Source organism: Pseudomonas asuensis, from assembly GCF_014646755.1.
GTDB classification, from domain to species: Bacteria; Pseudomonadota; Gammaproteobacteria; order Pseudomonadales; family Pseudomonadaceae; genus Chryseomonas; species Chryseomonas asuensis.
In genome coordinates, this window is the sequence record NZ_BMNW01000002.1 from 1 (window position 1) to 57097 (window position 57097).

At 52.8% G+C, this 57097-nt stretch carries 53 protein-coding genes and 1 pseudogene (1 of these 54 cut by a window edge); 32 read left to right on the forward strand and 22 right to left on the reverse strand.

Going from position 1 to position 57097, the window contains the following annotated elements:
• Positions 1-248: 248 nt before the first annotated feature.
• Positions 249-497, forward strand: a complete 249-nt coding sequence (locus tag IEX86_RS03925; RefSeq protein ID WP_188864791.1) for a hypothetical protein — start codon at positions 249-251, stop codon at positions 495-497.
• A 428-nt stretch (positions 498-925) separates the two neighbouring features.
• Here IEX86_RS03925 and IEX86_RS03930 read toward each other — a convergent pair whose 3' ends face one another.
• Together IEX86_RS03930 and queD are read right to left on the reverse strand one after the other, a co-directional pair.
• Positions 926-2395 (reverse strand): inorganic phosphate transporter, encoded by a 1470-nt coding sequence (locus tag IEX86_RS03930; RefSeq protein WP_188864792.1) that lies wholly within the window; start codon positions 2393-2395, stop codon positions 926-928.
• Positions 2396-2479: 84 nt separating this feature from the next.
• Positions 2480-2836: a 6-carboxytetrahydropterin synthase QueD gene (gene queD / locus IEX86_RS03935; protein WP_188864793.1), complete on the reverse strand. Its 357-nt coding sequence runs from the start codon at positions 2834-2836 to the stop codon at positions 2480-2482.
• Between the two features lie 331 nt (positions 2837-3167).
• On the opposite strand from queD, the gene IEX86_RS03940 reads away from it, so the two are divergent.
• Entirely contained in the window at positions 3168-3785 is a 618-nt protein-coding gene (locus IEX86_RS03940; RefSeq protein ID WP_229685248.1) for a hypothetical protein, read from the forward strand.
• Here IEX86_RS03940 and IEX86_RS03945 read toward each other — a convergent pair whose 3' ends face one another.
• The 3 genes from IEX86_RS03945 to IEX86_RS03955 all read right to left on the reverse strand — a co-directional run bounded on the left by IEX86_RS03945 (position 3786) and on the right by IEX86_RS03955 (position 7255).
• A complete protein-coding gene (locus tag IEX86_RS03945) occupies positions 3786-5621 on the reverse strand; it encodes an ABC transporter ATP-binding protein (protein ID WP_188864795.1) in 1836 nt (611 codons plus the stop codon).
• Between the two features lie 120 nt (positions 5622-5741).
• On the reverse strand, positions 5742-6293 hold the full coding sequence (locus tag IEX86_RS03950) for a peptidylprolyl isomerase (protein WP_188864796.1): 552 nt from the start codon (positions 6291-6293) through the stop codon (positions 5742-5744).
• A 62-nt stretch (positions 6294-6355) separates the two neighbouring features.
• Positions 6356-7255: a PA3225 family LysR-type transcriptional regulator gene (locus tag IEX86_RS03955; protein WP_188864797.1), complete on the reverse strand. Its 900-nt coding sequence runs from the start codon at positions 7253-7255 to the stop codon at positions 6356-6358.
• Positions 7256-7410: 155 nt separating this feature from the next.
• Here IEX86_RS03955 and IEX86_RS03960 point away from each other — a divergent pair, with 155 nt between their 5' ends.
• From IEX86_RS03960 to rarD, 3 genes are all read left to right on the forward strand, one after another.
• Positions 7411-8019: an FMN-dependent NADH-azoreductase gene (locus IEX86_RS03960; RefSeq protein ID WP_188864798.1), complete on the forward strand. Its 609-nt coding sequence runs from the start codon at positions 7411-7413 to the stop codon at positions 8017-8019.
• A gap of 160 nt (positions 8020-8179) precedes the next feature.
• Positions 8180-9037, forward strand: coding sequence for a carboxylate/amino acid/amine transporter (locus IEX86_RS03965; RefSeq protein WP_188864799.1), 858 nt, complete (start codon positions 8180-8182; stop codon positions 9035-9037).
• Positions 9034-9939, forward strand: a complete 906-nt coding sequence (gene rarD / locus IEX86_RS03970) for an EamA family transporter RarD (protein WP_188864800.1) — start codon at positions 9034-9036, stop codon at positions 9937-9939. Before IEX86_RS03965 ends, rarD begins: the two co-directional genes overlap by 4 nt.
• Positions 9940-9944: 5 nt before the next feature.
• Here the strand turns inward: rarD and IEX86_RS24940 are convergent.
• From IEX86_RS24940 to puuE, 5 genes and pseudogenes are all read right to left on the reverse strand, one after another.
• A pseudogene (locus IEX86_RS24940) lies at positions 9945-10223 on the reverse strand (urate hydroxylase PuuD); the annotation flags it as partial.
• Positions 10224-10485: 262 nt separating this feature from the next.
• Positions 10486-10992 carry an ureidoglycolate lyase gene (locus IEX86_RS03980; protein ID WP_188864802.1) on the reverse strand — a complete coding sequence of 169 codons (507 nt, stop codon included), beginning with the start codon at positions 10990-10992 and terminating at the stop codon, positions 10486-10488.
• A gap of 2 nt (positions 10993-10994) precedes the next feature.
• Positions 10995-11996, reverse strand: coding sequence for an allantoicase (gene alc, locus IEX86_RS03985; RefSeq protein WP_188864803.1), 1002 nt, complete (start codon positions 11994-11996; stop codon positions 10995-10997).
• Between the two features lie 7 nt (positions 11997-12003).
• Positions 12004-12519 carry a 2-oxo-4-hydroxy-4-carboxy-5-ureidoimidazoline decarboxylase gene (gene uraD, locus IEX86_RS03990; protein ID WP_188864804.1) on the reverse strand — a complete coding sequence of 172 codons (516 nt, stop codon included), beginning with the start codon at positions 12517-12519 and terminating at the stop codon, positions 12004-12006.
• Entirely contained in the window at positions 12516-13436 is a 921-nt protein-coding gene (gene puuE, locus IEX86_RS03995; RefSeq protein ID WP_188864805.1) for an allantoinase PuuE, read from the reverse strand. The genes uraD and puuE overlap by 4 nt, the downstream gene beginning before the upstream one ends.
• Before the next feature lie 177 nt (positions 13437-13613).
• Between puuE and uraH the strand changes: the two genes are divergently transcribed.
• From uraH to fdhE, 5 genes are all read left to right on the forward strand, one after another.
• Positions 13614-13964 carry a hydroxyisourate hydrolase gene (gene uraH / locus IEX86_RS04000; protein WP_188864806.1) on the forward strand — a complete coding sequence of 117 codons (351 nt, stop codon included), beginning with the start codon at positions 13614-13616 and terminating at the stop codon, positions 13962-13964.
• A gap of 250 nt (positions 13965-14214) precedes the next feature.
• Positions 14215-17283, forward strand: coding sequence for a formate dehydrogenase-N subunit alpha (gene fdnG / locus IEX86_RS04005; protein WP_188865315.1), 3069 nt, complete (start codon positions 14215-14217; stop codon positions 17281-17283).
• 13 nt (positions 17284-17296) lie between these two features.
• The gene (gene fdxH, locus IEX86_RS04010; protein WP_150347315.1) at positions 17297-18217 is read left to right on the forward strand and encodes a formate dehydrogenase subunit beta; all 921 of its coding nucleotides are present in this window, start codon (positions 17297-17299) and stop codon (positions 18215-18217) included.
• On the forward strand, positions 18214-18924 hold the full coding sequence (locus tag IEX86_RS04015; protein WP_188864807.1) for a formate dehydrogenase subunit gamma: 711 nt from the start codon (positions 18214-18216) through the stop codon (positions 18922-18924). Before fdxH ends, IEX86_RS04015 begins: the two co-directional genes overlap by 4 nt.
• 44 nt (positions 18925-18968) lie before the next feature.
• Entirely contained in the window at positions 18969-19859 is an 891-nt protein-coding gene (fdhE, locus tag IEX86_RS04020) for a formate dehydrogenase accessory protein FdhE (RefSeq protein WP_188865316.1), read from the forward strand.
• A gap of 52 nt (positions 19860-19911) precedes the next feature.
• Here the strand turns inward: fdhE and guaD are convergent, their stop codons facing one another.
• From guaD to IEX86_RS04050, 6 genes are all read right to left on the reverse strand, one after another.
• Positions 19912-21210: a guanine deaminase gene (gene guaD / locus IEX86_RS04025; RefSeq protein ID WP_188864808.1), complete on the reverse strand. Its 1299-nt coding sequence runs from the start codon at positions 21208-21210 to the stop codon at positions 19912-19914.
• 111 nt (positions 21211-21321) lie between these two features.
• The gene (xdhC, locus tag IEX86_RS04030) at positions 21322-22155 is read right to left on the reverse strand and encodes a xanthine dehydrogenase accessory protein XdhC (RefSeq protein WP_188864809.1); all 834 of its coding nucleotides are present in this window, start codon (positions 22153-22155) and stop codon (positions 21322-21324) included.
• The gene (xdhB, locus tag IEX86_RS04035; RefSeq protein ID WP_188864810.1) at positions 22152-24557 is read right to left on the reverse strand and encodes a xanthine dehydrogenase molybdopterin binding subunit; all 2406 of its coding nucleotides are present in this window, start codon (positions 24555-24557) and stop codon (positions 22152-22154) included. The genes xdhC and xdhB overlap by 4 nt, the downstream gene beginning before the upstream one ends.
• Positions 24550-25998, reverse strand: coding sequence for a xanthine dehydrogenase small subunit (xdhA, locus tag IEX86_RS04040; RefSeq protein ID WP_188864811.1), 1449 nt, complete (start codon positions 25996-25998; stop codon positions 24550-24552). The genes xdhB and xdhA overlap by 8 nt, the downstream gene beginning before the upstream one ends.
• Positions 25999-26244: 246 nt before the next feature.
• Entirely contained in the window at positions 26245-26478 is a 234-nt protein-coding gene (locus IEX86_RS04045) for a DUF1272 domain-containing protein (RefSeq protein ID WP_188864812.1), read from the reverse strand.
• Positions 26471-27490 carry a GlxA family transcriptional regulator gene (locus tag IEX86_RS04050; RefSeq protein ID WP_188864813.1) on the reverse strand — a complete coding sequence of 340 codons (1020 nt, stop codon included), beginning with the start codon at positions 27488-27490 and terminating at the stop codon, positions 26471-26473. Before IEX86_RS04050 ends, IEX86_RS04045 begins: the two co-directional genes overlap by 8 nt.
• 152 nt (positions 27491-27642) lie before the next feature.
• Between IEX86_RS04050 and scpB the strand changes: the two genes are divergently transcribed.
• Positions 27643-28404 carry an SMC-Scp complex subunit ScpB gene (gene scpB, locus IEX86_RS04055; protein WP_188864814.1) on the forward strand — a complete coding sequence of 254 codons (762 nt, stop codon included), beginning with the start codon at positions 27643-27645 and terminating at the stop codon, positions 28402-28404.
• Positions 28405-28473: 69 nt separating this feature from the next.
• On the opposite strand, the gene gap is transcribed toward scpB, so the two are convergent.
• Positions 28474-29478 carry a type I glyceraldehyde-3-phosphate dehydrogenase gene (gene gap, locus IEX86_RS04060; protein WP_188864815.1) on the reverse strand — a complete coding sequence of 335 codons (1005 nt, stop codon included), beginning with the start codon at positions 29476-29478 and terminating at the stop codon, positions 28474-28476.
• Positions 29479-29613: 135 nt separating this feature from the next.
• On the opposite strand from gap, the gene edd reads away from it, so the two are divergent.
• From edd to IEX86_RS04120, 12 genes are all read left to right on the forward strand, one after another.
• A complete protein-coding gene (edd, locus tag IEX86_RS04065) occupies positions 29614-31440 on the forward strand; it encodes a phosphogluconate dehydratase (RefSeq protein ID WP_188864816.1) in 1827 nt (608 codons plus the stop codon).
• Positions 31437-32405, forward strand: coding sequence for a glucokinase (locus IEX86_RS04070; protein ID WP_010798450.1), 969 nt, complete (start codon positions 31437-31439; stop codon positions 32403-32405). Before edd ends, IEX86_RS04070 begins: the two co-directional genes overlap by 4 nt.
• Before the next feature lie 86 nt (positions 32406-32491).
• The gene (locus IEX86_RS04075) at positions 32492-33229 is read left to right on the forward strand and encodes a response regulator (RefSeq protein ID WP_188864817.1); all 738 of its coding nucleotides are present in this window, start codon (positions 32492-32494) and stop codon (positions 33227-33229) included.
• A gap of 16 nt (positions 33230-33245) precedes the next feature.
• Entirely contained in the window at positions 33246-34661 is a 1416-nt protein-coding gene (locus IEX86_RS04080) for an ATP-binding protein (protein WP_188865317.1), read from the forward strand.
• 157 nt (positions 34662-34818) lie between these two features.
• Complete coding sequence (locus IEX86_RS04085) at positions 34819-36078, forward strand: ABC transporter substrate-binding protein (protein ID WP_188864818.1); 1260 nt, start codon at positions 34819-34821, stop codon at positions 36076-36078.
• A gap of 88 nt (positions 36079-36166) precedes the next feature.
• On the forward strand, positions 36167-37096 hold the full coding sequence (locus IEX86_RS04090) for a carbohydrate ABC transporter permease (protein WP_229685249.1): 930 nt from the start codon (positions 36167-36169) through the stop codon (positions 37094-37096).
• A complete protein-coding gene (locus IEX86_RS04095) occupies positions 37089-37934 on the forward strand; it encodes a carbohydrate ABC transporter permease (protein WP_188864819.1) in 846 nt (281 codons plus the stop codon). The genes IEX86_RS04090 and IEX86_RS04095 overlap by 8 nt, the downstream gene beginning before the upstream one ends.
• An 8-nt stretch (positions 37935-37942) precedes the next feature.
• Complete coding sequence (locus tag IEX86_RS04100; protein WP_188864820.1) at positions 37943-39046, forward strand: ABC transporter ATP-binding protein; 1104 nt, start codon at positions 37943-37945, stop codon at positions 39044-39046.
• A gap of 9 nt (positions 39047-39055) precedes the next feature.
• Positions 39056-39967, forward strand: a complete 912-nt coding sequence (locus IEX86_RS04105; RefSeq protein WP_188864821.1) for a carbohydrate kinase family protein — start codon at positions 39056-39058, stop codon at positions 39965-39967.
• 10 nt (positions 39968-39977) lie between these two features.
• Positions 39978-41189 (forward strand): AGE family epimerase/isomerase, encoded by a 1212-nt coding sequence (locus tag IEX86_RS04110; protein ID WP_188864822.1) that lies wholly within the window; start codon positions 39978-39980, stop codon positions 41187-41189.
• A 76-nt stretch (positions 41190-41265) separates the two neighbouring features.
• On the forward strand, positions 41266-42582 hold the full coding sequence (locus tag IEX86_RS04115; protein WP_188864823.1) for a carbohydrate porin: 1317 nt from the start codon (positions 41266-41268) through the stop codon (positions 42580-42582).
• A gap of 74 nt (positions 42583-42656) precedes the next feature.
• On the forward strand, positions 42657-42830 hold the full coding sequence (locus IEX86_RS04120; protein ID WP_188864824.1) for a DUF1289 domain-containing protein: 174 nt from the start codon (positions 42657-42659) through the stop codon (positions 42828-42830).
• A gap of 43 nt (positions 42831-42873) precedes the next feature.
• Here the strand turns inward: IEX86_RS04120 and IEX86_RS04125 are convergent, their stop codons facing one another.
• On the reverse strand, positions 42874-43749 hold the full coding sequence (locus IEX86_RS04125) for a MurR/RpiR family transcriptional regulator (protein WP_188864825.1): 876 nt from the start codon (positions 43747-43749) through the stop codon (positions 42874-42876).
• Positions 43750-43910: 161 nt separating this feature from the next.
• Here IEX86_RS04125 and zwf point away from each other — a divergent pair, with 161 nt between their 5' ends.
• The 4 genes from zwf to rluB all read left to right on the forward strand — a co-directional run bounded on the left by zwf (position 43911) and on the right by rluB (position 47986).
• On the forward strand, positions 43911-45380 hold the full coding sequence (gene zwf / locus IEX86_RS04130) for a glucose-6-phosphate dehydrogenase (protein ID WP_188864826.1): 1470 nt from the start codon (positions 43911-43913) through the stop codon (positions 45378-45380).
• Positions 45367-46077 carry a 6-phosphogluconolactonase gene (pgl, locus tag IEX86_RS04135; RefSeq protein WP_188864827.1) on the forward strand — a complete coding sequence of 237 codons (711 nt, stop codon included), beginning with the start codon at positions 45367-45369 and terminating at the stop codon, positions 46075-46077. The genes zwf and pgl overlap by 14 nt, the downstream gene beginning before the upstream one ends.
• Before the next feature lie 11 nt (positions 46078-46088).
• Positions 46089-46727, forward strand: a complete 639-nt coding sequence (locus IEX86_RS04140) for a bifunctional 4-hydroxy-2-oxoglutarate aldolase/2-dehydro-3-deoxy-phosphogluconate aldolase (protein WP_188864828.1) — start codon at positions 46089-46091, stop codon at positions 46725-46727.
• A 170-nt stretch (positions 46728-46897) separates the two neighbouring features.
• Positions 46898-47986 carry a 23S rRNA pseudouridine(2605) synthase RluB gene (rluB, locus tag IEX86_RS04145; protein ID WP_188864829.1) on the forward strand — a complete coding sequence of 363 codons (1089 nt, stop codon included), beginning with the start codon at positions 46898-46900 and terminating at the stop codon, positions 47984-47986.
• Positions 47987-48056: 70 nt separating this feature from the next.
• Here rluB and IEX86_RS04150 read toward each other — a convergent pair whose 3' ends face one another.
• The 3 genes from IEX86_RS04150 to IEX86_RS04160 form a co-directional block, all read right to left on the reverse strand.
• On the reverse strand, positions 48057-49244 hold the full coding sequence (locus tag IEX86_RS04150) for a benzoate/H(+) symporter BenE family transporter (RefSeq protein ID WP_188864830.1): 1188 nt from the start codon (positions 49242-49244) through the stop codon (positions 48057-48059).
• 10 nt (positions 49245-49254) lie between these two features.
• Complete coding sequence (locus IEX86_RS04155) at positions 49255-49857, reverse strand: LysE family translocator (RefSeq protein WP_188864831.1); 603 nt, start codon at positions 49855-49857, stop codon at positions 49255-49257.
• A 121-nt stretch (positions 49858-49978) separates the two neighbouring features.
• Complete coding sequence (locus IEX86_RS04160) at positions 49979-50449, reverse strand: MarR family winged helix-turn-helix transcriptional regulator (RefSeq protein WP_188864832.1); 471 nt, start codon at positions 50447-50449, stop codon at positions 49979-49981.
• Positions 50450-50529: 80 nt separating this feature from the next.
• On the opposite strand from IEX86_RS04160, the gene IEX86_RS04165 reads away from it, so the two are divergent.
• Together IEX86_RS04165 and IEX86_RS04170 are read left to right on the forward strand one after the other, a co-directional pair.
• The gene (locus IEX86_RS04165; RefSeq protein WP_188864833.1) at positions 50530-51687 is read left to right on the forward strand and encodes an aminotransferase-like domain-containing protein; all 1158 of its coding nucleotides are present in this window, start codon (positions 50530-50532) and stop codon (positions 51685-51687) included.
• Positions 51688-51702: 15 nt separating this feature from the next.
• A complete protein-coding gene (locus IEX86_RS04170) occupies positions 51703-52305 on the forward strand; it encodes a glutathione S-transferase family protein (protein WP_188864834.1) in 603 nt (200 codons plus the stop codon).
• A gap of 51 nt (positions 52306-52356) precedes the next feature.
• On the opposite strand, the gene galE is transcribed toward IEX86_RS04170, so the two are convergent.
• A complete protein-coding gene (galE, locus tag IEX86_RS04175) occupies positions 52357-53466 on the reverse strand; it encodes a UDP-glucose 4-epimerase GalE (protein WP_188864835.1) in 1110 nt (369 codons plus the stop codon).
• Between the two features lie 432 nt (positions 53467-53898).
• Here galE and IEX86_RS04180 point away from each other — a divergent pair, with 432 nt between their 5' ends.
• The 3 genes in view from IEX86_RS04180 to IEX86_RS04190 are tightly spaced (at most 18 nt apart) and all read left to right on the forward strand, a layout consistent with a single transcriptional unit that may run on beyond the window.
• Positions 53899-55089, forward strand: a complete 1191-nt coding sequence (locus IEX86_RS04180) for a glycosyltransferase family 1 protein (protein ID WP_188864836.1) — start codon at positions 53899-53901, stop codon at positions 55087-55089.
• A complete protein-coding gene (gene glf / locus IEX86_RS04185) occupies positions 55077-56282 on the forward strand; it encodes a UDP-galactopyranose mutase (protein ID WP_188864837.1) in 1206 nt (401 codons plus the stop codon). The genes IEX86_RS04180 and glf overlap by 13 nt, the downstream gene beginning before the upstream one ends.
• An 18-nt stretch (positions 56283-56300) precedes the next feature.
• Positions 56301-57097, forward strand: partial view of a family 1 glycosylhydrolase gene (locus IEX86_RS04190; protein ID WP_188864838.1) — the 5' portion only. 340 nt of this gene lie beyond the right edge of the window; the window shows 797 of its 1137 coding nt (coding positions 1-797); its start codon is at positions 56301-56303; its stop codon lies beyond the right edge, outside the window.

Here is a 57097-nt window from a genome sequence, read left to right on the forward strand (position 1 = left end):
TGATCCCTTTTCATCGTCAAGCACCTATACCCAAAACCCTCAGGCCAACAGGCCCGGGGGTTTTGCTTTGCGCGCATGAAAAGGCCGTGGGCAGCTGCTTATTCGCTACCACTAGTCTCTCCGCCTGGCTTAGTAAAAGCGACTATAGGGCTTGGAGCTGAAACCTTTGAGGTTTCCCGATAGAACGCAACGAACTCCTGTGAGTTTAGCTACTCAACTAGATATCAAGCACTACACAAGGTGATTTTATGTTTGCAGCTATTGGCTCCGGCTTTGTTGTGGGAGAAGTTCCTGGCTTTGCTTTCCAAGTAAAAGGGGATTCAAAAGAGGCAGTTGCTGAGCAACTAACAGGTTGGCTAAATGGACTTGTCACCTCTCATGTCAAAATCTTTGAAAAGCCTGTGTCTCAAGACTCTTTAATCACTTTAAAAGGGATGATCGAAAGAGAGTTTGATAGTAAGGCAGACATAGTACCTTTGTTAATCAGTTCGCTATAAAAGCTATGAGCTAATAAAAAACCGACTCAGAAGTCGGTTTTTTATTAGCTCATGCATGAAAGGAGCGGGCTTTTGGGGATAGATTCAGAAGATGCTGGGGCGGTTTTGAGCCTGTAGGCTCAATCGTCTTCGGCTTATCCAGTTCTGTATGCAGATGTTTATGATGGCGTGGAGATCGACTTATTCTAAGCATCGCCCATAACATCGTACCGGCTAGCGCAAACCATCCGATAATTAATAACACTATATAGGCTGCTGGGCTCATAGCGTCACCATACTGCTTAAACTATTGATATCCCCTAAGGGGCTATATCTATAGAGACCTGTTAAAGCAAGAGATGTTTAAATCTTCTATGGGAATTCGACGAGCAGTCGTTTGCCCTAGCTGACTAGCTAAAGTACAGCTAGTCAGCTAGGGCATCAACTTCTTAACCAATAAATTGATTGGATAACCAGAAAAGAGCGGCTGAGAGGAACATTGAGGCAGGCAAGGTCAAGATCCAAGCCAAAAGGATGTTGCGTACAGTTCCGCCTTGAAGGCCGCTGCGGTTGGCAATCATTGTGCCTGCTACACCGGACGACAAAACGTGTGTCGTAGATACGGGAAGGCTATAAACATTGGCGGCGCCAATGGCAAGCACAGCAGTAAATTGCGCGCTAACGCCTTGGGCATATGTCATGCCTTGGCGGCCTATTTTTTCACCTACAGTCAAGACAACACGTTTCCAGCCCACCATAGTTCCAATGCCCAAGGCCAACGCTACTGCAATAATTACCCAGAAGGGAGCATATTCTGTCGTGCTGGTCAGGTCCTTGCGCAGTCGATTTAGATCTTCAACATCACGGCTTTCTAGCACAGGAAGCTTGCTGATCTTTTTTGCAGAGTCATCTAGGCAAAGTAAATATCGACGTACTTGAGTCCGTTGATCTACCGTCATGGTGCGATAGTCAGTTACGCCATTTAGATTGCTTAACAATGCATTTAGGGTAGGGATTGTAAGTCTGGTTTCACAACTGAACTCTTCAGGAAGGTCACGGTTGCCTGTTGTGTAATCCAGATATTCTTTCAGTACGGTTGATTGACGTTCATAAAATTGACCGAGATGAATGGCAGCATCACGAGTGCGCTCAATTTGATAAGTAGTGCTGGTAAGGTCCAGTACAAATTTACCAGGCACAATGCCAATTAGCACCAGCATGATAAGGCCTATGCCTTTTTGGCCATCATTAGAGCCATGGACAAAGCTCATGCCCATAGCTGAAATCACTAGCATCAAGCGGTTCCAGAAAGGCGGATGCTTTTTCGCATCCATTTCACGACGTTGCTCAGGCGTCTTGTGCATCTTGGAGCGAGGGCGCCAACGCTTAAGGCCTATGAGGATAGCACCCGCTAGTACGAAGCCTGCGATAGGTGAGGCGATCAGCGATAGACCGATATCGATCACTTTTTGCCAGTTAACACCTTCACTTAAGGGAATGCCGGTAATAAATGAATTAGCAAGGCCGACGCCTAGAATGGAACCTATCAACGTATGAGAACTGGAAGCTGGTATGCCGAAATACCATGTGCCTAGGTTCCAGGTAATGGCGGCAGCTAAAAGTGAAAAGACCATGGCAAGGCCATGACCCGTATTTACGTTAATAAGCAGGTCAACAGGCAAAAGGTGAACAATGGCGTAGGCTACACCTACACCACCAAATAGAACGCCTAAGAAATTAAATATGCCTGAAAACATAACCGCCAAGTGAGGCGGCATTGCTTTTGTGTAAATAACCGTCGCGACCGCGTTCGCGGTGTCATGGAAGCCGTTAATAAATTCAAATGTCAGCACGAAAGCCAGGGCAAGAACCAGACTGATGCCTACCCAGACATCCAGCCCGCTGAAGAGATCGAACATATCGTTTCATCGACAGTTGAAAGGCAGCAATTATGTCAGAAAGCAGCCAGACAACTGACCCCTTGTGTAATAAATGGGTAATATTCAGTCGCCGCGGTATTCGCAGCCGCTGGTGCAGGTCTCGTGAACACGGACCCGAGAGAGTTCGGGTAATTGTGTTTTCAGCTCACGCCAAATCCAGATTGCCAAGTTTTCACTGGTTGGGTTCTCTAAGCCTTGAATATCGTTCAGATAGTAATGATCGAGCCTCTCATAGATAGGCTTGAAGATTGCTTTAATATCAGCGAAATCCCGTAGCCATCCCGTGTGGGGGTCGACGGGCCCCTCAAGGTAGATAGCTACTTTGAAGGAGTGCCCATGCAGGCGCCCACACTTATGTCCCTCTGGAACATTAGGTAGGAAATGGGCCGCTTCGAAGGTGAATTCTTTAAAAATTTCCACGTAATCAGCTCGAACTACCGCGACATGCGGTTCTGATGGGCGCGGAGTTTAACAGTTTCGTCATAATTTTTTCGACTTCTCACACTTTATATCCCACTTCGCCGACTGACTGCGTATATGGAAAGGTGTGCTTAGGCGTTATTGGTTCATCTTAGACGAATACGAGCGCTGTAGTGATGTGGCTAGAAAGAGGGCAAAATGTGAGAGGATGCCTATTGATAGATATTCGAAGCCGGTATGACTTCTTTAAAATTGCTGTGTGGTGAGAGCAAGCAGGGTAGGCTCACATCTTTAATTATGTAAGAGGGTTCCCGTGGTAAAAAGCGTATCAATGCAGTCGCCAACCAAGCCCACATTCTGGGTACTTATTTCATTTGCTGCAGTACTTGTACTACTAGCAGTTCTCGGCAATCAGCTTGGGTGGGGACTGATCCACATTGGATATGACTCCGTATTGCTGCCTAATGGGTTAGAGACAGGTATACGCGGATATGTCATTAATGGCCTGACGTCCTTGCTCTTTGCATTGGCACTTACTACTGCTGTTACTGCCGCCTTTATAAAGGCGGGTGGGCGTTATCGCACGCGATTGCCTGTGCCTGTCACAGCATTAATCATATGGCTGCTCTTCAACGTTTTGCTGGTAATTTTCTATCCTTCAGCTCTTGAGGTGCAAGTCAGGCACTACAGGGGTCCTGCATTCATCGATTTCTTTTCCCTAAAAGATCGAAAGGGAAGCTTTCAAGGTACTGCTGACAAAAGCCAGATGCTCACGTATTACCAAGACTGTGCTGCCCGCAGCGAGCAATGTCCTGTGTATGAGTGCGTGACTGATAGGCAATGGTGGTTTGGTGGCTTTGAGAAGATCAATGGTTTCTATCCTGGGCTGGATACTGAAAACCAGAAGAGACTGCTTGATCAGTATTGTCAAACAGCCTCATTGAAGTAGTCAGCTTTCTCCTACGAAGCCGCCTGTCTGGTGTTGCCACAGGCGGGCATAAAGCCCCCCGCTAGCAATTAACTCTTCGTGGGTGCCGGTTTCGACAATCCGGCCCTTGTCCATGACTACGAGTCGGTCCATGCGTGCAATGGTAGAAAGGCGGTGGGCAATAGCTATCACCGTTTTGCCTTGCATGAGTATTTCGAGGCTTTCCTGAATAGCAGCCTCGACCTCTGAATCTAGAGCTGATGTCGCTTCGTCCAAGAGAAGAATAGGGGCGTCTCTAAGTAAGGTACGCGCAATGGCGATGCGCTGGCGTTGTCCGCCGGATAACTTGACTCCACGCTCTCCTACTTGAGCATCGAATCCCGTTCGCCCTTGAGCATCGGTTAGCAATGGGATGAATTCGTCTGCTCTGGCCCTATGCACTGCTGCCTGAATTTCCTCATCCGTTGCGTTTGGGCGGCCATAGGTCAAGTTCTCGCGAATCGAGCGATGAAGCAGTGACGTATCTTGGGTGACAACGCCAATATTACTGCGCAGACTTTCTTGAGTGATCTGAGCAATATCTTGTCCATCTATCAGGATTTGCCCCTTCTCTAAGTCATATAGACGAAGAAGAACATTGACCAACGTGGATTTTCCCGCGCCAGAAGGTCCAACCAAGCCTATTTTCTCTCCAGGTTTTACTTCCAGATTAAGGTCTTCAATAACACCACGGCTTTTACCATAGTGAAAAGCAACGTTTTGAAAATGAATACCGCCTTGTTCAATCTTGAGGGGTTGGGCGTTATTGGGGTCAATGACAGTACGAGGCCGAGAAATTGTTTCCAGCCCATCCTGGACCATGCCTATATTTTCGAAGATGCCGTTTATCACCCACATGATCCAGCCAGACATGTTGTTGATGCGGATAACCAGGCCTGTGGAAAGTGCAATTGCTCCAACTGAAATAAGCCCTTTGTGCCAGAGCCATAGAGCAAGGCCTGTCGTACCTGCAATCAGCAACCCATTTAGCAAGGAAATAGTGACGCCCATGGCTGTAATCAGGCGGGACGCATAGCGGGCTTTGTCTGTCTGTTCTGCCATGGCTTCACGTGCATAGTCCTCCTCTTGTCGGGTATGCGCAAAGAGCTTGAGCGTCAGGATGTTTGTGTAGCCATCAACGATTCGTCCAGATAGCTTTGAGCGCGCTTCTGATGAAATAACGGATCGCTCTTTGGTCTTCGGTACGAAGTACCAGAGGGTAATGATGTACGCAATAATCCAAAGAATTAGAGGCACCATAAGCCAGGCGTCAGCCTGGGCAAAAAGAAACAGAGCACTGCCGGCATAGATCAATACATGCCAGATAGCATCGACTGCCTGAACAGCCGATTCCCGTAGTGAGGCTCCTGTTTGCATAATGCGGTTGGCAATACGACCTGCAAAATCGTTGTGGAAGAAGCTAAGGCTCTGCTTCAGTACATAACGATGGTTTTGCCAGCGAATCAGTGTTGTCAAACTCGGTGTAATAGTCTGGTGGACCAGCAGGTCATGCAGGCTGATAAAGATTGGCCGTAGCAGTAATGTAACGACCGCCATCCAGATAAGCTCTGAGCCATGCTCCTGAAAAAAGACTGTGCTGTTGGCAGAGCCTTGGGCCATGTCAACGATTCGCCCTAGAAAGCTGAATAGTGCCACTTCAATAAGCGAGCCGATGAGGCCTACTACTAATAGAAAGAGAAAAGCAGGCCAGACCTGCTTAAGGTAGTGAATATAAAATTGCGTTACGTTACTGGGCGGGGTTTCATCGGACGTTGGCTTGAAGGGGTCGATGACATTTTCAAACAGGCGAAAAACCATATGCGCTCTCGTTGCCGTTCAGTGTTTGCGGGAAGCCGCACTGTTTCAAGCCTGTTTTAGCAAGGCGCGCGACGATTCGCCTGGAGGGCGTATGTCACGCTGCCTTAATTGAAAGCAGGCTTACGATCTTTTGGCCGCAAGGATCAGAATCGGTTCGCGCGGAACGTTTTGGAGCATGCCTTTGTTGACAGTCGATACGCCGGCAATCTTGTCTACTACATCCATACCACGCGTCACTTTTCCAAATACTGCATAGCCAAAATCGCGTTGGCCATGATCAAGAAAGGCATTATCTGCAACATTGACGAAGAACTGGCTGGTGGCTGAGTTGACGGCCGCAGTACGTGCCATTGAGACGGTGCCGCGAGTGTTTTTTAGGTCATTATCCGCTTCGTTGCGGATAGGTGCTTGCGTATCTTTCTGCTGCATGTCCTGAGTGAAACCACCGCCCTGAATCATGAAGCCCGGAATGACACGATGGAAAATGGTGCCGTTATAAAAGCCTGAATCTATATAGGAAAGAAAGTTTTGTACGCTAACCGGTGCTTTCTGAGCATCCAGCTCCAGCTCGATTTCGCCTTGGTTGGTTGTAAGCACCACATGAGGGTTTTCAGCGGCCCAGGCAGAGGATGCAAGTAAAAGGGTGGCAGCAGTAAAGAAAGCTTTAAGCATGGGTATTCCTTATAGGTGAGTGGCTTGCTAATTAGCGTAGCGTGATAATGCTTGGGCGCTCATCAAGATTGACCTTGCCCTGTACCTTGTTTTTTGATGAGTTCGACCAAAATTTGGGAAGCAGGGCCTAGCGAGCGTTCTCGACTCTGATACATATAGAAAGGGTGGAAGCGGTTGCCTCCTTGAGTAAGTGATAAGGGCTTCAATGTGCCCTCATTGATTTCACGCTCAATAGTGTGACGTGGTAGCCAGGCGAAACCCAGACCGTTACGAACAAATGTGGCAGCGGTTGCAAGGCTCCCGACCGTCCAACGCTGCTCCGCTCCCAGCCAGCCGGCGTCCCTAGGCTGGGTACGTCCAGAGTCTCGAATGACGATTTGCATCTGAGCCTCAAGATCCTGAAAGGTCAGTTCACGCTGTAATCGGTGCAGGGGGTGGTCGGGATGAGCGACCGCAATAAACTCGACTGTACCCAGACCGGCACCAAGATGGGCTGCGATATTTAGGCCGCTGATAGCAAGGTCGGCCTTGCCTTCAAGCAGAGCTTCCTCTACGCCGGAGAGAACTTCTTCCCGCAAGCGTACTCTGCAGCCACGACTTTGCGGCATGAACTCAGTCAGTGCGCTGACCAGCCTGGCGGTAGGGTAGGCTGCGTCGACAACCAGCCGCACCTCTGCTTCCCAGCCTTGCTCCATATGATGAGCAAGCTCTTCCAGTTGGCTGGCTTGCTTGACCAGCTGGCGTGAGCGTCGTAGCAAGACATCTCCGGCTTCGGTCAGGACAGCCTTGCGACCTTCAATGCGAAGCAATGGAACTCCTAGCTGCTCCTGCATACGCGCTACGGTATAGCTGATAGATGATTGAGAGCGATGCAACGCTTCTGCAGCTTGTGCGAAACCACCGTGATCGACTACTGACTGGAGGGTGCGCCACTGATCCAGCGTAACTCGGGGAGCCTTCATAACTATTCCTTAGCAAATCGGCCAGTAGCAACGCTACGATAAAGCGTCTGTTCTATCAATATAGTTGATCATGACTAGCTATAAATTCCGTTTTTATATCGACTGACTTGTTATTAAGCTGTATGCATTCTCCCACTACAAAGGAAGCCAGCATAATGTCTCAAGTTCTCGTGATTGAAAGCAGTGCTCGTAAAGAAGGTTCGATTTCTCGCCAGATTACCGCTGAGTTCATTGAAGCGTGGCAGCATAAACATCCAGAAGACAAGATATCGGTACGCGATGTTGCCGTTGATGTTGTTCCTCACCTGGATGAAAACCTTCTAGCCGGTTGGATGAGCCCAGCCGAGACGCATTCCGAGGCACAGAAGTCAGCACTGGCGCGTTCTAACGAGCTGACCCAAGAGCTGCTGGCAGCCGATGTTCTCGTACTGGCCGCACCAATGTACAACTTTGCTATCCCAAGCACATTGAAAGCCTGGCTGGACCATGTGTTACGCGCAGGCGTTACGTTCAAGTATACCGAGCAAGGTCCCCAGGGGCTTCTCACAGGTAAGCGAGCGTATATTCTGACGGCACGCGGTGGTGTTTACACTGGAAGCCCTGCCAATACCTTTGATCACCAAGAGCCTTACTTACGCCAAGTGCTGGGCTTCATTGGTATTACCGACGTGTCCTTCATTCATGTGGAAGGCGTTGCTATGGGACCAGAAGCCATGACCAAAGGATTGGAGCTGGCAAAGGCTCAGTTGGCTGAAGCCATCTGAGTTGGAACGTGTTGCTTTGTATTGAGCCTCCTTTGGGAGGCTTTTTTCGTTTGGGTTTTGATGGCGCTTAGCACTTCGTATATCGCGATAAGGCGGATGAAAGACTTTTCGGGTGCCGAAAAGCGCGCTACTGTCGAGCACCTTTTGTTGAGTCGTCGTTATGCCGTATCTCTTGTCTGTCACAGTACTTTGGGCGTTTTCCTTCAGCCTGATAGGAGAATACCTGGCTGGCAAGGTCGATAGTGATTTTGCCGTGCTGGTCAGGGTGCTACTGGCTGCTATTGTGTTCCTGCCCTTTACCCGATGGCGGGGTGTCTCGCCGCGGTTTATTGCAGGGTTAATGGTGGCTGGCGCATTTCAGTTCGGTATTACTTACCTATGCCTGTATCGCAGCTTTACCGTATTGACGGTACCGGAAGTATTGCTTTTCACGGTTCTTACGCCGATTTATGTGACGCTACTGGATGATGCAATATCTCGCCGTTTCAATCCTTGGTCGTTAGTCGCAGCCGTGGTCGCGGTTCTAGGTGCCATCGTGATTCGCTTTGAGCGGCTCGAAGGCGAGTATCTACTTGGGTTTCTATTGCTGCAGTTAGCCAACCTGACCTTTGCAGCAGGACAGGTCCTCTGTAAATGCCTGGTACAGCGACATCCTTCCGATATTCCTTTGTATCGTCGATTTGGACATTTTTTCCTAGGTGCCTTGTTGATTGCGCTGCCTTCATTCCTGTTGTTTGGCAACCCGGGGCGAATGCCCCAAACAGCTATGCAATGGGGCGTATTGTTCTGGATGGGATTGTTTGCCACTGCGCTGGGCATGTACTGGTGGACGATCGGCTCAACCCGGGTCAACGGAGGCACATTGGCAATTTTGAACGAATTGCATGTACCTGCCGGTCTAATCGTTAACATTCTTATCTGGAACCGAGACGTAGATCTTGCTCGGCTGCTATTAGGTGGTGGGGTTATCGTGGCTTCTTTGATGATCAATCGTTTGGGACGCGGGACATTCACATGACTTTGTCTGGCCGGGGTATGGCGTTATCGGTGCTTTCTTCCGTACTGTTTGCCGTGATGCCGGTGTACTTCAATTACTTGGAGCCACTGGACGGTATGCAGGTTTTGACGCAGCGTATCTTGTGGTCGATTCCCATGGTGTTGCTGCTTCTGGTACTGACACGGCAGGGCGCCATGTTGCGACAGGCTCTTGCTCGATTGCTTCGTGAGCCTCGGCTGATTCTAGCCCTGATAGGCAGCACCTTACTGGTTGGATCGCAATGGGGTGTGTTTGTCTGGGCAACCATGACGGGTCATACCCTGGATATAACACTGGGCTATTTTCTGTTGCCTCTGGTGATGGTCATCGTTGGCCGCATGTTTTATGGCGAAGAAATGAGACCCCTGTATCGCGTAGCCGTTGTGTTCGCCTTGATAGGGGTAATTCATGAGTGGTGGGCTACAGGTGCTTTCTCTTGGGTTACCCTGGTGTCGGCCCTTGGGTATCCGCCTTACTTCATGCTAAGGCGCTGGATGAAAATCGATGCGCTGTCAGGTTTTATCCTCGAAATGCTGTGCATGGCGCCTTTAGCTATTGTGCTGCTTTATCTTTTCAGCCCTGCATCAGCGTTGCAACTGGCGCCAAGCCTATGGATTCTGCTGCCTGGTCTTGGGCTATTGAGCGCCGTGGCCTTTGGCGCAATGATGGCTGCAAGTCGGCTATTGCCGATGGGGCTGTTCGGTATCCTTAGTTACATCGAGCCCGCTTTGCTCGTCTTTGTTGCAATCTTGCTATTGGACGAAGCCTTTGTCTCTTCCCAGCTCTGGACGTATGGGCCTATTTGGATTGCCGTACTGCTGGTTTGCCTGGACAGCGCTCGTCTACTCAAGAAGCAGTTGCGTCGAGGCCTGGAAAACGTCTGAAGGCCTTAGCGGGCGCTGTGAAGCCGAGACACCCAGTGCCCTATCAAATCTCGCTCAGCTTGAGTCATCTGGGTGACGTTACCTAAAGGCATAGCGCTTGAGTCTACGGCCTGTTGCTTGATACGGGGCGCCATTTGCCGAATCTGATCGGGCGTGTCCAGCAAAACGGCAGCCGGGGCCTCGCTAAATAAAGGACTGGTCGGCCGGTTGGAATGACAGACTGTACAGCGCTCGCGAATAACACGTTCTACCTGGGCAAACTCGCCTGTTCCGGCGGGTGCTGGCCGTTGCGGCTGTGCTGTAGCGTAAATGCTGCCTGGGTTTTCAGCAGGCTGATGCGTTTGTGGAGAATGTGATATGGGAGGTGTCTGTTCTTTGCCAAACCATAGGAAGAGGCCCAGTATCACGAGCGTAAGTCCTGAGCCAAACAGCATCCATTTAAGTTTTTGCATAACACAATCACTTGCAAAAGTGGCCAGTATAGCCAGGCTGGGTGTCTGCGGGATGACAGCCAGCCGAGCATATATCGACTGGCTAATGCTGCTATTAGCGGTCTAGCTTTAGCCAGAGTTCTACTTCATCAGCAAAGTAGTGCTCATCACAGTTATTTCCTGTCCCGCTTCGGTCAACGATCAGAAAGTCATCAATGGCTGAGAGTGCCAGTACAGGGTGATGCCAGACGCCGCGGTGATAATTGATCCCTTGCTCACCGTTGGTGATAAAGGCTTGGACATCCTCGGGGCTGGGCGTCTCGCCTGGGGGAGCGACTACAACCAGAAAAGGTTTACCTTTGAGAGGAACAAACGCCTGGCTTCCTAAAGGATGACGTTCCAGCATACAAATGCGTAAAGGTAGTTCTAATGCTTGGGCGCGAAAGATGCTGATGATGGCTTTGCCGTCTTCAGGCCCTGTATCAACATCGGTCAAACGGTGAAAGCGCTGAGTTGAGCCATTATTGATCAGGTAATGGTTACGTCCATCAGTCTCGATCACATCGCCGAATGGAGCAAACGCTTCCTGGGTAAGAGGATGCAGTGTGAGTGTCTGGCGCATAGTCATTTCCTGGCTATTCGACCAAACAGGCGCAAGCGACTGACTCCGCCGTCAGGAAAGATGTTCAGGCGCACATGGGTAATCGGACCCAGTGAGTTGAGCTCCTCGTTAAATTCATGTTCCTGATGCATCTGCAACTTTTGCGAGGGCAGCAGCTCACGCCAGTAGAGGCTTTGGGTTTCGATCTGATTGTCAGTACCGCCTTGAACATAGGCGGCCTGGATAGAGCAGCTGTCTGGATAATTACCCTTGAAGTGCAGTGTATCGACTACGATGCGCTCGATTTCTCCAGGGTGGCCAAGGGCGACAATGACCCAGTCATTCCCTGGTGTGCGACGGCGAGCGGTTTCCCAGCCATCAGACATATTTTCAGCCCGACCAGGGTTCAGAATATTACTCATGCGGCCATAGTGCTCGTCATTGCATGCTAGCGCGCGTCCGCCATTGAGTGCAGCAGCGAGATCAAGCAATTCAGCCGTGTCTTGCTGAGACCAATCACGATGGGGAATGCCATAGACGCGTAGACGAGCTACGCCACCGTCCGGATAAATATTCAGACGCAGGTGTGTCCATGGACGTTCGTCGTCAAGGGTGTGGTAGTGATGACTATTACCCTGCAGCTCCACGGCTGGCAGCACTTCAACCCACTGTGCGCTGGCGTCTGGATCACCAAGCGGGGAGAAGCAGGCTTCAAGAGACGCAGAGGGTGGATAATTTCCAGTGAAATAGCGAGTATCGATGTCGATGCCCTTGATGGAGCCGGGGATACCCAGACGGATTACGGCATGGTCATAGCCCTCGAAGCGCTTACGCCGCGATTCCCAGCCGTCCATCCATTTGCCGTTATCGTCATAGAGGCCTTCCTTCCATTCCGGCTCATGAGGTTGAAGCATTCGATTGGCTTCAGCGAACCAATCATCAGTGACGTGAATGACTCGAGTTCCAAGGCGAGCGTCGGCCAGGTTCAGGTATTTCTCGAACGGAGCGTTGTAGGTTCTTTTCATGGATGACTCACAGTTGCTGAAGTCGAAAGAGGGCGATCTTGTTGATCTCTGAAAGCGCGCAGGCAAATTCTTGTTCAGGCGTATGGTGAATACGCTCTTCGAATGCCTGAATAATCAGGTGACGATTGCTGCCCTTAACGGCCATGATGAACGGAAAGCCAAACGTGGCTTTGTATGCCTCGTTGAGGGCCGTAAATCGCGCAAGCTCCTCCGGCGTGCAGTGATCCAATCCTGCTCCAGCCTGTTCGGCACTGCTTGCACTGGTCAGCTCACCCTTGAGTGCAGCCTTGCCAGCGAGGTCAGGGTGAGCGTTGATGAGTGCTTGTTGCTCTTCGCGACTGGCTTTCAGAAGGACGGCGCTCATACGTGCATGAAGGTTTTCGATCTGATCGATGTCAGTATCGATTCCCTGGGTATATACCCGTTCGGCTACCCAGGGTGAGCACTCGTAGATTTCACCAAATGCCAAAATGAATTCAGCGTGGCCCAGTGTGCTGGGCGTCAGGGTTTGAAAGTAGCTCATGCAGCCGGGTCCATTGGATGGTGTTCATACCAGTGTCGGGCAATATCAACACGACGTGCAAACCAGACATTCGGATGACCTTGCGCATATTCGATAAAGCGCTTGAGGCCTGCCAGGCGCGCCGGGCGGCCTATAAGACGGCAGTGCAGCCCAATGGAAAGCATTTTGGGGGCGGTGGCACCTTCTTCATAGAGAACATCGAAGGCATCCTTTAGGTACTGAAAGAATTGTTCCGACGTATGAAACCCCTGTGCCTGCGTAAAACGCATGTCGTTGGTATCGAGGGTGTAGGGGATAACGAGATGCGGTTTTCCTAAGGGAGATCGTTCCCAGTAGGGGAGGTCATCGTCGTAAGTATCCGAGTCGTAAAGAAACCCACCTTCCTCCATGACTAAGCGGCGAGTGTTGGGGCTGGTACGCCCGGTGTACCAGCCTAACGGGCGTTCGCCTGTAAGCTCAGTCAGCAGGTTGATGGCTCTCTGTATATGCTCACGTTCATCCGCTTCATCCATGTATTGATAGTCTATCCAGCGATAACCGTGACTGCAGATCTCATGTCCGGCCTCAATCATTGTGCGGATAACGTCAGGGTGGCGTTGAGCAGCCATGGCTACGGCAAAGATAGTGAGCGGAATACCATGGCGTTTGAACAGCTCAAGGATGCGCCATACGCCTGAGCGGCTGCCATATTCATAGAGCGACTCCATGCTCATATTACGCACCCCGACAAGCGGCTGTGCCGATACCATTTCGGATAGAAATGCCTCGGACTCCTTATCTCCATGAAGAAGGCATCGCTCTCCACCTTCTTCATAATTAAGCACAAAGGACAGAGCGATACGGGCATTATCTGGCCAGCGGGGATGAGGAGGGGTCTGACCATAGCCAATAAGGTTCCGCGGATAGACGCTATTCACAAATAGGTTCCTTAGCAGAGCTGCCCCAGTAAAAAGAGCTGGGTCTTCCAACGTGTTACCGTGCGGTACGGTTAAGGCTCCTGTAGCAAAAAACCTGCCCGTCCGGTCAGAAAATTGCTCTACCCTGATTTATCGTGTGCACGCATATGATCCAATACCATTACCAGGAGGCTGGCCATGGGCCGATTGACTACTCACGTTCTGGATACTGCGCATGGGTGCCCAGGTACAAACATCTACCTAGAGCTATACCGTGTGGATGATCGAACGAACTGTATCGCTCATACCCGCACCAATAGTGATGGCCGTTGTGAAAAGCCGTTACTGGAAGGGGATGCCTTTGTTCCTGGAGTGTATGAGTTGCTTTTCAAGGTAGGCGATTATTACCGTGAGAAAGGCATAGCATTCTCTGAACCTGCTTTCCTGGACGAGATCGTATTGCGCTTTGGCATCGCCAACAGTGATGACCATTATCATGTGCCCTTACTGGTCTCGCCTTACAGTTACTCTACTTACCGAGGCAGCTAGTGCAGTTGAGCGCACCAATCGAGTGCGGCATTAACGCGTGTGAGCGTTAATAGAGCTTGCCTGTCTCGGAAACCGAAATGCTTCTCGCTACGGTAACGCTTGTCCTAGAGCGGATGAAGAGTATTTCTTGTATAGGCTGCCTTTTGTAACCTTTCGTAAGGAGTTGGAACTTTTTGGGGAACAATTTGGATCGTTTTGCGGACGAAGGGGTGATCCGTGAAAGTTGTGCCTGGAGTAACCCCCCATGTCGATCCGTGTATCGCGAAGAAACTTCTTAAAATTAAGCGCGACCGGGGTGGCAACGTCGAGTATGGCAATGCTGGGCTTTGCGCCCGAGCCTGCTATGGCGTCCATCCGTTATTTTAAACTTACTGCAGCCAAAGTTACCCGTAATACCTGCACCTACTGTTCGGTAGGATGCGGCATGCTGATTTATAGCCGAGGCGATAACAGCATCAATACTGTTGAAGACATTTACCACATCGAGGGCGATCCGGATCATCCGGTAAGCCGTGGTTCTCTGTGTCCTCGTGGTGCTGGCGCGCTTGACTTCGTCAAAAGCGAGTCCCGTCTTTCCCACCCCTCCGTTCGCGAGCCGGGCTCTAATGAATGGAAGCGTATCAGCTGGAATGAAGCGCTGGACCGCATTGCGCGTCATTTGAAGGATGACCGCGATAAGAACTTTGTGACCCGTGACCAGCATGGTCATCTGGTCAACCATTGGACTACGACAGGCTTTCTTGCAGCGTCTGCCACCTCGAATGAGACGGCTTACCTGACTCAGAAAATCGCACGTAGCCTTGGTGTCGTTGTAATGGATAACCAAGCACGCGTTTGACACGGACCGACGGTGGCAGGTCTTGCCCCAACATACGGTCGCGGTGCGATGACGAATTCTTGGACTGATATCCGCAATGCCAATCTGATCCTTTCCATGGGCGGTAACTCGGCTGAGGCGCATCCTGTAGGCTTTCGCTGGGTAATCGAGGCAAAGGAAAAGAACAACGCCAAACTCATTTCAATCGATCCGCGCTTCACCCGTACGGGCGCCGTGGCGGATTACCATGCCTCCATTCGGACAGGCACTGACATCGTGTGGTTGGGCGGTCTGATCAACTATCTGTTGACTACCGACCAGATCAACCATGAGTACGTAAAGGCCTATACCGATGTCGCGATCATCGTAAAAGAGGATTTCGACTTTCATGACGGCTTGTTCTCCGGCTATAAGCAGGACGATATCCGTGCTTATGACAAGTCGAGCTGGAGTTACGAGTTCGATGAAAACGGTATGGTGAAGGAGGACCCAACCCTACAGCATCCCCGCTGCGTTTATCAGCTGATGCGTAAGCACTACAGCCGCTACACCATCGAGAAGGTTGAAAGCGTTTGCGGTATGCCGCGTGATCAAGTCCAGAAAGTCTGGGACATGATTGCCGAGACGGCTGCCGAAAACAAAACCATGACCATTCTCTACGCGCTGGGCTGGACACAGCATTCTGTTGGCGCGCAGATGATTCGTGCCGGCAGTATGGTGCAACTGTTGTTGGGTAACATCGGCATGCTGGGTGGTGGGGTTAATGCCTTGCGTGGGCATTCCAACATTCAGGGCCTGACTGATTTGGGCCTGCTCTCAAACCAGCTTCCTGGCTATATCCGTCTGCCTTCCCATGAAGAGCAGGATTTTGACGGTTATATCGAGCGGCGTGCCAAGCAGCCGTTACGTCCAGGGCAGGTGTCTTATTGGAAATACTTCAAGCGCTTCCATGTCAGCCTTATGAAGTCATGGTATGGCGATGCAGCTACGGCAGAAAACAACTGGTGTTATGACTGGTTGCCAAAGCTTACAGAGCCGTTGTACGACGTTATGCATACCCTTGAGCGTATGCACAATGGCGAGATAACAGGCTACCTGGCGCAAGGCTTCAACTTCCTGGCTTCGTTCCCCAACAAAAACAAGAACGTTGAGGCACTTTCCAAACTCAAGTTCTTGGTAGTGATGGACCCACTGGATATCGAAACCACCGAATTCTGGAAGAATCACGGTGAGTACAACGATGTGGATTCCTCGAAGATCCAGACTGAAGTCTTCCGGCTGCCTACTACATGTTTTGCCGAGGAAAACGGTGCAATCGTCAACAGCTGCCGCTGGCTGCAGTGGCACTGGCGTGCAGCGCCACCACCTGGTGAGGCGCGTCCGGATGTGGCCATCATGGCGGGTATTTTCCATCGCCTGCAGCAGATGTACCGTGACGAGGGCGGAGCGTTTCCTGATCCAATCCTCAACCTGACCTGGCCCTATAGCAATCCCGAGGAGCCTAATCCAGAGGATATTGCTCAGGAGTACAACGGTCGCGCATTGGCTGATCTGCCGAGCGCTGATGGCAAGACCATTACCCATAAGAAGGGCGATCTGCTGGATGACTTTGGTTATCTGACGGATGATGGTCGTACAGCCTGCGGCTGCTGGATCTATTCAGGGGCCTGGACACGAGCCGGGAACATGATGGATCGCCGCGACAACTCCGATCCTTATAATGTAGGGATTACGTTGGGCTGGGCTTGGGCATGGCCGCTTAACCGACGCATCCTGTATAACCGTGCCAGTGCCCGTCCCGATGGAACCTCTTGGGCACCTGAAAAGCGGTTGATCTGGTGGAATGGCGAGCGATGGGCAGGACCGGACATTCCTGACTTCCCGTGGACATCGCCGCCGGAGGCTGGTGCCAGTCCGTTCATTCTCAACCAAGAAGGCGTTGCGCATTTCTTTGGTGGCAGCATGATGGCGGAGGGGCCGTTCCCCGAGCATTACGAGCCTTTCGAGTCGCCGCTCGATTACAACCCGATGCATCCTGATAACCCTGCAGCCAAGAACAACCCTGCTGCCCGGATCTTTGTAAAAGATCGTGAGCAATTGGGCACTAGCAAGGACTTCCCTTACGCCGCGACAACTTACCGGATTACTGAGCATTTCCACTTCTGGACCACTCATGCACGGCTCAATGCCATCGCGCAGCCGGAGAAGTTTGTGGAGATTGGCGAAGACCTGGCAGGTGAACTCGGTATCAAGGCTGGTGATACGGTAAAGGTCACGTCAAAGCGTGGCTTTATCCGTGCCATTGCGGTGGTAACCAAGCGCATCCACAAGCTACAGGTGGAAGGTCGTACGGTGCACCAGATCGGTATTCCTATTCACTGGGGCTTCAAAGGCGTGGCCAGGAAAGGTTTCCTGACCAATACCCTGACTCCAGTGGTGGGCGATGCCAACACGCAGACGCCTGAGTTCAAGTCGTTCCTAGTGAACGTCGAGAAGGTATGAGGACGCGATAATCATGAGAGGCGATCAAGTCAACTTTCAAAACATCGTCGCCCGGTCCGCGACCACCGAAGCCTCGCCGCACACACGTGATGGCGGGGTAGAGAAGGTCGCTAAGCTGATCGACGTTTCTCGTTGCATTGGGTGTAAAGCTTGCCAGGTAGCATGTTCTGAGTGGAATGATCTTCGTGATGAAGTAGGGCACTGTGATGGGAGCTATACAAACCCTGCGGATTTGAGTGCCGAGACATTCCAGTTGATGCGTTTCAATGAATATGTAAACGAGCAAGGCAATCTGGAATGGTTGATCCGCAAGGACAACTGTATGCATTGTGCGGAGCCGGGCTGTATGAAGGCATGCCCGGCTCCAGGGGCTATCGTGCAATATGCTAATGGCATCGTGGACTTTAACTCTGAGCATTGTATTGGTTGCGGCTATTGTATTTCCGGATGCCCGTTCAATATTCCACGCATCTCCAAGAAGGATCAAAAGGCCTACAAATGCACGCTATGTTCAGACCGTGTTTATCATGGTCTGGAGCCCGCCTGCGTGAAGACCTGCCCGACGGGTGCGATCATGTTTGGTACCAAGGAAGACATGACCGAGCATGCGCTGACGCGGGTAGGACAGCTCAACGATCGCGGCTATGCCAATGCAGGTCTTTACGATCCGCCTGGCGTGGGTGGTACACATGTGATGTATGTTCTCCAGCATGCCGACAAGCCGGAGCTCTACAGCAATTTGCCTCGCGACCCGCAGATCAGCCCGATGGTTGGCCTGTGGAAAGGGATTACCAAGCCCATCATGTCCGCCATGATTGGTCTGACAGCCCTGGCTGGATTTGCTCACTACGTCATGAAGGGGCCCAAAGAAGAGCCAGAAGATACGCCGGATGAGGAGATCCGTCATGAGGCCCTAGAGGAGGATCGCAAATGACCCCTTCGAGCAACGAAAAAGGCATTCTGCGGTACAGCACGTTCAGCCGTTTGAACCATTGGGTCATCGCGATTACATTCGTATGCCTAGTGCTCAGTGGGCTGGCGTTCTTTCATCCCTTCTTTTTTGACCTGACCGCCTTATTTGGCGGTCCGACAGTAACGCGCATGGTTCATCCCTTCATTGGGGTGATCATGGCACTCTGTTTTGTGGTCATGGCTATACGCTTTTTCAAGGTCAACTTGTTCAAGCGTCATGACGTTGAATGGATGAAGCACATTGGTGATGTACTTAGTAACCGGGACGAGCTGGCGCCACCCATTGGCATTAACAATCCTGGCCAGAAACTGGTGTACTGGTTGATGGTTATGAGTGTGCCGCTGCTGCTGATTTCAGGCATAGTCATCTGGCGCCCTTATTTCGCAGAGTACTTCCCTCGTGAATGGCTGCGACTCTCCAGTCTGGTACACGCCTATGTCGCCTTTATCGCGATTATTACTCTGATCATCCATGTTTACTCGGCGATCTGGGTAAAAGGCTCTTTCCGGGCGATGACTCAGGGGCGCGTAAGCCGAGCCTGGGCCAAGCACCATCACCGTCTCTGGTACGACGATATTGTCGAACAAGAGCGTAAGGAAAAGGAAAGAACCGGCTCGCGCTCGGGTGCGGTCAATGAGCATCATATGCCAACGAAGGGGACGCCGTGACAGCCACTGCCACTCACCAATATGGGACCTCGCCTACGGGGATCATGGATCCGGCGCCCGTTGTACTGCCTAAAAAGCAGGTATTTGCCATGCGGGCACGACGGCTCAAGGACCTTTCTAAGAAAGTCGAGCCGCTGAGCGGTTTCCTGGCATTCATGTCTCAGCTGGTCAAGGCGCAGGACATTGTTCTGAACGAGCATAACGCTAGCTGGCTGCCAGATTCGAGCGCTTTCGATCTGGCCCTCGAGCATGGCATGCCGCCGCTTGGAATCAATGCTTTGCGTCGTGACATTGACTGGCAGGCTGAGCTGAACGCATTGCTTGATACGCTTGAGCTCCACGTAGCCGATAAGCAGCGTGAGCTTTTAACTGCACTGCGTCAGCTGGACCATGAGACAAGGGAAGCACTGGCGGACGATATTCTGGATGGCCGTCCAGGCCCTGTAGAGCATCGTGCGTTGCTGCCTTTTATCTCTGCGGCATTGCAGATCGCCTGGGTTCGTCTCACGCAGTGTCTATCTTCACCGCCCAGACGGCCGGCCGGTAATGCACGAACGATTTGTCCATGCTGCGGGTCGGCTCCTGTCGCCAGTATCATTCATGCTGATCGAGACCGTAGTGGCGTACGCTATCTGCACTGTGGTCTGTGTTCGACTGAGTGGCATCTGGAACGTAGCAAGTGCAGCGTGTGCGGAGAAGGCCGTACGGTGAAATACCTGAGTCTCGAGGATGAGCAGGGTAAGGCACCTGTAGCCGCTCAGGCGGAAACGTGTAGCGATTGCAACAGCTATCTCAAGATTGTGACAAAAGAGTTCAATCTGGGCGCTGAACCAATGGCTGACGATTTAGCCAGTCTCATGCTGGATATGAAGCTTGCAGAAGAGGGCAAGTTTGATCGAAGTGGATTCAATCCGCTATTGATCGTGGGAGATTAAAACCTCCTGCTGTAAAAAGGCCGGCTCTTAGCCGGCCTTTTTTATGGTGTCTTTAGCGCTGGTGCACTTTTACACCCATGGCATAGGTTTCTTTTACGGCCCGATCATCGCCCAGCATCATCAAGGCAAACAACTTTTCTTCCAGCGACTTAGCCTGCTTTAAGCGGTAGCTCAACAGAGGCGTCGCATGGTAGTCGAGTACCACAAAGTCCGCGTCGTTACCTTGGGCAAAGCTACCAATCCGGTCTTCCAGGCGTAACGCTCGAGCACCGCCCAGTGTTGCCAAGTAGAATGCCTTGAACGGATGCAGCTTCTCACCTTGCAACTGCATGACCTTGTAAGCCTCGCTGGCGGTTTGCAGCATTGAAAAGCTTGTCCCGCCTCCAACATCTGTGCCCAGGCCTACATTTACTTTGTGCTCTTCCAATTGCGGTAGCTTAAAGAGGCCGCTACCCAGGAACAGGTTTGAAGTAGGGCAGAACGCTACGGCTGATCCGGCCTCACTCAGGCGGGCGCATTCGTCATCGCAGAGATGCACACCATGTGCAAACACGGAGCGCTTACCAAGCAGCTGGTAATGGTCATACACATCCAGATAGCCGCTGCGCTCGGGAAACAGCGACTTCACCCACTCGATCTCCTTGAGGTTCTCCGAGAGGTGCGTGTGCATGTAGACGTCCGGGTATTCTTCAAGCAGTTTGCCAGCAAGCGTAAGCTGCTCCGGCGTGCTGGTTGGCGCAAAGCGTGGGGTAACGGCATAGTGCAAGCGGCCTTTGCCATGCCAGCGCTCGATCAGCTCCTTACTCTCGCTATAGCCAGACTCCGGCGTGTCCACCAGGAAATCCGGTGCGTTTCGGTCCATCAGGACCTTACCGGCGATCATCCGCAGATTGAGCTTCTCGGCAGCCTCAAAGAAGGCATCTACGGATTGTTTGTGCACGGTGCCAAACACCAGTGCAGTCGTTGTCCCGTTGCGTAGCAGTTCTTTCAGGAAAATATCAGCGACTTCGGCTGCCTTGGCTGTATCGGCAAAGGCACCTTCGGCCGGGAACGTGTAATTGTTCAACCAGTCCAGTAGCTGCTCACCGTACGATGCAATGATTCCCGTCTGCGGATAATGAATATGGGTGTCAATAAAGCCTGGTGTAATCAGGGTGTCCGGGTATTCGATAACCTCAGTTCCTTCAGGCAGTACGGGCAGCAATGTGGCAGCATGTCCCATCCCTTCGATGCGACCATCAGTTACTACCAGCAGTCCGTCTTCAACGAACTCACAGGCAGCCTCAATGCCGACATCATTCGGGTCGGCGACGCAATGGAGCAGGGCGGCACGGTAGGCTTGAGTAGTCATATCCCTTCTTAATCATCCAGTGGGTTAACAGTAGACAGGCCAAGCGCACAACAAACCGCGCACGATCAACCACTGCGACCAAGGTTGAAAACTCAAACCCGCGCGACATTATTAGAAATGGTTATGTGTCGGCTGAACGAGACGCAGTGGAGAGGCTTCTTCAAGCGTAGCCTGTGCGCTGTACGTTGCGATGACTTCTCCCGCTACAGAGATCGCAATTTCAGCAGGAAGTTTACCTTTAATCTGAGGGATTCCCAGAGGGCAACGTACTTGAGCAATCTGTTCAGCCGTAAAACCCTTGGCCGCAAGGCGATGCTGAAACTTTGCCCACTTGGTTTTTGAGCCTATTAGCCCGTAGTAACCAAAATCGCCTCGGGCCAGGATGCGCTCGGTCAGTTCAAGGTCCAATGGATGATTATGGGTCATGACAATAAAGTAAGTACCGCTTGGCATGGTGTCCACCTCATCTAGAGGATCGTCTGTAACAACTTTGGTGACACCTGCCGGAAGGGTGTCTGGAAATTCTTCTGTGCGCGAGTCAATCCAGCGTATCTCGCACGGCAGGCTTGCCAGTAACGGCACCAGTGCTCGCGCTACATGGCCGGCACCAAACAGGGCGACGGGTACGTTGTGCTGGCCCATGGGCTCAAACAGCAATACCGTTGCACCCCCGCAGCACTGGCCTAGGCTTGCGCCAAGAGAAAATCGCTCAATGCGAGGTTGACGGGTTCCCTCCTTAAGCATCTGCCGTGCAATTGCAATAGCCTTGTATTCCAAGTGACCACCGCCAATCGTCAGGCGCAGGCTCTCAGCGGTAACTATCATTTTGGTACCGGCATTGCGCGGTGTTGAACCTTTTTCTTCAACAATAGTGACCAGTACGCATGGGATGCCTTGGGATTCGAAGGTGGCTAACTCGGCTAGCCAGCCTGTTACGTTCTTCATGCGTTTACCTGCTCAGTAGCGGCGTCTGCTCTTGCGCAAGCCTGGGTCTGCTTTAGACGCTTCATCTGTTCTACACCCCAGAGTACCCGTTCGGGTGTAGCAGGAGCATCAATATCAGGATGAAACCGGTAATCCGCTACGCTGGCAACAGCATCTTTTAATGCACACCAGACGGCAATCCCCAGCATAAAGGGCGGCTCGCCTACCGCTTTGGAATGGAAGACGGTGGCTTCCGGGTTCTTTCGGTTTTCTACCAGTTTGACGCGGAAATCAGACGGTATATCAGTGATGGCGGGAATCTTGTAGGTAGAGGGCCCATGGGTCAGGAGCTTGCCCTGATTATTCCAGACGAGTTCCTCCGTAGTCAGCCAACCCATACCTTGAACGAAGCCGCCTTCTACCTGACCGATATCAATGGCTGGGTTCAGCGAGGCGCCTACATCGTGCAGGATATCCGTACGCAACACTCGGTATTCGCCTGTCAGCGTATCGATGATCACTTCTGAGCAGGCGGCACCAAACGCGAAATAGTAGAACGGCCTTCCACGCGCCTGTTCGCGATCGTAGAAAATCTTGGGTGTTCGATAATAACCTGTGCTGGAAAGAGAGACTTGGCCAATATAGGCCATGCGGATCAATTCCTCGAAGGGCAACAGATGCTCGCGTACACGTACATAACCATTGCTGAAGTCAACGTCTTCTTCACTAACGTCAAAATGGCGGGTTGCAAAATCAATAAGCCGTTGCCGAAGGGTAAGCGCTGCGTTTTGGGCTGCCTTGCCGTTCAGGTCAGCTCCGCTTGAGGCGGCAGTAGGCGACGTATTGGGCACCTTGTCTGTGTTGGTCGCTGTAATCTGGATGCGCTCGACCTCCACCTGGAAGACTTCAGCGACAATCTGGGCAACCTTGGTGTTGAGCCCTTGGCCCATCTCGGTGCCACCATGGTTCAGATGAATACTGCCATCGGTATAGATGTTGATTAGTGCGCCGCCTTGATTCAAGAATGAGGAGGTAAAGGAAATACCAAACTTGACTGGCGTAAGCGCCAATCCTTTCTTCAGCACAGGACTGGCTCGATTAAAGGCAGTAATTTCAGCACGGCGCCTGACATAGTCACTGCTTTGGGTGAGTTCGGCGGTCATCTCATGGAGCAGGTTATCTTCCACCGTCTGGTGATAGTGGGTGACATTGCGCTCGGCCTTGCCGTAATAGTTCAGAGTACGAATTGCCAGCGGGTCCTTACCCAGGTAGCGGGCAATATGGTCCATGACGTTTTCGATGGCGAGCATTCCCTGTGGGCCACCAAAGCCTCTGTAGGCGGTATTCGATGCCAAATGCGTCTTGCAACGATGTCCCTTGATCAACGCATTGCCTAGAAAGTAGGCGTTATCAGCGTGAAACATAGCCCGGTCAATAATGGCATTGGACAGATCAGGTGAATAGCCGCAATTTCCTGCCAGGTCCATATCCAGACCGAGCAACTGGCCTCTGTCATCGAACCCTACGTCGTAGCGAATATAGAAGGGGTGCCGCTTGCCGGTCATGAGCATATCCTCGGTACGAGGAAGGCGCATTTTCGTCGGTCGGCCTGTTAAATGCGCAATGACTGCACATAACGCTGCAGGCATACCTGCCTGACTTTCCTTGCCGCCAAATCCGCCCCCCATGCGGCGCATGTCCACGGTGACTTTATTCATCGATACGCCCAACACTTCGGCAACCTGCTTTTGCACTTCGGTAGGATTCTGCGTCGAGGAATACACCAGCATGCCACCGTCTTCGGTCGGCATGACTGAGGCAACCTGGGTCTCCAGGTAAAAATGCTCCTGCCCCCCAATACGTAGCTCCCCTTGGAGGCGGTGTGGGGCAGCATTCAATGCAGCAGCGGCGTCACCGATTACATGCTGATGGCTGGGCGAGATGAAATGTTCATGGGCTAATGCTTCTTCTACGTCAAGGATAGGCTGGAGTTCTTCATATTCGATAATGGCAGCTTCAGCGCCACGCCGCGCCGTATCGAGATCACACGCGGCCACTGCAATCACAGGTTGACCTAGATACTGAACAACGTCATCCGCAAGCAGCGGATCACCCGGAAGTACCGCGCCGATATCCAGCTGACCGGGCACATCCTTGGCCGTGATAGCCAATATCACGCCTGGAATCGCATAGCAGGGCGTTAAATCAATACGGATCAGCTTGGCGTGGGCCCGCTCTGACATGCGTGCATAGACATGGAGCTGATTGGGAAACTCGAGACGGTCGTCCACATAAAGTGCCTCACCGCTGACATGCTTATCGGCACTTTCATGCTTGAGCGACGTTCCTACCCCAGTATGCAGGCCGGCTGCGAAGAATTCGGCCATCTCGGCTTGAGTGCGTGCAGGACGATGATTAGACATAGGCAGCCACCCGTGTATCAATTGCAGGTGAGGTTGTCTCCAGAAAGCATCTTCTTAATAGATTTCGAGCTGTTAGCAGGCGATATTCACGGCTGGCGCGAAAATCAGTCAGCGGCGCGAAATCCTGCGCCAAGGCTTCAACTGCTTGTTCAAGCGTAGCTTGGTTCCACGTCTTATGGCGTAAGGCCTGTTCACAGGCCAAAGCGCGTTTGGGAATTGCTGCCATACCGCCGTAAGCAATTTTGACCTCGGTAATGCGCTCTTCCTGAACATGAAGGTTAAACGCAGCACACACCGCAGAAATATCATCGTCCAAACGCTTTGATACTTTGTAGGCTTTAAATAACTGGCCTGGTTGTGCCCGAGGCACGATGATCTTTTCAATGAATTCGGATGGCTGACGCGCAGTGACTCGGTAATCCAGAAAATAGTCTTCTAGAGCAATTTGGCGCGTTGTATTACCTTTACGGAGCTGCACGTGGGCACCTAACGCCAGAAGCAGGGGCGGCATGTCCCCAATCGGCGAGGCATTACCGATATTGCCTCCAAATGTTCCCTGATTACGAATCTGCAAGGAGGCGAAGCGGTGAAGCAGGCCGCCAAAGTCTGGGTATTCGGCCGCAAGTATCGGAGCGCAATCCGAGATTGGCGTCGCGGCGCCAATTTCCAACTGGGCATTGACAATCGCAATACCCTTCAATTCGCTAACATGGCCAAGATAAATCATTACCGGCAGGACTCGATGCGCCTGGGTTACCTCCAGCGCCAAATCAGTACCGCCAGCCAGCAAGCGTGCCTCGGGATGAGATAAATAAAGATCAGCCAACTCTGCAACGGTGATTGGGTTGAAGCTCTTACGACCATCATGACTCAGTTCGGCGGTCACCTCGGGCTTGATAGCTCTGAGCCTCGCTAGCGTTTCCGCTTCTCTCTCATCGAACTGATCGACTGTCCTGTTGGTGCAAGCCTTTTCAGCGGCGTCCAGGATCGGGCGATATCCTGTGCACCGACACAGATTGCCTGCCAGTGCTTCCTGGGTTTTGGCAAGACAGGGTTCAATCGTGTTTTTTTGCAAGGCGAACAGCGACATAACAAATCCCGGCGTGCAGTATCCACACTGAGAGCCATGACAATCAACCATGGCCTGCTGGACCGGGTGTAGCGCTTGCTGTTTGAGGTCTTCAACTGTAATGAGTTGCTTGCCGTTGAGGGTTGCCATAAAGGTCAGGCAGGCGTTGACTGTATGGTAACGCAGGGCATCACCATTGGGGCCCGTGTATGGCTCTGCAATTACAACCGTACAGGCGCCACAATCGCCTGAGGCACAGCCTTCTTTTGTTCCGGTCCGGCGTAGATGCTCACGCAGATAATTGAGCACTGTAAGGTTAGGATCGAGCCGCTCTTCAACGCGCAACTCACGATTCAGTAGGAATCTGATCATGCGGCTTCTCCAAAGCACCGTGCTTGAGCGGATAATTGATAAAAGCTGACTAAAGGGTCAACTATTGAAGTCGCATCTGGCGTTTGCCTGTCGCGTTTAGAACAGCCAGCAGATGACGCAGGTACTCAGGAGGATGACCACGCTAGACGCTGTGTGCTCAATGAACAGTACGATGAGTATAGTCAGCCCCTCACGAAATCTTTCGATTATCGGAGGGCGCGCAGTAGAGAGTTGTTGACCGTGCCGCTATAGGCAGGGTTTATATTTTCTGATTAAGCTGCCAGGAAAGTGTGCAAGCTTTTGTGTAGGCCGAGTCGGCCTCTTGACCAGTTCGCCTTCACAATTAGGGCAGCGGCCATGCAGGGTATCTTCAGCGCACACTTGGCAGAACGTGCACTCGAAAGAACAAATGAACGCTTCGGTTGTATCGGCCGGAAGGTCTCGATCACAGCATTCACAGTTAGGGCGTAACTCAAGCATGTTGAAGTCCTCTTGTGGGTTCACCGAACCGGGCGCTGTGGGCTTGTGGGCTAACTGACAAGTGTTTTTGAAACGTTCGGCGAAGGTTTTCTGGATGACCAAACCCGCAAAGCCGAGCAACAGTACTGATTGAAGCTTGTGCGTCGTGCAGAAGTGCTCTGGCAACCTCCAGGCGAACCTGTTCTATATAACGGCCAGGGGTTACGCCCAGCTCCCTGAGAAACGCACGCGACAAGGTGCGAGGGGTCATGTTGATTCGCTCTGCCAGACGCTCTATCGAGAGGTCTTCACTCAGGTGTCCTGGTATCCAGTCCAATAATGCAGCCAGGCGAGGGGTCCGGCTGGGCTCCGGTGAAAGGCAAGTGCTGAACTGCGCCTGACCACCGGGGCGGCGTAAAAACATGACCAGACGACGCGCTACGCTTAATGCCATGGGGCGACCCAGATCTGCCTCGACCAAGGCTAGCGCCAGGTCAATACCCGCTGTAACACCTGCTGATGTAAAGATATCGGCATAACCATTCTGTCCAGTAGGGTCATAGGTGTGCAGACGGTCACCCTCGACTTCTATGAACGCATGGCGCTGTAAAGCGTCCAGATCAGCCCAATGCGTTGTTGCACGCCGACCATTGAGCAGGCCTGCCTCAGCCAGAACCAGTGCGCCGGAGCATACGGAGCCCAAACGGCGCAGGAGAGGCTGGCCTTTCCGCAACCAATCCAGCAGCTCGATATGACCACATTGCGCCTCGACACCAGCACCGCCAGGAATCAGCAGGGTATCAAGCTGTTCGACAGGCGTATCTCGCCAGGACTGGTCCGCCACGATCTGAATGCCCGATGAGGTCATGACCGGGCCAGGACGATCTGCCAACAAGCACACGCTGTAAGCGGGCATGAGCCCCTGACGTTGGCGCTCGACGTTCGCTGAGGCAAAGACTTGAAGTGGGCCAGTGATATCTAGGCTCATCACATCAGGGTAGAGAAGGCTTGCAATTACACGGACGGTGTTCATGGCAGACACTCAGGATAACTCCATCAAGTGTGCTGGGCGTGACCTATGTCTGCAATGACAATAAGCCCACAGATAAGGACACCTTAGCGAAGTCATCGGAATTTCGTCACGATGGCTTCTGCTCCGGCAGTAACCTCTTTAAGATGCGCGCCATGAATGTTTCCGACCCTAAAGAACTGGCCCCTCTGCTCGAAGCAATCCTACTGGCTGCTGGTAAGCCGCTGACATTAGAGCGCCTCGCCGAGCTTTTTGATGAGTATGAGCGTCCTGAGCCAAAACAGCTTCGTGACGGGCTCGCCGTGTTGGCCGGCTCATGCAAGAAAAGAGGCTTTGAACTCAAGGAGGTTGCCAGCGGCTACCGTCTACAGGTCAAGGAGCGTTACGCGGCCTGGGTTGGCCGTCTCTGGGACGAACGCCCGCCACGCTATTCCAGAGCGCTCTTGGAAACATTGGCCCTCATTGCCTATCGACAACCGATCACCCGTGGTGAAATTGAGGACGTACGTGGGGTTGCCGTCAATAGTCAGATCGTCAAAACATTGCTTGAGCGCGAATGGATTCGGGTGGTCGGCTATCGAGAGGTCCCTGGCCGACCGGCCATGTTTGCCACTACCAGGATGTTTCTGGACTATTTCAATCTGAAAAGCCTGAACGAATTGCCGACGCTGGCAGCTATCCGGGAGCTGGAATTTGAGCCGGAACCGGTTTTGGACGATCAGGAGCCGATAGAAGACGAAGCCTCAGCAATGCCGCCAGAGCCTGCCGAATTGTCCATTAAGCCTGCTGAAGAAACCAGTTTCCGCACATTGCTGGCCGAACTGGATGTCATGGAAACCGGGCTCAAGATCGACTTTGATGATCTGCGCCTGGAAGAGGCCATCGATCCGGTAGGAGAAGATCGGGAAGAGCAATGAGGTAATAACCGCTATACTGAAAGTCGGCCGGAAATAATCCGGCCGACTCGTATGGATCAGGCTTTATGGTTACGCAGGAGCGTTTACCAGCGCCTGACAGGTATCGAGCATACGGTTGGAGAATCCCCACTCGTTGTCGTACCACGCCATAACCTTCACCAGATTGCCGGTGACCTTGGTGTGGTTGGCATCGAAGATTGAGGACAGCGGGTTATGGTTGAAGTCGATCGACACCAATGGACGGTCGTTATAACCCAACACAGGCGAAGATTCGCTGGCCGCTTTCATGAAGGCATTGATCGTCTCGGCGTCGGCCGTCTTGGAAACCTGAATGGTCAAGTCGACCAACGACACGTTAATGGTCGGCACACGTACGGCCATGCCGCTAAACTTACCTACCAATTCTGGCAAAACCAAACCTACGGCTTCAGCCGCACCGGTTTTGGTTGGAATCATGGACTGAGTTGCCGAGCGAGCACGGAAGGGGTCGGAGTGATAAACATCCGACAGGTTCTGATCATTGGTATAGGCATGGATCGTGGTCATCAGGCCATGCTCAATACCCAGCTCACGGTTCAGGACCTGGGCGACCGGAGCCAAACAGTTGGTTGTGCAGGATGCGTTGGAAATAACCTGATGCGACTGACGCAGAATGCCATCATTCACACCATACACGATGGTGGCATCAACATCTTTGCCGGGTGCGGAGATAATAACCTTAGACGCGCCGGCATCCAGGTGAGCGGCTGCTTTACTACGTGTAGTAAACAGACCGGTGCACTCGAACACTACGTCAACATTCAGGTCTTTCCAGGGAAGCTCCGCCGGATTACGGATGGCGGACACAGCGATGCGATCGCCGTTAACGGTCAAGCTATTCTCACTGACGGAAATCTCGGCGTTAAAGCGGTCATGCACGCTGTCGAATTCCAGGAGATGGGCATTAATGGACGCGTCACCCAAGTCATTGATGGCGACAACCTGCATATGCTGACGATAATTCCCGGAGTAAAGCGCACGAAGAACATTACGGCCGATACGCCCGAAACCATTGATAGCAATACGAATGCTCATATTTGAAACCTCGTTCTGGCAGGATTTGTTGTAAAAACAATTACACTATCGCGTATTTTGAGAGGAATAATAGCCACTCAGATCAAATTTGTTTTAAAAACAACAAATTTTTCGCCTGCCTGGAGAATCGGAACCATGCATCCTCGCGTCCTTGAAGTTACACAGCGTCTCATTGAGCGTAGCCGTCCTACGCGTACGCGCTACCTTGAAATGATCCGGGCAGCTGCGAGCGAAGGCCCTCAGCGTGCCAAGCTACAATGCGCCAACTTTGCCCACGGCGTAGCCGGATGCGGTCCTTCGGACAAGCAACGCCTGCGTCTTATGGATGAGGTTAACGTTGCTATCGTTTCGTCTTACAACGACATGTTATCTGCGCACCAGCCTTACGAACATTTCCCTCAGATCATCAAGGATGCCCTGCGTGAAATAGGCTCCGTTGGTCAGTTCGCCGGTGGGGTGCCAGCTATGTGTGATGGCGTAACCCAGGGCGAAGCGGGTATGGAGCTCAGCTTGCTGAGCCGTGAGGTCATCGCCATGTCGACGGCTGTGGCACTGTCCCACAATATGTTCGACGCCGCACTGTGCCTGGGCATCTGCGACAAGATCGTTCCTGGCCTGATGATTGGCTCTCTACGTTTTGGTCATCTGCCCTTCGTTTTCGTGCCGGGTGGGCCAATGCCTTCAGGCATTTCCAACAAGGAAAAGGCCCGGGTACGCCAGCTGTTCGCCGAGGGTAAAGCAACCCGTGAGGAGTTGCTTGAGTCGGAAATGAAGTCCTATCACAGCCCGGGCACCTGCACATTCTACGGTACAGCCAACACCAATCAGGTTGTCATGGAGGTGATGGGCCTGCATCTGCCAGGCTCGTCCTTTGTGAATCCTTATACGCCTTTGCGTGATGAGCTGACCCGTGAGGCGGCTCGTCAGGTTACGCGTATCACCCAGCAGAACGGTAATTTCATCCCGCTGGGGGAAATCGTTGACGAAAAAGCCATCATCAACTCGGTTGTCGCGTTGCATGCTACCGGCGGCTCTACAAACCATACGCTGCATATCCCAGCCATTGCTCAAGCTGCAGGTATCGAACTGACTTGGCAGGACATGGCCGACCTCTCGGCTGTGGTTCCCACCTTGGCGCAGGTTTACCCCAACGGCAAGGCGGACGTGAACCATTTTCATGCCGCTGGTGGCACCAATTTCCTGATTCGCACGCTTTTGGATGCCGGTTTACTGCATGAAGATGTGAACACCGTCATGGGTCATGGATTACGTCGTTACTTGCAGGAGCCATTCTTGGAGAATGGCACATTGACATGGCGTGAAGGTCCTGCGACGAGCCTGGATGAAGAAATCCTACGTCCGGTTGAGCGCCCGTTCCGCCCTGAAGGTGGTTTGCGTGTGATGGATGGCAACCTGGGCCGTGGGGTCATGAAGGTGTCTGCCGTAGCGCCTGATCACCAGATCGTAGAGGCACCTGCTAGAGTATTTGCTGATCAAGCCGAGCTTGCCAATGCATTCAAGGCGGGTGAGCTGGACCGCGATTTTGTAGCGGTGGTCCGTTTTCAAGGACCCAAGGCCCTTGGTATGCCGGAGCTACATAAGCTGACGCCTTACCTGGGCGTGTTGCAGGATCGAGGTTTTAAGGTCGCTCTGGTGACTGATGGACGTATGTCTGGCGCATCCGGCAAGGTGCCAGCGGCTATCCATGTATGCCCTGAGGCAATCGATGGCGGTCCGTTGTCGAAAGTGCGTGACGGTGATCTGGTGCGTGTTAACGGACAAACCGGAGAGCTGATCGTGGTGGTTGATCCTGCTGAGTGGAATGCTCGGGAGCAGGTGGCGCCCCCGCAAGGCATGGGGATTGGAACGGGACGTGAACTCTTTGCGTTCATGCGGCAAGCAATGAGCACCGCCGAAAAGGGTGCGAGTGCATTTACATCCAGCCTGGAGGCGCTGAAATGAATTTGGCTTTGGTAGGGGATATCGGGGGCACGAATGCCCGTTTCGCATTGTGGCGTGACCAGCAGCTTGATGCGATCGAGGTAATGGCGTGTGCCGATTTCGAGCGTCCCGAGGATGCTGTGCGTGAATACCTCAAGCGTACCGGTGTCGCTCTTGACGATATCCACTCCGTATGCCTCGCCTGTGCGGGGCCGGTAGGCGAGGGTGACTTCCGTTTTACCAACAATCACTGGGTTATCAGCCGTGAGCGTTTCTGCGCTGAGCTTGGTCTGACTCACCTGCTTCTGATCAATGACTTCAGCTCAATGGCCTGGGCTGTAGCCAAGCTGGACAAAGCGCATTGCGTTCAGGTCCGTGAGGGCGCGGCGCATGCCAATCGGGCGCGTCTGATCATCGGGCCGGGTACTGGCCTGGGTGTGGCCGGTCTGCTACCAATCGGTGATGACCGCTGGATGGTGCTGTCCAGTGAAGGCGGTCACGTTGACCTGCCAATTGGCACGCCACGTGAATTCGAGATCTGGAAAATCCTCAAGCGCCAGTTTGGTAACCACGTATCGGCGGAGCGCATCATTTCCGGTAACGGCTTGGTAAACCTGTACAAGGCCAGCTGTGAATTGGACGGTCGCGAAGAAAAATGCGTAACCGCTGCCGAGATTTGTGAAATGGCATTGTCCGGTGATGCCTATGCTGACGAGGTGCTTGAGCAGTTCTTCGTATGGCTGGGTCGTGTGGCGGGTAACGCTGCACTGACATTGGGCGCACTGGGTGGTGTTTATATTGCCGGTGGAATCCTGCCGCGATTCGTCGAGCGCTTCCAGAACGGTGCCTTTGCCAAGGCGTTTGCTGACAAGGGCAAGACGAGCAGTGCCTACCTGCAGGACATCCCTGCCTGGTTGGTAACAGCGGAATACCCAGGCTTGTTCGGTGCAGGCGTTGCCCTGCAACAGAGTCTTAACGGTCAGTAATACCTCGCTTCACCTCTTGGCGTTCCCCCCGGTGTCGTGCATGCTTCGACACCGGGGCAATAATAAAAAAGACAAGGGACAATGCTATGACACAGATGGGTAAATCCATCCTGTTGGTCGATGACGATCAGGACATTCGTGAGCTTCTTGAGGCTTATTTAAGCCGTGCCGGATTTAACGTTCGGGCTGTCGCAGATGGTCATGAGTTTCGTGCCGCGCTTAAAGCCGAACCGGCAGATCTTCTGATATTGGATGTCATGCTACCTGGCGAGGACGGCTTCAGTCTTTGTCGTTGGGTCAGAGCCCTGAGCGGCTCTATCTCTGAAGTTCCTATCATCATGCTAACGGCGAGCTCTGATGAGGCGGACCGTGTTATTGGCCTTGAGCTGGGCGCCGACGACTATATTGGCAAGCCCTTCAGTCCGCGCGAACTGCAGGCCCGAATCAAGGCGCTCCTCCGGCGGGCCGGCTTTGGTGATGCGAGGTCGGGGCATACGCTGGCATTTGATGAGTGGCGATTGGATACCGTCACCCATAGGCTGTTCCATCAGGATGGAGAGGAAGTCATTCTTTCCGGTGCCGACTTTACGCTGCTCAAGCTCTTTTTGGATCATCCCCAACAGATACTCGACCGCGACACGATAGCCAATGCGACACGTGGACGCGAAGTGATGCCTCTGGACCGTATCGTGGATATGGCCGTGAGTCGGCTGCGTCAAAGATTGCGTGATACCGGAAAATCGCCTCGGCTGATTCGCACGGTACGTGGTAGCGGTTATCTTCTGGCAGCGCAGGTGCACGGCCAGACTACCGATGTTTTTTAAAGCCCTGCGGCGGCTGATGCCGCACTCCCTATTGGGAAGAATGCTGTTACTTACGCTTCTGGCCGTTTTGTTGGCGCAAGGCGTCTCTAGCCTCTTTTGGATATCACACCTGCGTGCCAGCCGGATGGAGGGCTTGCTTAATGCCTCGCGGAGTCTGGGCTACTCTATTGCTGCCAGTGTGCGTTATTTTAGTCTGCTGCCTCCTGCGTATCGCCCGGTAGTGTTGGAGCAATTACGCAATATGGGCGGTACTCGTTTTTTCGTCTCGCTGAATGAAAAGCCCCTGATCATGGAGCCGCTGCCTGACTCGCCTGGCAAGCAAGCGGTATTACAGGCCGTCGAGTCGGTCCTACGAGAGCGCCTCGGTAATGGGATGCCGATGTATGTGGAGTTTGTCAGCCCTAAGCATTTACGTTTATTCAATGGCAGTCTGTCTCTAGACGAGCTGCCACGTTCCTGGGCGCACTATGTCCTGAGTTTTGAACCGCTGGATCCGCCTATCTTGGTCACTCAAATACGGATAGGGCCGGAGGAGTGGGTCTATATCGGCACATTGATGCCAGCTCCTTATCTAACGCTCGACGAACCCCTTCTGCCACTACAACAGGCTTGGTTTATCCTGTTCAGCAGTGCCTTTCTATTGCTGTTCATAGGCTTGCTTATCCATTGGCAAAGCAGACCGCTCAAGCGCCTGTCGCGAGAGGCACGAGAACTCTCGTTAGACGCTCAGGTTCAGCCTCTGCCCGAAGCTGGGGCCAGTGAAATCCAGGAGGTTACACGCGCATTCAATACCATGCGTGAGCGCATCAGCCGATATCTGGCTGAGCGGGGCCAGCTGTTCAGTGCCATCTCTCATGATCTGCGTACTCCTATCACCCGGCTTAGACTTCGTGTCGAGTTGCTGGAGGATGAAGCTTTGCAGGCGCGCTTTAGCCGAGACCTCGACGAGCTGGACCTTTTGGTCAAGGGGGCTTTGCAATGCGTTAAGGATACCGATATCCACGAAAACATAGAGTCGGTCGACCTGAATGTGTTGCTGGCGAATATCGTCGAGCCCTACCAGGCAGCAGAACCGCCCCGCGTAACATTACAAGGCGAAGCCAACAGCCTTTACCCGGGCAAACCACTGGCTTTAAAGAGATGCATCGGCAATGTGCTCGATAACGCCCTGAAATATGGTAATCGAGCGCACTTGACCGTCGAGGACGATGGCAAGCGCTTCGTACTGCATGTCGATGATGAGGGGCCAGGCGTTCCGGAAAAGGACCTGGAGCAGGTTTTTGAACCCCATGTCCGTCTGACAGGACAGCAACAGGGGTATGGCCTGGGTCTTGGGATCGCACGCAATCTGGCCCATGCGCATGGTGGGGAGGTAGTCTTGCGTAACCGCCGGGAAGGCGGTTTGCGCGTCACGCTGACGTTGCCACGCTGAGCGAGCTGCGCGAAGAACATACCAAGTTGTGATCGGTGTCTATAAAAGCCGCTTAATGTAACGGTGCTGTGACATTAATGATTCTCTTCGTTACCCACGCCATCAAAGGGATGGCTAGACTCCGATCAGATTTATAAAAACAACAAGGTCACTGATCATGAAAACACTCAATCGTCTCGCCCTCGCGGTTTCTTTGTCCTGCTTGAGTCAATTGCCATTGACCGCCCAGGCGGGTGAAGTAGAAGTCTTGCACTGGTGGACTTCAGGTGGCGAAGCCCGAGCCGTTGATACCCTCAAGCAAATGATGCAAAAGCAGGGTGATACCTGGAAGGACTTCGCTGTTGCCGGTGGTGCCGGTGAAGCCGCGATGACTGTTCTCAAAACCCGCGCCGTTTCTGGCAACCCTCCCTCAGCTGCTCAGCTCAAAGGTCCTGACATTCAAGAATGGGCCGGCATGGGCTTTCTCACTGATCTGAACGGCATTGCCGACGCGGGCAAGTGGGACAGCATCATGCCCAAGCGCATTGCCGAGACCATGAAGCACGATGGCGATTATGTCGCTGTACCAGCGGGTGTTCATCGCATTAACTGGTTATGGATAAACCCTGAAGCCTTCCAGAAGGCTGGCGCAAAGGTGCCAACGACGCTGGATGAATTCTTCGAAGCCGCAGACAAGCTCAAGGCAGCAGGCATCGTTCCGATTGCTCACGGCGGGCAGAACTGGCAGGACACTACCATTTTCGAATCACTGGTCATGGCCATGATGGGGCCAGAAGACTACCACAAGGCATTCGTTGAAACGGACGAGGACACCTTACGTAGCGACAAGATGGTCGAGGTGTTCAAGACCTTCAAGCGCATCCGTAACTATATCGATCCGGATGCAGCGGGCCGTGACTGGAATCTGGCTACTGCCATGGTTATCAACGGCAAGGCCGGTATGCAGATCATGGGTGACTGGGCCAAAGCTGAGTTTACGGCCGCCAATAAGACGCCCGGTAAGGATTATCTGTGCGTAGTGATGCCCGGTACGCAGGGTGATTTCATCTACAACATCGACTCCCTTGCCATGTTCAAGCTCAAGAACGAAGCGAACAAAAAAGCTCAGCAAGACTTGGCCCGTACTGTCATTGATAAGCCCTTCCAGGAAGTCTTCAACCTGAACAAGGGCTCAATTCCTGTTCGTAATGACATCGACATGGCGAAGTTCGACGATTGCGCCAAGCAGTCCATGAAAGACTTCCAGGCAGCCAACGACTCAGGCAAGGCTGAACCAAGCCTCGCGCATAGTATGGCCAACACCAGCTATATCCAAGGCGCTGTGTTCGATGTAATCACCAACTTCTTCAACGATGCGAACGCCGACCCCAAAAAAGCGACCGAGCAGTTGGTCGCGTCTATCAAAGCGGCGCAGTGATGCAATGAAGGGCTAGTGTCCGGGCTATTTGCCGGGGCACTAGCCCTGATGCAAATGCCAGCCTACAGGCTGGATCAGGAGTTCTTCGATGTCTTTAAGCGAAGTGCAAATCATGCGCACAGGTACCAGCACGTCTGTACGAAAGCCCGACCGTCTTCAAAAGTGGTTGCCCAAGCTGGTCTTGGCACCTACAGCGGTAGCGATGATTGTCTGCTTGTATGGATATATGCTCTGGACGGCCGTGATCTCATTGACCACGTCCCGCTTCATGCCGGTTTATAACTTTGCGGGTTTTGCCCAGTTCGAGCGTTTGCTGGCCAATGATCGGTGGATAGTTGCCTGTAAGAATCTGGCTATCTTTGGTGGAATGTTCATTCTGCTCTGCCTGATCATCGGCGTGTTCTTTGCCATTCTGTTAGATCAGCGGATCCGCCGGGAAGGCTTTATTCGCACGATTTATCTCTATCCCATGGCGTTGTCCATGATTGTTACCGGTACAGCCTGGAAGTGGCTGCTCAATCCTGGTCTAGGACTCGACAAGCTTCTGCGCGACTGGGGCTGGGAAGGCTTTCGCTTTGACTGGCTGGTTGATACGGATCGGGTTATCTACTGCCTGCTGATTGCTGCGATATGGCAGGCATCAGGCTTTGTCATGGCCATGTTCCTGGCCGGTTTGCGAGGCGTGGACAGCGCCATTATTCGAGCGGCGCAGATTGATGGCGCCTCATTGCCTACGATTTATCTGCGCATCGTTCTACCGAGTCTACGACCGGTATTTTTCAGCGCTGTCATGATTCTGTCTCACATTGCGATCAAGAGTTTTGACCTGGTCATGGCCATGACTGCAGGCGGCCCAGGTTACTCCTCAGATCTTCCCGCCGTATTCATGTATCAGCACACCTTTACACGCGGACAAATGGGACTTGGTGCAGCCAGTTCTGTACTCATGCTAGGTGCAGTACTTGCCATTCTAGTGCCTTACCTCTATTCCGAATTGCGGAGCAAGCGTCATGGCTGATCTCTCTCGCAGCAAGCGCTGGTCATTCAACCGCATTGCTATCCATGCCACGCTGCTGGTGGCTTGCGCTGTCTATCTCGTACCGCTGATCGTCATGCTGCTGACCAGCTTCAAAACACCGGATGACGTGCGCACCGGCAACTTGCTGACGTTACCAGTGGATTGGACACTCATTGGCTGGATAAAGGCCTGGAGCACGGTTCACGAGTATTTCTGGAACTCGTTCATGATCACGGTTCCCGCCGTAATCATCTCGACCTTTATCGGCGCGCTTAACGGTTATGCCTTGTCGAAGTGGAGTTTCAAGGGCTCCAACGTCCTCTTCAGCATGCTCCTGTTCGGCTGCTTTATTCCCTTCCAGGTCATCCTGCTGCCGATGTCATTCACACTGGGCAAGCTGGGTCTGGCCAATACCACGACAGGGCTTGTGCTGGTCCATGTGATTTACGGCCTGGCATTCACAACTCTGTTCTTTCGTAATTATTACGTAGGCATACCTGACGCCCTGATCAAGGCGGCACGTCTTGACGGGGCAGGGTTCTTTACCATTTTCTGGAAGATTCTATTACCTCTGTCTACTCCCATCGTGATGGTGAGCCTGATATGGCAGTTCACCCAGGTCTGGAATGACTTTCTCTTCGGCGTAGTGTTCGCCAGCGGCTCAGCCCAGCCGATTACAGTAGCGCTCAATAACCTGGTGAATACCAGTACTGGAGCCAAGGAATACAACGTGGACATGGCTGCTGCAATGATTGCGGCGCTGCCGACACTGCTCGTTTACATCTTCGCCGGCAAGTATTTCGTCCGTGGTCTGACCTCGGGCGTCGTCAAAGGATAAGAACAATCATGGCCGCTTTAGAATTAAAAAACGTCCGCAAGACCTATGGCAATGCCGCTCAGGAAGCACTCAAGGGTATCAATATCAGCATTGATACCGGGCAGTTTCTTATCTTGGTCGGTCCCTCTGGCTGTGGTAAATCCACGCTGATGAATGCCATCGCTGGTCTGGAAGATATCTCCAGTGGCGCCATTATCTTGGGTGGCGAAGACGTCACTACAGTCGAGCCTAAAGACCGTGACATTGCCATGGTCTTTCAATCGTATGCGCTGTATCCCACGATGACGGTTCGGGAGAACATCGCGTTTGGTCTTAAGATTCGCAAGACGCCAGCCGACCAGATCGCTGCCGAAGTGGATCGTGTAGCAAAGCTTCTTCAGATTGAGCACTTGCTTGAGCGTAAGCCCTCTCAGCTCTCCGGTGGGCAGCAGCAACGTGTTGCCATGGGGCGGGCCCTGGCGCGTCGCCCCAAGCTATATCTGTTTGATGAGCCGCTTTCCAACCTTGATGCAAAGCTGCGCGTGGAGATGCGCACCGAAATCAAGCTAATGCATCAGCGGCTCAAAACCACCACGGTGTATGTAACGCATGACCAGATTGAGGCCATGACGCTTGGTGATCGCGTAGCCGTTATGAAAGACGGTGAAGTCCAGCAATTTGGTACACCACAGGAGATCTACAACAATCCTGCCAATCTGTTTGTGGCCAGCTTCATTGGCTCTCCGCCAATGAACTTCATTCCTGTTGCTCTGGATCAGGAAAGTGGACGTTCCGTTGTACGCTTGCAGGGGCAGGGCGAGCGTATAGCTATCTCCCTCCCAATGCTTCAAACCGCTCTGGCAGACGGGCGCGAAGCAATTTTAGGCATTCGTCCTGAGCAAATTTGCATTCGCCGTGGTCAGATCGGCGATTTGCCATTGGTCAGTGCCCGAGTGCAGGTTGTGGAACCAACAGGTCCCGATACTCTGGTTTATGTTGAGGTCAACGGCGTCCAGGTGTGTTGCCGACTAGCGCCAGTCGACACTCCTGAAATCGGATCTATCGTTGCGCTAGAGCTTGATGTAGAGCGTCTCGTATTATTCGAACCTGCTTCAGGTGCTCGTATCGCTTAGGAGAAAGTTATGACATTGCCACGTGTGGTGGTTTTTGGAGAAGCTCTGACCGACCTGGTCCAGCATTCACCCGGACAGTGGCAGGGCCATCCAGGCGGTGCACCGTGGAATGTTGCCCGAACGCTGGCGCGTTTGGGCGTACCCGCTGCGTTTGCAGGATCAATAAGCCGCGACTCTCTTGGCGATGAGATTCACGAGCAATCTCACGCGTCCGGGCTGGATATGCGTTTTTTGCAGCGGGTCGAAGCCGATCCGCTGGTAGCGGTGGTGCCATCTAGCAACCCACCCCGGTATTTCTTTGCAGGGGAGGCGGATCTGGCCTTTGATCCCGATGCGCTACCTGAGGGGTGGCTGGAGGCAGCAGAGCTTTGCCATTTCAGTTGCATCAGTCTGGCACGCGAACCCTTGGCCTCCAGGTTGCTGGAGCAAGCGGAAAAGGCTAAGTCGGCCGGCAAGCGCATCAGCTATGACCCCAACTGGCGAAACCTGATGGGTGACGATTACTGCCACCGTATTTTTCCGACCCTGGTGAGACTGGCGGATGACATCAAACTCTCTGATGAGGATCTGGAAAATATCTACCCCGGACTGACACCAGAGCAGGGCTTGAGTCGTTTGCGCGACATGAACCCGGACGCCAATATCCTTTATACGCAAGGTGCCAAGGGCATCACGCTGTTTACCCAGCAAGGCGAGTGGAATCAGCCTGGCATTCCGGTTCATGTTGCGGATACCGTGGGCGCCGGTGATGCCTGCATGGCAGGCTGGCTGGCGTCAGGAATCATCTCCAGTGCATCACTGGAGGAGCGTCTCGTGTTCGCAGCCGCCTGTGCTTCGGTGTCTTGCCAAAAGTCAGGTGCCTATGCGCCTACGCTTGATGACGTTCGCGCCATGATGGCGACTTCACCGCTGCCTGCCTAAGGGACTTACTATGAACTTTCCAGATTTCCGCCAACGTGACACCTTGCTGAATCATATTCAGCATACGCTGGCCTTTTACTACCCACGTTGTATAGACGAGCAGGGCGGTTTCTTTCAATTCTTTCGGGATAACGGTGATATCTATGACAGAGAAACTCGCCATTTAGTCTCCAGTACCCGCTTCGTCTTCAACTTTGCTATGGCCTATCGGCAATTCGGTAACGCCGAATATCTAGAGGCTACACGGCATGGTCTTCAATTTTTAAGGGAAAGGCATCTTCAACCCAATGGTAGCTACGCCTGGCTACTAAAGGGCAACGAGGTTGTAGACGGCACCAATCATGCCTATGGTTTGGCATTTGTTATCCTGGCCTACTCGCATGGCATGATGGCTGGTGTTGAAGAAGCCAAGGTCTGGCTGGCCGAAGCCTGGGACACGTTCGAACATTATTTCTGGCGTGAGGAAGATGGTCTGTACTGCGATGAGATCAGTGCGGATTGGGCCGAGGTTTCTCCCTACCGCGGACAAAATGCAAACATGCATGCGTGTGAGGCACTTTTGGCTGCGTACGAGGCTACCAAGGAGTCTCGCTATCTGGACCGGGCTGAGACGCTTGCAGTCAACATGACCCAACGCCAGGCTGCATTGAGCCAGGAAAGTGCTGAGGTAGCGCGAGATGTACCCGGAGGCTTGATCTGGGAGCACTACCATCAGAATTGGACCATTGATTGGGATTACAACCGAGACGATCCAGCCAACCTGTTCCGTCCGTGGGGATTCCAGCCTGGACACCAGGTTGAGTGGGCAAAGCTCTTGCTGATACTTGAGCGTCATCGTCCTCATGCATGGTTGGCCCCACGTGCCGCGGAGCTGTTTGATGCCGCGTGGAAAACGTCGTGGGATAACGAGTTTGGTGGCTTGTATTACGGCTTCGCTCCAGACGGTAGCGTTTGTGATCCAGACAAATATTTCTGGGTTCAGGCAGAAGCATTAGCAGCGGCTGCCTTGCTTGCCAAGCGAATCGATGACAGTAAATATTGGAAACAGTACGAGCAGCTCTGGCACTATAGTTGGGAGCACTTTATAGATCACGAGCATGGCGCTTGGTGGCGCATTCTCGACCGTCGAAATACCAAGTATTCCGACGAAAAAAGTCCGGCCGGAAAGGTCGACTACCACACCATGGGAGCCTGTTACGAGGTACTCAATGTTCTGCCGTGAAGTTTAGCCAGTTATTGGCGTAGAACCTGTGGTGTGTTGCGTATAGCCCATTAAAAATTATAAAGGACCGAGAAGAATGTATAAGCACAAAGGCAAACGCGTACGGCACTTGGCTGTGTTGTCGTTGGCTGCATTGGGTGGACTAAGTTCTGCTGCTCATGCGGCCGATGCCTTCGACCCTGAAGCGGGTGGTATGACAGGTGATTGGGGTGGCCTGCGTACCGAACTGCTGGACAAGGGTTACGACATCAAGCTGGAGTACGTTGGGGAAGGCGCCACCAACATGCGTGGTGGATACAACAACGATCACACCGCACGCTGGTCATCTCAGTACATGTTCGGCTTGGCCGTCGACATGAACAAAACATTGGGTTGGGAGAATTCCGTATTCAAGGTCGCCATCACTTCTCGTGACGGCCGTAACCTGACCAATGACAATATTGGCGATCCACGTTCCGGTACATATTCCTCTGTGCAGGAAGTTTGGGGACGTGGTCAGACCTGGCGCCTGACTCAGTTGTGGTTGAGCAAGGGCTTTTTTGATGGCCGTCTGGACATCAAGGCTGGTCGTTTCGGTGAGGGTGAAGATTTCAACTCCTTCGATTGCGACTTCCAAAACCTGGCGTTCTGCGGCTCCCAGGTGGGTAACTGGGTGGGTGATCAGTGGTACAACTGGCCGGTCAGCCAGTGGGCTATGCGCGTCAAATACAACCTGACGCCTGAGCTGTTTGCCCAAGTGGGTGTTTATGAGCAGAACCCGTCTCTGCTTGAAACCGGTAACGGCTTCAAGATGAATACCAGCGGTTCCAAGGGCGTTATCCTGCCGGTCGAATTGGTATGGTCGCCGAAGCTGAACAGTCTGCCGGGCGAATACCGCTTCGGTTACTACTACAGCACCGCTGATGCGGACGATGTAGATGGCGTTTCCAGCCGTCATTCCAGCAAGCATGGCTACTGGGTCGTGGCGAAGCAGCAGCTGACCACGCACAATGGTGATGCCTCTCGCGGTCTGAGTGTATTCGCCAACTTCACGGTGCATGATAAGGCTACCAACAAGGTAGACAACTACATCCAGGCGGGTGTGGTGTACAAGGGGCCGTTCGATGCACGTCCAAAGGACGACATCGGTTTCGGTTTGGCCCGTGTCCATACCAACAGCGATGCGCGTGATGCTCAGCGTGCGGCTAACCTGGCTACCGGTATCGACAACTATGACAACCCAGGTTATGTACCGCTGCAGTACAGCGAATACAATGCTGAACTGTACTACGGTGTACACGTAACCAATTGGCTTACCGTGCGTCCGAATATTCAGTTCATGCGTAACCCGGGCGGTGTTAAGGAAGTCGACAATGCTGTTGTCGGCGGCCTGAAGGTCCAAGCGGTCTTCTAATTCTGCAGAGGGTACTGGGCGCAGCGAACAGTGTGTTTATACTGTTCGCTGTGTCCAGATGCTGAGGTAGTCCTGTGGGTAAGGTTGAGAGTCCCTGCGTGAGCCAGTGCAAGCTCAAGGATGAAATTTGTCAGGGATGCGGTCGTAGCCGTGATGAAATCAAGGGCTGGAAGTCCATGAAGGACAAAGAGCGCAAGGATGTGGTCGAGAAGGCCAGCAAGCGCCTTAAGAAGCTCAAGAAGAAATAACCCGCTTACAGGCTGAAGCTACCGCTCCAGCCTTTCTCACCTGTTACAACTCTTCCTGTTCCTGCTCCATTGGATAGCGTGTCGCTACCAGACTTTCCTTTACCTTGCGCAAGTGCGGCTGAAAATCAACACCGCGGCGCAGCGTAACGCCGGTAGCCAGGATATCCAGTACCGTTAGCTGGACGATACGTGATGACATCGGCATGTAGATATCAGTGTCTTCAGGGACCGGAATATCGAGGCTCAGCGTCGATACCTTCGCAAGCGGCGAATTGGCGGCTGTCATCCCGATCACTGACGCTCCGTTATCGCGTGCCAGCTTGGCAACATCCACGAGCTCGCGTGTTCGGCCGGTATAGGAAATGATAACGAACACCTCACCTATCTGCGCTACAGACGCAAGCATACGCTGCATGAGAATGTCTGAGTGAGCCGATACGGCCAGTCCGAAGCGGAAGAATTTGTGCTGGGCATCCAGGGCCACAGGCGCAGAAGCACCTAGACCAAAGAAATGGATCTGCCGTGCCTGGATCAGGAGATTGACGGCACGGTTGATCACTTGGGCATCCAGGCGTTGACGAGCATTGTCGAGCGAGGCAATTGTGCTGCTGAAAATCTTTTCCGAATACGCCTCAGGTTCGTCATCTGCTTCCACTGCCTGACTTACATATACCGCGCCACTGGCGATACTCTGGGCCAGCTGGATCTTCATTTCGGGATAACCGCTGATTCCCAGGGATCGGCAAAAGCGGTTCACGGTGGGTTCGCTGACTTGTGCCGCTTGCGCCAGGGCAGCAATGGTCAGGCGGGTAGCCTGTCGGGGATTGTTTAGAATAACCTCGGCTACCTTGCGTTCGGCACGGTTCAATTCCGGCAGACGGGTCTGAATCAATTGCAGCAATGTGCTGGCGCGATCCATCAAATGCTCCTGAAAGTTGTCATCCTTTTATCGTACAGCTATAGAGGAATAAGGCTGCATAAAAAGGTTTTATTAAAATTTTGATTTTTATACTACGTAAAAGGGGAAAGCTCACTTAAACTGAGCTTTCATTCACCAACTTTTCGTAAAAGAACGAATATATGCCAGCAGTTCGCGTACTCCCTTGCACTTTGGCCCTGTTCGGCGCGTTGGGCGATCTCGCTCTGCGCAAGTTGTTTCCGGCTCTCTATCAACTCGATCGCGAAGGTCTCATGCATGACGATACGCGTATCGTCGCGCTTGCTCGAGATCAAGGAGACGGCACCAAGCAGCTCGCTCACATTGAAGAACGGGTCCGGCATTACGTGCCGAATGCCGACTGGAATCAAGCCGTCTGGGAGCGTTTCGCCGCTCGCCTGAGCTACCGTGCTATGGATTTCCGACGCATGGAAGATTATGCCGGTTTGGCTGAAGATGTGGGCGACTCTGAAACGGTAATCGCTTACTTTGCCACACCTGCTTCAGTGTACAGCTCGATTTGTGAGAATCTGGATGCAGTGGGACTCAGCGACCGGACACGCGTGGTCATGGAAAAGCCCATCGGCCATGACCTTGAGTCTTCCCGAGTTGTAAACGACTCTGTGGCGCGATTCTTCCCTGAAAGTCAGGTTTATCGTATAGACCATTACCTGGGTAAGGAAACTGTACAGAACCTGATCGCTCTGCGTTTTGCCAACAGCCTGTTCGAAACCCAATGGAACCAGAATTATATTTCCCACGTGGAAATCACTGTTGCTGAAAAGGTGGGGATTGAGGGCCGCTGGGGTTATTTTGACCAAGCTGGCCAGCTGCGCGATATGGTGCAGAACCACCTGTTGCAATTGCTCTGCCTGACGGCAATGGATCCGCCGGCCGATCTTTCAGCCGATAGTATTCGTGATGAAAAGGTCAAGGTGCTCAAGGCGCTTGAGCCGATCACTGCCGATCAACTGGCCAGCCGTGTTGTGCTGGGGCAGTACACGAGTGGTTACAGTGATGGCAAGCCTGTGCCCGGTTACCTGGACGAAGAAAACTCCAACGAGAGCAGTAGCACGGAAACATTTGTCGCCATTCGCGCCGATATCCGCAACTGGCGCTGGTCCGGTGTGCCGTTCTACCTGCGTACCGGCAAGCGTATGCCGCAAAAGCTCTCGCAGATCGTTATACATTTCAAAGAGCCGCCACACTATATCTTTGCGCCTGAACAGCGGAGTCTGATCAACAACCGATTGATCATTCGTATTCAGCCGGATGAAGGTATTTCCCTGCAGGTTATGACCAAAGATCAAGGTCTGAGCAAGGGCATGCAGCTGCGGAGCGGTCCTTTGCAGCTCAACTTCTCTGAAGCATTCAAATCGGCACGTGTGCCTGATGCCTACGAGCGCTTGCTGTTGGAAGTCATGCAAGGCAACCAGTCTCTCTTCGTTCGCAAGGACGAGATCGAGGCAGCCTGGCGTTGGTGCGACCAACTCATGGAAGGCTGGCAAAAAATGGGTGACACCCCGAAATCATATGCAGCTGGCACTTGGGGCCCGCTAACCTCCATTGCACTCATCGCACGTGACGGGAGATCGTGGTATGGCGATATCTAATCTGCCACAAGGCGTCGACTTCATTGAACTCGATAGCCGTGAGGCCCATGCTGAGCAGCTGACTCTGGCTGTAGCAGCTGCGCTTCGTGAAGCAATTGCACAAAAGGGTCTTGCAACACTGGTCGTTTCAGGCGGTCGCAGCCCCGTGCTGTTCTTCGAGCAATTATCCGAGCAGGCGCTGGACTGGGCAAAGGTCACCATTAGCCTTGCAGATGAGCGCTGGGTTCCGCTTGAGCATCCGGACAGCAACGGCGGTTTGATTCGTAAGCACCTGCTGCGTAACGCGGCCCGTGCTGCCACCTTTATGGATGTGTATAGCGCAGGTGAAAACGCTGAGGCAGCTGCAGAGCAAACGGACAAGCGTTTGCAGGATCTGCCCAAGCCCATTGATGTCCTGGTGCTAGGCATGGGTGATGATGCCCATACTGCCTCGCTGTTCCCTGGTAGCCCTGGGCTTGAAGAGGCACTTGACCCACAGAGCGAGCGTTTGTGTTTGCCCATGTGGGCACCTTCCGTACCTCGTCAACGCCTGACCATGACCCGTGCCTTGTTGTCTGGTGCCCAAAATCAGTTCCTGGCAATCCAGGGTCAGAGCAAGTTGGCTGCTTTGCAGACTGCTGCAACCGCTGGTGATGAGCTGGCGACTCCGATCAGCGCCTTCCTGCGTGAGCCGCTGAAGATCTATTGGTGCCCCTGAGGATGAGTGACATGCAAAACAAGATCGCTGCCATTGATGCGCTAAGCCAAAAAGCACGCATCCTGCCCGTCATCGTGATCAATGATCCGGCTGACGTCCTGCCTTTTGCCGACGCGATGGCAGCGGGTGGTCTCAAGACGCTGGAAATCACGTTGCGCTCCGCCTACGGCCTGGACGCTGTACGTTTGTTGCGTAAAGAGCGTCCTGAGCTAACGGTAGGAGTTGGTACCGTTCTGGATACCAGCATGTTTGACGCTGCGATAGAGGCGGGTGCTCAGTTCATTGTAACGCCAGGCTGCACGGATGAAATCCTTGAGGCAGGTGTTAAGAGCGATGTGCCGTTGTTACCTGGCATTGCGACACCGTCCGATATCATGCGGGCTTATCGCCTGGGTTATCGTCGCTTCAAGCTGTTTCCGGCCAATGTCTACGGCGGAATAGATGCGCTGAAAGCCTTTGCCGGTCCTTTTGGCGATCTTCGATTTTGCCCAACAGGTGGGGTGAACCCAGGCAACGTCAAGGCCTATTTCCAGCAGAGCAACGTCATGTGCGTAGGGGGTAGCTGGATGCTGCCTTCCGATGTTATCAAGGCTCGAGACTGGGCCAAGATAGAACAGCTTTGCCGTGAAGCCCTGGCTACGCTCGACTAGCCACGCGATCTTGTTGACGGCTTGCCGGATGCAGGCCGTCTGCATGTCAGACCATCTATCTATTTTCTATCGAAAGGCCTGCCTGTTAAGTCATTTAGTCGCTAGGCTCAAAGGCCAAGTGACGCTATGATGCGCGACTTTTTGTTGCCGCTTACACCGGGAGGTGCCTTATGAACGACAACACTCTTCATATCCCAGTTGGGGAAAAACTCCAGAAAGTCCTGTCCCGTATGGGCGTAGGTTCTCGTCGTGATGTAGAGGCCTGGATTGCTGAAGGCCGTATTCAAGTAAACGGTAATGTCGCAACGCTTGGGCAGCGTGTTACGCCCCAGGATGCTATAGCCGTAGACGGTCGCGTCCTACGTCGCGAAGAGGCTATGGAAAATGTTCGCCGTGTGCTGATTTACAACAAGCCAGAAGGCGAGGTCTGTACCCGTGATGACCCCGAAGGCCGACCCACTGTATTTGACCGATTGCCACGGTTGAGAGGGGGACGTTGGATTAATATTGGGCGTCTGGATATCAATACGACAGGCCTGCTTCTGTTCACGACTGATGGTGAGTTGGCTAACCGCCTGATGCATCCGTCTTATCAGATGGACCGTGAATACGCGGTACGAGTCAGGGGCGAAGTTGATGAGGCCATGATGGAGCGCCTCAAAACCGGCGTCATGCTGGAAGATGGTCCTGCACGTTTTACCGATATTCAGCAGGCGCCTAATGGCGATGGTTTCAATCATTGGTTCCATTGTGTGGTAATGGAAGGGCGTAACCGTGAGGTTCGTCGTTTATGGGAATCTCAAGGTGTGCTGGTTAGCCGTCTGAAGCGAGTGCGTTTTGGCCCGGTTTTCCTCACGGCTGAGCTATCCATGGGACGCTGGCGCGAGATGACTCAAGGCGAGATCAATATCCTCAGCGCAGAAGTGGGTCTTGCACCTGTTGAGTTGCCTCCTGTGACCACAAAGGACCGTGAAAAGCTTGAGCGGATGCAGCGTAAGTCTGGCAAGCCGGTCGAAGCCGGTCGTGGCGGGCGTGGCGACAAGCGCTCCGGCAAGCCACAGGGCGAGGGCCGTCGTGGTGGTACACCACTGGCTGAGCGTCCTTCAGAGAGCGGACGTAAGCGCACGGTACGTACCGAGGGCTCATCTGGTGACGAAGGGCGCCGCGAGCGCGCTGCACCTGCCCAACGCCGTAATGGCCCTGCCCGTGAAGGTCAGCGTCCTGGTTTTGGTAGTAACAACAATCGCGGTAAGCGTTAAGCGTTTATTGGCACTGAAACGGCTCGCCTAGGCGGGCCGTTTTTATATAGCGTGTACGCGGTCATATTTCTCAAGCAGCCTTTTTCCAGTTCAGGATTACCTGGGTGATCAGGCCGGCGATCAACCCCCAGAAGGCAGACCCGATGCCCAGCAGTGTCATGCCGGAGGCTGTTACAAGAAAGGTGATAAGGGCGGCTTCACGCTGCTTGAGATCGCTCATGGCACTGCTAAGGCCATTCATGATCGACCCTAGCAGTGCAAGTGCTGCAATGGACAGCACCAACTCTTTGGGAAGTGCAGCAAATAAGGCTGCCAATGTCGCGCCAAATGTGCCGGCTATACCGTAGAACAGACCACACCATACTGCTGCCGTGTAACGCTTCTGGGGCGCCTCGTGAGCCTCAGGTCCGGTACAGATAGCTGCGCTGATTGCAGCTAAATTAATTCCATGGGAGCCAAAAGGCGCCAATACCAGCGAAGCGATGCCAGTGACAGATATCAGAGGCGAAGCAGGCGTCTGGTAACCATTGGTTCGCAGTATGGCAATGCCTGGCATGTTTTGAGAGGCCATGGCGACGATAAAGAGAGGGATGCTTATGCTGATGGCGGCGGCCAGGGAAAAGGAGGGCGCAGTCCAGACGGGCACAGCCAGCTGCAGGTGGAAATGCTCGAAGTGCAGCAGGCCTAGCGCGGCAGCAATCATTACTCCAACGGCCAGGGTGGCCAACACGGCATAACGGGGAGACTTTCGCTTGGTCAGCAAATAGGTCAGGAACATGGCGATGACCAGTAATGGCTGCTGCTCTGTAGCTGAGCAAATCTCGATACCGATACGAAAAAGAATGCCTGCCAGCAGCGCGGCAGCCAGTGCAGCAGGAACCTTACGCATGAGGCGCTCAAAGCTGCCAGTCAATCCACACAGTGCCATGAGTACGGCGCATAGCATGAATGCACCGATTGCTTCACTATAAGGCACGTGCGGCAGACTGGTCATCAACAGGGCTGCGCCGGGGGTTGACCATGCAATCACAATAGGTGCCCTGAAACGTAGCGATAGGGCGATGGTGGTAATGGCCATTCCAATAGAAAGCGCCCAGATCCAGGAGGAAATCTGTTCGGTGCTCAACCCGGCATTCTGGCCTGCCTGGAACATCAGGACCAATGAGCTGGTGTAGCCAACGAGCATAGCGACGAAGCCCGCCATGATAGCGGCAGGTGATGTATCAGCAAGAGGGCGCAAGGTAGTAGATACAGTCATGGAACAGGCTTCAATGGGTAGACAGTAGAATTGGATATAGGGAAATAACAAGCAGAGCGGCCATCGTCCAATTGAATACACGTAACCGCATCGGGCTATTCAACAGCGTACGCAATGCCATGCCAAATAAGGTCCAGAGGCTGACGCTGGGCAGATTGATGAGCGCAAACAGCATCGCAATCAGTAGCAGGTTGCTGTTGAAGTTTTGAACAGGCAAATAGGTTGTGACGGCACCAATAGCCATCACCCACGCTTTGGGATTAACCCATTGAAATGCCGCTGCCTGGAAAAAGCCAAACGGTTTTCCAGACGCTTGTTTAGGCGTCGGAGGCGCAGCATTAGCAATCTTCCAAGCCAGGTATAACAGGTAAGCAGTAGCGACTACTTTTAGTACCGTATGCAGTGAAGGATACAGACTGAACAGCTGTCCAAGTCCTAGTCCCATGGTAACTACCATCACCATATGCCCAAGGCTTATGCCAAACATATGTGGAAGTGTGCGGCGAAAACCATAGTTGACCCCTGACGCAAGCAGCATCATGTTGTTTGGGCCAGGCGTTGCAGAAGACACAAAAGCAAAGAGCACAAAGGCGGTGAGTAGTTCGGCGGTCATGGCTGGACGTCCTTTTTTTCCAGCATAAACAGCCTATTGGCTGACGTACCGATACACCCATGCGGAGAAGGGACCGTACAGTCGGCTCAACTGAGGTATGAGATAAACCGATGTCTGGCGCTTAAGTAGATTTACCTTGCCTGCCTGGTTCGCGCTGCCGTTTCTGGCCTGCCAATGTCTGGTTGATCTTCATCCATCCCTCGACTGCGGCTTCTCCTGCCTCATCAAAGGCACGCTGTAACAGCCTGACCTGTTCGCGGCGCAACACCTGCTCCAGCCTCGTACCATGAGGTGTTAATCGTAGTCTGCGCTTACGCTTGTCCTCCAAATCGGACTCAACCACAATCATATCTTTCTCTAGCAGTTGGCGAAGAGGCGGGTTAGCCGCCTGTTTGGTGACGCCCAAAGCCTCCAGCAAATCCTTGTGGCTGATGCCTGGTGAGCCAGCAATGAAAAAAAGAATACGCTGATGTACACGGCCTAGCCCACGACGTAACAGCATCTCGTCGGCTTTGGCAGTAAATGCCTGATAACCAAAAAAGAATGATTGCATCGCCTGTCGTTGGGCTACAGTATTTTTTAGGTCAAGCATATTGACGCTTCTATCCGGTTCAGCGTAGTTTCGGTCAAGCAGTTTGACTCATTCTCCGACCGCTGACTACTGGTGCTTCCATGGCTTTCTCCGAACGCGTTACCCGTCTAAAAAGCAGTCTAATTCGTGAAATTCTGGCAGCGGCGCAGCGTCCGGAGGTGATGTCCTTTGCAGGCGGCCTGCCTGCTCAAGAAATGTTACCCCGTGTGGAATGGGATGCGCTGCCTACACATCTGGGACAGTATGGAACAAGCGAAGGAGAGCCGGAGCTGCGCGAAGCCATTGCCGCCCAGGCGAGGGCATTAGGCGTTGCGTGTGATGCCAGCCAGGTATTGATTACGGCAGGCTCGCAGCAGGCGTTAGATCTGGCCGCCAAACTCTATATCGATCAGGGTACCCAGGTGCTGCTGGAGGGACCTAGCTATCTGGCAGCGTTACAAAGCTTTCAGTTCTTTGGTGCGGACTGCCTTACCGTTCCGCTAACGGCCGAAGGCCTGGACATTCAGGCGCTGCGCCAGTGTCTAGAGGCCAACAAGCCTGCCTTTGCTTACCTGATTCCTACCTTTCAGAACCCATCCGGTGTTCGTTATACCGAGGCCTGCCGCGACGAAGTAGCTGCCTTAATGGATGAGTTCAACGTCACATTGATCGAGGATGAGCCCTATCGCGAGCTGATCTTTGATGATGCGCCGGCTACGCCTATCATTAGCCGTTTAAAGAGGACCAGCTGGATCTACACCGGTACGGTTTCCAAAACTCTCTTGCCCGGGCTGCGCGTGGGGTATCTGATTGCCTCTCCCGACCTGTACCCTTATCTGCTTCGCCTTAAGCAGGCAGCTGACCTGCATACGAACCGCATTGGTCAATGGCAGGCGTTACAGTGGATTGGTACTCCTCGTTATCAGACGCATCTTCAGGAGCTGCGTGATTTCTATCGAGTCCGTCGCGATGCCTTCCAGGCGGCGTTGGTTCGTCACTTCGGTGAGTTAGCCGATTGGAATCAACCCCAGGGAGGCCTGTTTTTCTGGCTGACCCTTCGTCAACCAATCGATACCCGCTTGTTGCTGGAACCCGCTTTGGCTCAAGATGTGGCCTTCATGCCAGGGGAGCCGTTCTTTAGCGACCCGGAAAACAATATTGGCCGCTTGCGCCTCAACTTCAGCCATGTGGCACCCGAGCGTGTGGATGAAGGGTTGAGTCGTTTGGCCAGCGTCATAAAGGCCGCTCAGGCCTTGTAATGAAAGGAGATCATTATGTACCGGATTTATGGAGACCAGCGTTCCGGCAATTGCTACAAGGTCAAGTTGATGATGGCCTTGCGCGGATTTGCTTATGAGTGGGTTGATGTAGATATTCTGAAAGGCGAGACACACTCTCCAGAATTTCTTGCAAAAAACCCTAACGGCAAAATTCCAGTGCTTGAATTGGATGACGGCTCATACCTGTGGGAATCCAACGCCATTTTGAATTATCTGGCTGACGGCAGCACCTTTTTACCTCAGGAGCCACGCCTTAGAACACATGTTCTCCAGTGGCAGTTCTTCGAACAGTACAGCCATGAACCCTATGTAGCCGTGGCGCGGTTTATCCAGTTCTATCTTGATATGCCTGAAGAGCGACGTGCCGAACATACCAGCTGCCTCAAGCAAGGTTACAAAGCGCTGAACGTAATGGAGCAACAACTTACGCAGACACCGTATCTGGTAGGTGATACCTATTCCATTGCTGATATTGCCTTGTATGCCTACACCCATGTAGCCAATGAGGGCGGGTTCGATTTGTCTCGTTATCCTGCCATTAACGCTTGGCTGGAGCGTATTGCGGGTCACCCGCAGCATGTAGGCATGTATGATTAAGTAACGATAAATAAAAAGGCCGCTTTTGAAAGCGGCCTTTTTATTTGATTATTAAACCGAAGCGTTGGCTGAAGTATTTATCCGGCTTCCGTTAGTGCCCATAAGCGGTTTTGCTGGAATCTGCTTGATGGACTTCTTAACGGTATCCGTAATGCGATAGCCGTTTGGATTTTGCGACTGCCAGCGCCAGGCATCAGCGATCATTTGAGTCAAGCTGCGCTCTGCCTTCCACCCCAGCTCCTGTTCAGCTTTGTGGGGATCGGCCCAGCATGCAGCGACATCCCCCTCGCGGCGGGGAGCCAGGCGATAAGGAAGCTGCATCTGCGCAACTTCTTCAAATACTCGGACCAACTCAAGGACAGAATAGCCATGCCCAGTACCCAGGTTCCATACATGGGCGCCTTTTACGCTGTGTAGTTTGCGTAAGGCTAACAGGTGCCCTTTAGCCAGGTCGACCACATGAATGTAGTCACGTATCCCGGTACCGTCTGGGGTAGGGTAGTCCGAGCCATAGATGTTCAAGCGCTCCAGTCTGCCTATTGCGACCTGCGTAATGTATGGCAACAGATTGTTGGGTATACCGCTAGGGTCCTCACCAATCATGCCAGACTCATGGGCACCGATTGGGTTGAAGTAGCGCAGCAGAGCAATAGACCAACGGGGATCTGCAGCGGCTAAATCGCGTAACAGGTTTTCAACCATCAGCTTGGATTGGCCGTAGGGATTGGTCGGTATACCTGTAGGTGCCTGTTCGCTAATAGGCACTGTTTCCGGCGTGCCATATACAGTTGCTGATGAGCTGAATACCAGCTTGAAAACACCCGCATCAGCCATGGCTTGGCAAAGCGTAAGGCTGCCGCCCACGTTGTTATCGTAATAGCTCAGTGGGTGTCTGACACTTTCGCCTACCGCCTTGAGTCCTGCAAAATGCAGAACGGCTTCGATGGGATATTGTGCAAACAGAGCATCCAACTGCGCACGTCGGCGTATGTCACCTTTGACAAAGTGCACACTACGACCAGCTAGTCGCTCGACCCGTTGTAATGCTACACGTGAACTGTTGCACAGGTTATCCAATACAAGAACGTCTTGCCCTGACAATAACAGCTCCAAAACAGCATGCGACCCGATATAACCAGCGCCCCCAGTCACAAGAATCATCGTCACGCTCCATTGATCTAGTCGTATTACAAATTACCCCGACACAGCGAAGCGCTGAACGAAGTTCAGCGGCCTATTCGAAGCGGCAAACAGGAAAGGACGTGCATAAAAACATGTACGCATATAGCCAGACCCAGAGATATGACGACTAGTTCCTAAACGAGCAAGGTATCTGTAAAAAAGCTTGTATCGACGAAAGGGTTGGAACTGGGCTTGCTCGAAGCCGGTCTCACCGCCCAGTAAGTTTGGGTATATAACGTAATTTGAACGCTGGGTGTTCTGCTTTGCTCACTCGGCTTTAAGCGTTTTAAATGCCCTACGGGTTTAGCTCTTGAAGAGAGAGATTTAGGTCTTTCGAGTAGGAAAAGCATAGAACTCGATTCCTGTTGTACGAGTTTTTGACTTGGTCATATACGCGTTAAGGAGTAATCGATGAGCTGGGCTGGACCCTTTCAATACGAAATCGGCAAGTCAAGGCGGTCATCCGGGACAGCAGCGGATTTTGATGCATCGGGTAGGGAAAATTTGCCTACTCTTATCTGTCTTTCTCATCTTCGCTGGAATTTTGTTTACCAGCGGCCTCAACACCTGATGTCCCGCTTTGCGCGTGATTACAACGTGCTGTTTTTTGAAGAGCCGTTGCCATCGGATGAGCCCAATCCCTGGTTAGAAGAAATCGAAGCCGATCTTGGTGTTACCCGTTTGGTCCCCCGGCTGCCTGCCGATATACACGGCGAAGCGGCTGAAGCCGTATTGAAACGCTTACTCGACAGATACCTTGAAGAGGCATCGATCGAAGAGGCTGTTCTCTGGTACTACACACCGATGAGTTGGCCGTTCAGCCACCATTTAAGGTCTACGCTTACCGTGTACGACTGCATGGATGAGCTTTCAGCTTTCCGAGGTGCTCCTCCAGAAATGCTTGAGCGTGAACGGCTCCTGCTTGAAAAGGCCGATGTCGTGTTTACCGGCGGTTATAGCCTGTATGAAGCCAAGCGCGAGCGCCATCGCAATGCTCATCCTTTTCCCAGCAGTGTAGACATTGCTCATTTCGCTCAGGCCCGCACTGAGCAGACCGACCCTGATGATCAGAATGGCATACCGCATCCACGCTTAGGCTTTTATGGCGTAATTGATGAGCGTCTGGATATCGACCTGCTGGCCGATGTTGCACGCCAGCGTCCTGATTGGCATATCGTGTTGATTGGTCCTGTCGTTAAGATTGATCCCAGCAACTTGCCGAAGCTCGACAATATTCATCTCTTGGGCGGCAAGGTGTATGACGAATTGCCTCATTACTTGTCAGGCTGGGATGTTGCCATCATGCCATTTGCCTTGAACGAGTCGACCCGGTTCATCAGTCCTACCAAAACCCCTGAATATTTGGCAGGTGGCAAGCCTGTCGTATCGACTCCTATTACTGATGTAGTACGCACCTATGGAGAGTCAGGCATCGTTCGAATTGCTGAGAATGCCGATACGTTCATCAAAGCTGTAGAGGCCTCGCTGGTAGACGCTCAGGACCGCGAAGGTCTTTTAAAAAAGGCGGACTCTATATTGGGTGAAATGTCGTGGGATGCCACTTGGCAAGGCATGACGGAGCAAATGAAATGCGCACGATAAACGAGGAGGAAGCCATGTCTGCAGGCGTAGGTAGTTCAAATGAGTCTCCACGACGCGGGTTCGATTACCTGATCGTAGGCGCTGGGTTCGCTGGTAGTGTGTTGGCTGAGCGTTTGGCCGTAGGGCTCAACAAGCGTGTTCTGATTGTGGATCGTCGCCCTCACATTGCGGGTAATGCCTACGACCATTATGACGAGGCCGGTGTACTCATTCACCGCTATGGCCCACACATCTTCCACACCAATTCTCAGCGAATTGTGGACTATCTTTCACGGTTTACCGAGTGGCGTACCTATGAGCATCGGGTGTTGGCTTATGTTGATGATCAACTAGTCCCAATTCCGATCAACCGTACTACGGTAAATGCACTGTATGGCCTTGACTTGAAAACTGACGAAGAGGCCGAAAGCTTTCTGAAAAGTCGAGCCGAACCGGTAGAGCCCATTCGAACATCCGAGGATGTGGTCATCAACCAAGTAGGTCGGGAGCTTTACGAGAAATTTTTCCGTGGCTACACCCGTAAGCAGTGGGGGCTTGATCCTTCCCAGCTAGACAAGTCTGTTACCTCCCGTGTGCCGACGCGTACAAACACGGATGATCGTTATTTTGGAGATACCTTCCAGATCATGCCGTTGCATGGCTTTACCCGTATGTTCGAAAAGATGCTGAATCATCCGAACATCAAGGTAATGCTAAATGCTGACTATCGAGAAATTCGTGACGAAGTCCAGTTTGAGCATCTGATCTATACCGGACCGGTCGATGAATATTTTGACTATTGCTACGGAAAGTTGCCGTATCGCTCGCTTAAGTTCCGTCACGAGACAGTTAACTCTGCGCAGTTCCAACCAGTAGCGGTGGTCAATTATCCCTCTGAGGATGTGCCCTATACGCGTATCAGTGAGTACAAGCACCTCACTGGTCAAGAGCACCTAAAGACCAGCGTGACCTACGAATATCCGTCGGCAGAAGGGGACCCCTATTACCCCATTCCGAGACCAGAGAATGCTGAGCTCTATAAACGTTATCAGGAGCTCGCGAATTCCACGCCGAATGTGACCTTCCTGGGTCGCCTGGGAACGTACAAGTACTACAACATGGATCAGGTAGTTGGGCAGGCGCTGACAGCCTACAAGCGTATTGCTGAGTCCGAAGGCGTTATTGAGGACGCTGCTGAAGTATCAGCAGTCTAAAGACTGGAGTACATCACGATGCATGTACCTGGGACTTTCAACAGTTTTTTCCTGGGTGGGTTCGAGTGCTCGACCCACCGCCGTTTCGATGACCGTCGCCTGGACTTGATCCAGGCAACCGGTCACGACCGGTTCGCCAAGGCCGACTTTGCCCGTTTGCGCAGCCATCGTATACACGCCGCTCGTGATGGCGTGCGTTGGCACTTGATCGAGACACGGCCAGGCTACTTTGACTGGTCCAGTCTACTTCCTCAAGTTAAGGCTGCACGGGAAGAAGGCACCCAGATCATCTGGGATCTGTGTCACTACGGTTGGCCTGACGATATCGATATCTGGTATCCCGACTTTGTAGAGCGCTTCGCACGTTTTGCCAAAGCAGTTGCCACATTCATGCAAAATGAAGGCATAGATGTACCATTCTATTGCCCTGTCAATGAAATCTCCTATTGGGCCTGGGGTGGAGGTGATACTGGGCAGTTCAATCCAAAAGGCATCAGGCGAGGGGCGGAACTCAAGCATCAGCTCATTCGCGCTTCAATTGCTGCCATCGAAGCCATTCGCTCTGTTGCACCTAAAGCTCGATTTGTACAGGCTGACCCCCTGATCAATGTGATTCCTCGCTCTGGTCGGGCTGCAGACCGTGAGGCGGCTGAAGCCTATCGCCAATCCCAGTTTGAAGCCTGGGACATGTTATGTGGCCGCGCTTGGCCAGGACTAGGCGGAAAACCCGAGTACCTCGATATCGTAGGGCTTAACTTCTATTCAGATAATCAGTGGTTCAACGGCGGCAAGACAGTGCTGCGTGATGACCCTTT

Bases quoted from the DNA above. Each gene is read 5' to 3' on its own strand.
- pgl (WP_188864827.1), top strand. From the start codon at position 45,367: ATGGCGATATCTAATCTGCCACAAGGCGTCGACTTCATTGAACTCGAT.
- glf (WP_188864837.1), top strand. From the start codon at position 55,077: ATGCGCACGATAAACGAGGAGGAAGCCATGTCTGCAGGCGTAGGTAGT.
- zwf (WP_188864826.1), top strand. From the start codon at position 43,911: ATGCCAGCAGTTCGCGTACTCCCTTGCACTTTGGCCCTGTTCGGCGCG.
- IEX86_RS04125 (WP_188864825.1), bottom strand. From the start codon at position 43,749: ATGGATCGCGCCAGCACATTGCTGCAATTGATTCAGACCCGTCTGCCG.
- edd (WP_188864816.1), top strand. From the start codon at position 29,614: ATGCATCCTCGCGTCCTTGAAGTTACACAGCGTCTCATTGAGCGTAGC.
- IEX86_RS04080 (WP_188865317.1), top strand. From the start codon at position 33,246: ATGCCGCACTCCCTATTGGGAAGAATGCTGTTACTTACGCTTCTGGCC.
- IEX86_RS04160 (WP_188864832.1), bottom strand. From the start codon at position 50,449: ATGCTTGACCTAAAAAATACTGTAGCCCAACGACAGGCGATGCAATCA.
- IEX86_RS04100 (WP_188864820.1), top strand. From the start codon at position 37,943: ATGGCCGCTTTAGAATTAAAAAACGTCCGCAAGACCTATGGCAATGCC.
- IEX86_RS04045 (WP_188864812.1), bottom strand. From the start codon at position 26,478: ATGCTTGAGTTACGCCCTAACTGTGAATGCTGTGATCGAGACCTTCCG.
- galE (WP_188864835.1), bottom strand. From the start codon at position 53,466: ATGATTCTTGTGACTGGGGGCGCTGGTTATATCGGGTCGCATGCTGTT.
- IEX86_RS03955 (WP_188864797.1), bottom strand. From the start codon at position 7,255: ATGAAGGCTCCCCGAGTTACGCTGGATCAGTGGCGCACCCTCCAGTCA.
- IEX86_RS03940 (WP_229685248.1), top strand. From the start codon at position 3,168: ATGCAGTCGCCAACCAAGCCCACATTCTGGGTACTTATTTCATTTGCT.
- fdxH (WP_150347315.1), top strand. From the start codon at position 17,297: ATGAGAGGCGATCAAGTCAACTTTCAAAACATCGTCGCCCGGTCCGCG.
- IEX86_RS04110 (WP_188864822.1), top strand. From the start codon at position 39,978: ATGAACTTTCCAGATTTCCGCCAACGTGACACCTTGCTGAATCATATT.
- xdhB (WP_188864810.1), bottom strand. From the start codon at position 24,557: ATGTCTAATCATCGTCCTGCACGCACTCAAGCCGAGATGGCCGAATTC.
- IEX86_RS04105 (WP_188864821.1), top strand. From the start codon at position 39,056: ATGACATTGCCACGTGTGGTGGTTTTTGGAGAAGCTCTGACCGACCTG.
- IEX86_RS03945 (WP_188864795.1), bottom strand. From the start codon at position 5,621: ATGGTTTTTCGCCTGTTTGAAAATGTCATCGACCCCTTCAAGCCAACG.
- IEX86_RS04095 (WP_188864819.1), top strand. From the start codon at position 37,089: ATGGCTGATCTCTCTCGCAGCAAGCGCTGGTCATTCAACCGCATTGCT.
- IEX86_RS04090 (WP_229685249.1), top strand. From the start codon at position 36,167: ATGTCTTTAAGCGAAGTGCAAATCATGCGCACAGGTACCAGCACGTCT.
- xdhA (WP_188864811.1), bottom strand. From the start codon at position 25,998: ATGATCAGATTCCTACTGAATCGTGAGTTGCGCGTTGAAGAGCGGCTC.
- alc (WP_188864803.1), bottom strand. From the start codon at position 11,996: ATGAAAAGAACCTACAACGCTCCGTTCGAGAAATACCTGAACCTGGCC.
- guaD (WP_188864808.1), bottom strand. From the start codon at position 21,210: ATGACTACTCAAGCCTACCGTGCCGCCCTGCTCCATTGCGTCGCCGAC.
- uraD (WP_188864804.1), bottom strand. From the start codon at position 12,519: ATGAGCTACTTTCAAACCCTGACGCCCAGCACACTGGGCCACGCTGAA.
- IEX86_RS03960 (WP_188864798.1), top strand. From the start codon at position 7,411: ATGTCTCAAGTTCTCGTGATTGAAAGCAGTGCTCGTAAAGAAGGTTCG.
- IEX86_RS04015 (WP_188864807.1), top strand. From the start codon at position 18,214: ATGACCCCTTCGAGCAACGAAAAAGGCATTCTGCGGTACAGCACGTTC.
- IEX86_RS03965 (WP_188864799.1), top strand. From the start codon at position 8,180: ATGCCGTATCTCTTGTCTGTCACAGTACTTTGGGCGTTTTCCTTCAGC.
- scpB (WP_188864814.1), top strand. From the start codon at position 27,643: ATGAATGTTTCCGACCCTAAAGAACTGGCCCCTCTGCTCGAAGCAATC.
- gap (WP_188864815.1), bottom strand. From the start codon at position 29,478: ATGAGCATTCGTATTGCTATCAATGGTTTCGGGCGTATCGGCCGTAAT.
- fdhE (WP_188865316.1), top strand. From the start codon at position 18,969: ATGGATCCGGCGCCCGTTGTACTGCCTAAAAAGCAGGTATTTGCCATG.
- IEX86_RS04180 (WP_188864836.1), top strand. From the start codon at position 53,899: ATGAGCTGGGCTGGACCCTTTCAATACGAAATCGGCAAGTCAAGGCGG.
- IEX86_RS04150 (WP_188864830.1), bottom strand. From the start codon at position 49,244: ATGACTGTATCTACTACCTTGCGCCCTCTTGCTGATACATCACCTGCC.
- IEX86_RS03925 (WP_188864791.1), top strand. From the start codon at position 249: ATGTTTGCAGCTATTGGCTCCGGCTTTGTTGTGGGAGAAGTTCCTGGC.
- IEX86_RS04050 (WP_188864813.1), bottom strand. From the start codon at position 27,490: ATGAACACCGTCCGTGTAATTGCAAGCCTTCTCTACCCTGATGTGATG.
- xdhC (WP_188864809.1), bottom strand. From the start codon at position 22,155: ATGAAGAACGTAACAGGCTGGCTAGCCGAGTTAGCCACCTTCGAATCC.
- IEX86_RS04170 (WP_188864834.1), top strand. From the start codon at position 51,703: ATGTACCGGATTTATGGAGACCAGCGTTCCGGCAATTGCTACAAGGTC.
- rluB (WP_188864829.1), top strand. From the start codon at position 46,898: ATGAACGACAACACTCTTCATATCCCAGTTGGGGAAAAACTCCAGAAA.
- IEX86_RS04075 (WP_188864817.1), top strand. From the start codon at position 32,492: ATGACACAGATGGGTAAATCCATCCTGTTGGTCGATGACGATCAGGAC.
- IEX86_RS04165 (WP_188864833.1), top strand. From the start codon at position 50,530: ATGGCTTTCTCCGAACGCGTTACCCGTCTAAAAAGCAGTCTAATTCGT.
- IEX86_RS04140 (WP_188864828.1), top strand. From the start codon at position 46,089: ATGCAAAACAAGATCGCTGCCATTGATGCGCTAAGCCAAAAAGCACGC.
- uraH (WP_188864806.1), top strand. From the start codon at position 13,614: ATGGGCCGATTGACTACTCACGTTCTGGATACTGCGCATGGGTGCCCA.
- rarD (WP_188864800.1), top strand. From the start codon at position 9,034: ATGACTTTGTCTGGCCGGGGTATGGCGTTATCGGTGCTTTCTTCCGTA.
- IEX86_RS04070 (WP_010798450.1), top strand. From the start codon at position 31,437: ATGAATTTGGCTTTGGTAGGGGATATCGGGGGCACGAATGCCCGTTTC.
- IEX86_RS04115 (WP_188864823.1), top strand. From the start codon at position 41,266: ATGTATAAGCACAAAGGCAAACGCGTACGGCACTTGGCTGTGTTGTCG.
- IEX86_RS04085 (WP_188864818.1), top strand. From the start codon at position 34,819: ATGAAAACACTCAATCGTCTCGCCCTCGCGGTTTCTTTGTCCTGCTTG.
- IEX86_RS03950 (WP_188864796.1), bottom strand. From the start codon at position 6,293: ATGCTTAAAGCTTTCTTTACTGCTGCCACCCTTTTACTTGCATCCTCT.
- IEX86_RS03930 (WP_188864792.1), bottom strand. From the start codon at position 2,395: ATGTTCGATCTCTTCAGCGGGCTGGATGTCTGGGTAGGCATCAGTCTG.
- IEX86_RS03980 (WP_188864802.1), bottom strand. From the start codon at position 10,992: ATGCGCCAGACACTCACACTGCATCCTCTTACCCAGGAAGCGTTTGCT.
- IEX86_RS04155 (WP_188864831.1), bottom strand. From the start codon at position 49,857: ATGACCGCCGAACTACTCACCGCCTTTGTGCTCTTTGCTTTTGTGTCT.